The 56,823-nt window shown below is 55.7% G+C and carries 48 protein-coding genes, 3 tRNA genes, 1 other RNA gene and 1 pseudogene; 15 read left to right on the top strand and 38 right to left on the bottom strand.

Annotated elements, in window-relative coordinates; genetic code table 11:
* Positions 1-85 precede the first annotated feature (85 nt).
* The 3 genes from ACN080_RS07495 to ACN080_RS07485 all read right to left on the bottom strand — a co-directional run bounded on the left by ACN080_RS07495 (position 86) and on the right by ACN080_RS07485 (position 386).
* Positions 86-161: transfer RNA gene (locus ACN080_RS07495), tRNA-Gly, on the bottom strand.
* A 55-nt stretch (positions 162-216) separates the two neighbouring features.
* Positions 217-288 (bottom strand) — tRNA-Val (locus ACN080_RS07490).
* A gap of 25 nt (positions 289-313) precedes the next feature.
* Positions 314-386 (bottom strand) — tRNA-Gly (locus ACN080_RS07485).
* 237 nt (positions 387-623) lie between these two features.
* On the opposite strand from ACN080_RS07485, the gene ACN080_RS07480 reads away from it, so the two are divergent.
* Positions 624-1,193, top strand: a complete 570-nt coding sequence (locus ACN080_RS07480; RefSeq protein ID WP_419100484.1) for a GNAT family N-acetyltransferase — start codon at positions 624-626, stop codon at positions 1,191-1,193.
* 90 nt (positions 1,194-1,283) lie between these two features.
* Here the strand turns inward: ACN080_RS07480 and zapE are convergent, their stop codons facing one another.
* On the bottom strand, positions 1,284-2,348 hold the full coding sequence (zapE, locus tag ACN080_RS07475; RefSeq protein WP_419110582.1) for a cell division protein ZapE: 1,065 nt from the start codon (positions 2,346-2,348) through the stop codon (positions 1,284-1,286).
* Between the two features lie 228 nt (positions 2,349-2,576).
* Here zapE and ybaK point away from each other — a divergent pair, with 228 nt between their 5' ends.
* Entirely contained in the window at positions 2,577-3,074 is a 498-nt protein-coding gene (ybaK, locus tag ACN080_RS07470; RefSeq protein ID WP_419113446.1) for a Cys-tRNA(Pro) deacylase, read from the top strand.
* A 55-nt stretch (positions 3,075-3,129) separates the two neighbouring features.
* Here ybaK and ACN080_RS07465 read toward each other — a convergent pair whose 3' ends face one another.
* Entirely contained in the window at positions 3,130-4,434 is a 1,305-nt protein-coding gene (locus tag ACN080_RS07465) for an alpha/beta hydrolase family protein (protein ID WP_419113445.1), read from the bottom strand.
* Positions 4,435-4,605: 171 nt separating this feature from the next.
* Between ACN080_RS07465 and msrB the strand changes: the two genes are divergently transcribed.
* The 3 genes from msrB (at position 4,606) to ACN080_RS07450 (ending at position 6,965) form a co-directional block, all read left to right on the top strand.
* Positions 4,606-5,028 (top strand): peptide-methionine (R)-S-oxide reductase MsrB, encoded by a 423-nt coding sequence (gene msrB, locus ACN080_RS07460; RefSeq protein ID WP_419104314.1) that lies wholly within the window; start codon positions 4,606-4,608, stop codon positions 5,026-5,028.
* 138 nt (positions 5,029-5,166) lie between these two features.
* Positions 5,167-6,453, top strand: coding sequence for an HRDC domain-containing protein (locus ACN080_RS07455; protein ID WP_419113444.1), 1,287 nt, complete (start codon positions 5,167-5,169; stop codon positions 6,451-6,453).
* Positions 6,454-6,464: 11 nt separating this feature from the next.
* A complete protein-coding gene (locus ACN080_RS07450) occupies positions 6,465-6,965 on the top strand; it encodes a Rieske (2Fe-2S) protein (protein ID WP_419104312.1) in 501 nt (166 codons plus the stop codon).
* A 91-nt stretch (positions 6,966-7,056) separates the two neighbouring features.
* On the opposite strand, the gene dxs is transcribed toward ACN080_RS07450, so the two are convergent.
* Complete coding sequence (dxs, locus tag ACN080_RS07445) at positions 7,057-9,033, bottom strand: 1-deoxy-D-xylulose-5-phosphate synthase (protein ID WP_419113443.1); 1,977 nt, start codon at positions 9,031-9,033, stop codon at positions 7,057-7,059.
* A 329-nt stretch (positions 9,034-9,362) separates the two neighbouring features.
* Here dxs and ACN080_RS07440 point away from each other — a divergent pair, with 329 nt between their 5' ends.
* Positions 9,363-10,892 carry an alanine/glycine:cation symporter family protein gene (locus tag ACN080_RS07440; protein ID WP_419100492.1) on the top strand — a complete coding sequence of 510 codons (1,530 nt, stop codon included), beginning with the start codon at positions 9,363-9,365 and terminating at the stop codon, positions 10,890-10,892.
* 103 nt (positions 10,893-10,995) lie between these two features.
* Here the strand turns inward: ACN080_RS07440 and ACN080_RS07435 are convergent, their stop codons facing one another.
* On the bottom strand, positions 10,996-11,526 hold the full coding sequence (locus ACN080_RS07435) for a hypothetical protein (RefSeq protein WP_419111889.1): 531 nt from the start codon (positions 11,524-11,526) through the stop codon (positions 10,996-10,998).
* A 115-nt stretch (positions 11,527-11,641) separates the two neighbouring features.
* Positions 11,642-14,326 (bottom strand): aconitate hydratase AcnA, encoded by a 2,685-nt coding sequence (gene acnA / locus ACN080_RS07430; protein WP_419100494.1) that lies wholly within the window; start codon positions 14,324-14,326, stop codon positions 11,642-11,644.
* Positions 14,327-14,645: 319 nt separating this feature from the next.
* Between acnA and ACN080_RS07425 the strand changes: the two genes are divergently transcribed.
* Positions 14,646-15,413 (top strand): hypothetical protein, encoded by a 768-nt coding sequence (locus ACN080_RS07425; RefSeq protein ID WP_419104309.1) that lies wholly within the window; start codon positions 14,646-14,648, stop codon positions 15,411-15,413.
* Positions 15,414-15,484: 71 nt separating this feature from the next.
* Positions 15,485-18,091 carry a DNA gyrase/topoisomerase IV subunit A gene (locus tag ACN080_RS07420; protein ID WP_419113442.1) on the top strand — a complete coding sequence of 869 codons (2,607 nt, stop codon included), beginning with the start codon at positions 15,485-15,487 and terminating at the stop codon, positions 18,089-18,091.
* A gap of 171 nt (positions 18,092-18,262) precedes the next feature.
* Here ACN080_RS07420 and cydC read toward each other — a convergent pair whose 3' ends face one another.
* The 5 genes from cydC to ACN080_RS07395 form a co-directional block, all read right to left on the bottom strand.
* Positions 18,263-21,958 (bottom strand): thiol reductant ABC exporter subunit CydC, encoded by a 3,696-nt coding sequence (gene cydC, locus ACN080_RS07415; protein ID WP_419113441.1) that lies wholly within the window; start codon positions 21,956-21,958, stop codon positions 18,263-18,265.
* A gap of 227 nt (positions 21,959-22,185) precedes the next feature.
* Positions 22,186-23,271 (bottom strand): cytochrome d ubiquinol oxidase subunit II, encoded by a 1,086-nt coding sequence (gene cydB / locus ACN080_RS07410; RefSeq protein WP_419113440.1) that lies wholly within the window; start codon positions 23,269-23,271, stop codon positions 22,186-22,188.
* Between the two features lie 18 nt (positions 23,272-23,289).
* Positions 23,290-24,861 carry a cytochrome ubiquinol oxidase subunit I gene (locus ACN080_RS07405; RefSeq protein WP_419113439.1) on the bottom strand — a complete coding sequence of 524 codons (1,572 nt, stop codon included), beginning with the start codon at positions 24,859-24,861 and terminating at the stop codon, positions 23,290-23,292.
* Between the two features lie 297 nt (positions 24,862-25,158).
* Positions 25,159-26,175, bottom strand: a complete 1,017-nt coding sequence (locus ACN080_RS07400; protein WP_419113438.1) for a malate dehydrogenase — start codon at positions 26,173-26,175, stop codon at positions 25,159-25,161.
* Between the two features lie 36 nt (positions 26,176-26,211).
* A complete protein-coding gene (locus ACN080_RS07395) occupies positions 26,212-28,305 on the bottom strand; it encodes a DNA gyrase/topoisomerase IV subunit B (RefSeq protein ID WP_419113437.1) in 2,094 nt (697 codons plus the stop codon).
* A 178-nt stretch (positions 28,306-28,483) separates the two neighbouring features.
* On the opposite strand from ACN080_RS07395, the gene ACN080_RS07390 reads away from it, so the two are divergent.
* Positions 28,484-28,678 carry a DUF7455 domain-containing protein gene (locus ACN080_RS07390; protein ID WP_419113436.1) on the top strand — a complete coding sequence of 65 codons (195 nt, stop codon included), beginning with the start codon at positions 28,484-28,486 and terminating at the stop codon, positions 28,676-28,678.
* Positions 28,679-28,840: 162 nt separating this feature from the next.
* Here the strand turns inward: ACN080_RS07390 and ACN080_RS07385 are convergent, their stop codons facing one another.
* Both ACN080_RS07385 and ACN080_RS07380 read right to left on the bottom strand, forming a co-directional pair.
* A complete protein-coding gene (locus tag ACN080_RS07385; RefSeq protein ID WP_419113435.1) occupies positions 28,841-30,313 on the bottom strand; it encodes a class I SAM-dependent RNA methyltransferase in 1,473 nt (490 codons plus the stop codon).
* Between the two features lie 74 nt (positions 30,314-30,387).
* A complete protein-coding gene (locus tag ACN080_RS07380) occupies positions 30,388-32,319 on the bottom strand; it encodes an APC family permease (RefSeq protein WP_419104300.1) in 1,932 nt (643 codons plus the stop codon).
* A gap of 213 nt (positions 32,320-32,532) precedes the next feature.
* On the opposite strand from ACN080_RS07380, the gene ACN080_RS07375 reads away from it, so the two are divergent.
* Together ACN080_RS07375 and ACN080_RS07370 are read left to right on the top strand one after the other, a co-directional pair.
* Entirely contained in the window at positions 32,533-33,225 is a 693-nt protein-coding gene (locus ACN080_RS07375; protein WP_419100505.1) for a potassium channel family protein, read from the top strand.
* On the top strand, positions 33,216-33,869 hold the full coding sequence (locus ACN080_RS07370; RefSeq protein WP_419100506.1) for a potassium channel family protein: 654 nt from the start codon (positions 33,216-33,218) through the stop codon (positions 33,867-33,869). Before ACN080_RS07375 ends, ACN080_RS07370 begins: the two co-directional genes overlap by 10 nt.
* 69 nt (positions 33,870-33,938) lie before the next feature.
* Here ACN080_RS07370 and ACN080_RS07365 read toward each other — a convergent pair whose 3' ends face one another.
* From ACN080_RS07365 to dut, 3 genes are read right to left on the bottom strand one after another with little or no spacing between them, the layout of a single operon-like run.
* A complete protein-coding gene (locus tag ACN080_RS07365; RefSeq protein ID WP_419100507.1) occupies positions 33,939-34,457 on the bottom strand; it encodes an asparaginase in 519 nt (172 codons plus the stop codon).
* Positions 34,458-34,462: 5 nt separating this feature from the next.
* On the bottom strand, positions 34,463-35,260 hold the full coding sequence (locus tag ACN080_RS07360) for a DUF3710 domain-containing protein (RefSeq protein ID WP_419113434.1): 798 nt from the start codon (positions 35,258-35,260) through the stop codon (positions 34,463-34,465).
* 31 nt (positions 35,261-35,291) lie between these two features.
* Entirely contained in the window at positions 35,292-35,735 is a 444-nt protein-coding gene (dut, locus tag ACN080_RS07355; protein ID WP_419100509.1) for a dUTP diphosphatase, read from the bottom strand.
* 202 nt (positions 35,736-35,937) lie between these two features.
* Between dut and ACN080_RS07350 the strand changes: the two genes are divergently transcribed.
* On the top strand, positions 35,938-36,414 hold the full coding sequence (locus ACN080_RS07350; protein WP_419104298.1) for a DUF3093 domain-containing protein: 477 nt from the start codon (positions 35,938-35,940) through the stop codon (positions 36,412-36,414).
* A gap of 122 nt (positions 36,415-36,536) precedes the next feature.
* Here ACN080_RS07350 and ACN080_RS07345 read toward each other — a convergent pair whose 3' ends face one another.
* On the bottom strand, positions 36,537-36,836 hold the full coding sequence (locus ACN080_RS07345; RefSeq protein WP_419100511.1) for a DUF4193 domain-containing protein: 300 nt from the start codon (positions 36,834-36,836) through the stop codon (positions 36,537-36,539).
* Between the two features lie 420 nt (positions 36,837-37,256).
* Between ACN080_RS07345 and sepH the strand changes: the two genes are divergently transcribed.
* Both sepH and ACN080_RS07335 read left to right on the top strand, forming a co-directional pair.
* On the top strand, positions 37,257-38,543 hold the full coding sequence (gene sepH / locus ACN080_RS07340; RefSeq protein ID WP_419113433.1) for a septation protein SepH: 1,287 nt from the start codon (positions 37,257-37,259) through the stop codon (positions 38,541-38,543).
* A gap of 240 nt (positions 38,544-38,783) precedes the next feature.
* Positions 38,784-39,800 (top strand): hypothetical protein, encoded by a 1,017-nt coding sequence (locus ACN080_RS07335; protein WP_419113432.1) that lies wholly within the window; start codon positions 38,784-38,786, stop codon positions 39,798-39,800.
* 76 nt (positions 39,801-39,876) lie between these two features.
* Here ACN080_RS07335 and ACN080_RS07330 read toward each other — a convergent pair whose 3' ends face one another.
* The 17 genes and pseudogenes from ACN080_RS07330 to ACN080_RS07250 all read right to left on the bottom strand — a co-directional run.
* Positions 39,877-41,100 (bottom strand): alkaline phosphatase family protein, encoded by a 1,224-nt coding sequence (locus tag ACN080_RS07330; protein WP_419113431.1) that lies wholly within the window; start codon positions 41,098-41,100, stop codon positions 39,877-39,879.
* Between the two features lies 1 nt (position 41,101).
* Complete coding sequence (locus ACN080_RS07325) at positions 41,102-41,683, bottom strand: DUF5998 family protein (RefSeq protein WP_419104343.1); 582 nt, start codon at positions 41,681-41,683, stop codon at positions 41,102-41,104.
* A gap of 95 nt (positions 41,684-41,778) precedes the next feature.
* A complete protein-coding gene (locus ACN080_RS07320; RefSeq protein WP_419110603.1) occupies positions 41,779-44,565 on the bottom strand; it encodes a GNAT family N-acetyltransferase in 2,787 nt (928 codons plus the stop codon).
* Positions 44,566-44,728: 163 nt separating this feature from the next.
* Positions 44,729-45,262: a hypothetical protein gene (locus ACN080_RS07315; protein ID WP_419104293.1), complete on the bottom strand. Its 534-nt coding sequence runs from the start codon at positions 45,260-45,262 to the stop codon at positions 44,729-44,731.
* A gap of 259 nt (positions 45,263-45,521) precedes the next feature.
* Positions 45,522-45,897: a transfer-messenger RNA gene (ssrA, locus tag ACN080_RS07310) on the bottom strand.
* 141 nt (positions 45,898-46,038) lie between these two features.
* Positions 46,039-46,734, bottom strand: coding sequence for a DUF4190 domain-containing protein (locus ACN080_RS07305; protein ID WP_419113430.1), 696 nt, complete (start codon positions 46,732-46,734; stop codon positions 46,039-46,041).
* A 24-nt stretch (positions 46,735-46,758) separates the two neighbouring features.
* A complete protein-coding gene (gene smpB / locus ACN080_RS07300) occupies positions 46,759-47,250 on the bottom strand; it encodes an SsrA-binding protein SmpB (RefSeq protein ID WP_419100518.1) in 492 nt (163 codons plus the stop codon).
* Positions 47,251-47,253: 3 nt separating this feature from the next.
* A complete protein-coding gene (prfB, locus tag ACN080_RS07295) occupies positions 47,254-48,378 on the bottom strand; it encodes a peptide chain release factor 2 (protein WP_419104290.1) in 1,125 nt (374 codons plus the stop codon).
* Between the two features lie 312 nt (positions 48,379-48,690).
* Positions 48,691-48,861 carry a hypothetical protein gene (locus ACN080_RS07290; RefSeq protein WP_419113429.1) on the bottom strand — a complete coding sequence of 57 codons (171 nt, stop codon included), beginning with the start codon at positions 48,859-48,861 and terminating at the stop codon, positions 48,691-48,693.
* A gap of 81 nt (positions 48,862-48,942) precedes the next feature.
* Positions 48,943-49,206, bottom strand: coding sequence for a hypothetical protein (locus ACN080_RS07285; RefSeq protein WP_419113428.1), 264 nt, complete (start codon positions 49,204-49,206; stop codon positions 48,943-48,945).
* A gap of 238 nt (positions 49,207-49,444) precedes the next feature.
* Positions 49,445-50,005 (bottom strand): pilus assembly protein TadG-related protein, encoded by a 561-nt coding sequence (locus ACN080_RS07280; RefSeq protein WP_419100520.1) that lies wholly within the window; start codon positions 50,003-50,005, stop codon positions 49,445-49,447.
* Positions 50,002-50,460, bottom strand: a complete 459-nt coding sequence (locus tag ACN080_RS07275; protein ID WP_419113427.1) for a hypothetical protein — start codon at positions 50,458-50,460, stop codon at positions 50,002-50,004. Before ACN080_RS07275 ends, ACN080_RS07280 begins: the two co-directional genes overlap by 4 nt.
* Before the next feature lie 13 nt (positions 50,461-50,473).
* Positions 50,474-50,863, bottom strand: a complete 390-nt coding sequence (locus ACN080_RS07270; protein WP_419100522.1) for a TadE/TadG family type IV pilus assembly protein — start codon at positions 50,861-50,863, stop codon at positions 50,474-50,476.
* A 13-nt stretch (positions 50,864-50,876) separates the two neighbouring features.
* Positions 50,877-51,086 carry a hypothetical protein gene (locus ACN080_RS07265; RefSeq protein WP_419104288.1) on the bottom strand — a complete coding sequence of 70 codons (210 nt, stop codon included), beginning with the start codon at positions 51,084-51,086 and terminating at the stop codon, positions 50,877-50,879.
* A gap of 50 nt (positions 51,087-51,136) precedes the next feature.
* Positions 51,137-52,072, bottom strand: coding sequence for a type II secretion system F family protein (locus ACN080_RS07260; protein WP_419113426.1), 936 nt, complete (start codon positions 52,070-52,072; stop codon positions 51,137-51,139).
* Positions 52,069-52,923 (bottom strand): type II secretion system F family protein, encoded by an 855-nt coding sequence (locus ACN080_RS07255; protein WP_419100113.1) that lies wholly within the window; start codon positions 52,921-52,923, stop codon positions 52,069-52,071. Before ACN080_RS07255 ends, ACN080_RS07260 begins: the two co-directional genes overlap by 4 nt.
* Positions 52,923-53,552 (bottom strand): annotated as a pseudogene (locus ACN080_RS07250) (CpaF family protein); the annotation flags it as partial. The pseudogene ACN080_RS07250 and the gene ACN080_RS07255, both read right to left, overlap by 1 nt.
* Before the next feature lie 25 nt (positions 53,553-53,577).
* Between ACN080_RS07250 and ACN080_RS07245 the strand changes: the two are divergent.
* Positions 53,578-55,203: a recombinase family protein gene (locus ACN080_RS07245; RefSeq protein ID WP_419113425.1), complete on the top strand. Its 1,626-nt coding sequence runs from the start codon at positions 53,578-53,580 to the stop codon at positions 55,201-55,203.
* Here ACN080_RS07245 and ACN080_RS07240 read toward each other — a convergent pair.
* Positions 55,176-55,331: a hypothetical protein gene (locus tag ACN080_RS07240; RefSeq protein WP_419113424.1), complete on the bottom strand. Its 156-nt coding sequence runs from the start codon at positions 55,329-55,331 to the stop codon at positions 55,176-55,178. The genes ACN080_RS07245 and ACN080_RS07240 overlap by 28 nt on opposite strands.
* A 310-nt stretch (positions 55,332-55,641) precedes the next feature.
* The gene (locus tag ACN080_RS07235; protein ID WP_419113423.1) at positions 55,642-56,097 is read right to left on the bottom strand and encodes a rolling circle replication-associated protein; all 456 of its coding nucleotides are present in this window, start codon (positions 56,095-56,097) and stop codon (positions 55,642-55,644) included.
* Positions 56,098-56,823 lie beyond the last annotated feature (726 nt).

Genomic DNA, 56,823 nt, shown 5'->3' with positions numbered 1-56,823 from the left:
GGGCCTGTTTCAACCTGGGGTGTTTGGGTTGGCTTGTAATGGAGAGGGGTATGGAAAAACCCCCGGCCATAACCGGGGGTTTGTCTGGAGCGGTTGACGAGACTTGAACTCGCGACATCCACCTTGGCAAGGTGGTGCTCTACCAACTGAGCTACAACCGCAGTTGCATTTCTATGCAGGGCTTCACCCTGTGCTGGATACGCAATGTATCTTGCGTGCGCGATACTGGGATCGAACCAGTGACCCCTTCCATGTCAAGGAAGTGCGCTACCGCTGCGCCAATCGCGCTAGAACCCTCGCCTGAGGGTTAGCGAGCGGTTGACGAGACTTGAACTCGCGACATCCACCTTGGCAAGGTGGTGCTCTACCAACTGAGCTACAACCGCATGTTTGCTGATTCCTTGGGGAACCGAACCAACGAGTAAATACTATACACGGTGTTTTGGTTTACGCAAAATTGTTATTTTGTGGTGTTGTTTGGCCGGTTTTTCCTTGATTTATAGGGGTTTTGGGCCGGTTTTCATGGGGGCGCTTTATTATTTTTATTCTATGGACTGTGCCACAGTTATTGGCGGGTTAGGATATGTTGCATTGTTGTGGTGGTGTCAAGGGAGGTTTGAGCTGTGCTACCCAGTCTTCTGACGGAGCGTTTGACCTTGAGGGCTTTACGTTTAGGGGATCTGTCTGCCCTGGTTGCAGCCTGCAGGGACCCGGAGATTGTCCGCTGGTGTGTGTCAATTCCGCTGGGATACACGGAGCAGGATGCCCTGGATTTTATCAGTTACTCACATGATGCTGCCCTTGCAGAGGCTGAGTTCATTTGGGCTATTGATGCCAGTGGTGTTTTCGCCGGGGTGGTCAGCTTATTCGATGTGTCGAGGTCTTCAGCCGAGGTTGGCTTTTGGCTTGCTCCCGATAGCAGAGGTCAAGGTTTTATGGCTGAGGCTTTGGGAGCGGTCACCGGTTTTGCACTGGATCCTTTGGGCTTGGGCTTGGATAGGCTAGTGTGGACTGCCCTGCAGGGGAACAGCTCCTCGGAGAAGGTTGCCCGCAAGGTTGGCTTTGAGGGTTTCCGCACTCTTCCTGAGGGCACGCCCGGTCGCCCAGGCTTTGATGGAGTTGCCCTCATGCAGACTGCGCGTCAGGCGGAGCTGACTCGCCAGCGGTGGGCTGAGGTTGGTTTCCCCGGCTAAAGCGGCCCCTGCCCCTAGGCGCTCAAGAGCAAAAGCCCCGGCTCCTTCGCCGCCAGAAGGAACCGGGGCTGGTGTTTAAAGTGCGCTCTTCTAGGAAGCTGACTTCTGCCCTGCTGTGTGGCCTTCGCGGGCAAGAGCGGTTAGACGAGAAACGGCTCGGAAGTACTTTTTCTGGTAGCCGCCTGTCATCATTTCTTCGGTGAAGACCCTGTCAAAGGGAAGTCCGGAGGCGATAATCGGCAGGTCTTTATCGTAAAGACGGTCAGCCAGCACCACGAAGCGGAGGGCCACGGCCTGCTGGGTAATGGTTGTGACATTGCGCCAGGCAATAGCATCAAGCCCTTCAATAAATTGGCGGTAACGAGAGGGGTGAACCTTGGACAGGTGCTCAATGAGGTCCTCAAAGCTATCGATTGCAACGGTGCCAAGTGCACCAAAACCTGCTTCAACAGCGGCATCAAACTGCTCAGGTGCAAGGGGGTCAGGTGCCGGGTCAAGCCCACGGTGGCGGTAGTCCTCGCCATCTACACGAATCACATCAAATTGGTCTGAGAGTACCTGAATTTCACGCTTGAAGTCTGCGGCGGCAAAGCGCCCCTCACCGAGTGAGCCGGGCAAAGTATTGGAGGTGGCGACCAGCTTCACCCCTGCTTCGGCCAGCTCACGCATGAGTCGGGACATCAGCACGGTGTCACCGGGGTCATCGAGTTCAAATTCGTCAATACAGACCAGCTTGTAGCCTGAGAGGGCTTCAACCGTCTTGCGGAAGGTGAGTGCACCGACCAGGTTGGTGTATTCGACAAAGGTACCGAAAGCTTTAGGGCCCTCTACTGCGTGCCAGAGGGAGGCAAGCAGGTGGGTTTTACCCACACCAAAACCACCGTCTAGGTAAAGACCTGGCTTACTGACATCCTTTTTCTTGCCCCCGCCAAAGAGCTTGCTTAAAAATCCACCGCCACTAGCGACGCCACCATTGATACTATCCCCGAAGGCTCGTAAGGCATCGACTGCCGCCTGTTGTGAGGGCTGCGCTGGGTCCGGGCGGTAGGTATCAAAGGACACCTCACCAAAGCGTTCTGAGGGGCGAAAACCCGCCAAAAGTTCATCAGCAGAAACCTGGGGGGTACGTTCGGTGAGGTGGGTGTAGGTGGCCACGTGCCTAACTTTCCTTGAGCGCAAGGGTGCGCGGGTTACATGTACAGCACCAGTGTAATGGGTGCGGGAGGTAAGGGCTGGTAGCGGTTAAGACTTTGGGGGGGTGATGACACTAAGGCGGTTGAATTCTTCACAGTTCGTAGCGTTTTCCGCTGTCCGGCAGCTTCCGCTGGCGTGTTCCTTTTAGGCTAGTAAAGGTTAATCGGAAGCAAAAAGAAAGGGTTTCTCGTGGCCAAGGGTAAAAAGAAAGCCGGAGCATCTACTGCCGCAGTTGCTCTCTTGCAAGAAAGCGGGGTTGCCTTCACCATGCGCGAATACGAGCACGTCCAGGGTGAAACCCAGTTTGGTCTGGAGGCCGCTCAGAAGCTAGGCCGCTCCCCCGAACAGGTTTTCAAGACACTCATGATTAATCACGACAAAGATTTTGCGGTCTGTGTGGTTCCGGTAGCAGGCAAACTCAACACTAAGGCCGCCGCCGCCCAGTTAGGGTGGAAGAGCGCCAAGATGGCCGAACCTAAAGTAGCTGAGAAGCGTACCGGGTATGTTGTGGGCGGCATTTCTCCCCTGGGCCAAAAGACAGCCCACCCCACCCTGATCCATGAGACAGCCCAGCTTTTTGACACCGTTCTGGTCTCGGGTGGGCGGCGTGGCCTCGATCTTGAGTTGGCTGCTGATGATCTGGTCAGGCTAACCGGCGGCTCCTACGCCGATATTGCGGCACCCTAACACCTCAAGAGATAGGAGGGGGCAGCCAGCTGCTGCCCCCCATCACTGCCTGAGCTTATTCTGCCGACTTAGCCTGATGTACTGGCAGGGTCAGCCCCAGCTTATCCCCCAGCCACTTTTCCACGGTGCTCTCCCAGAGCTCAGGGTCCACGTTCCACTCACGGGTGTGGGGTGCCCCTGTAAAGGGAACAAAATCCACCAGCGGTGAAGCCTGCGCTAACTGTTCTGATGGTTGATAGGGCACGTAGGTGTCATCGCGGGAATGCAGAATCAAGGTGGGTAGAACAATGTCCTGTACACGGTTAGGCCAGGATATCTGTTCAAGCCGAATCGGCTCGTGCAAGCCGGTAAACCCGGTCAGTGCAGGGTGAGAAATCATGTGCACACCCAGCTTTCCTATCGAGAGGGGAATCTTGTTGAGCTGAGTATGGTAACGGATGAGTTCAAGCCAGTCCAGGGCGGGCCCATCAAGCACAAGGCCCCGGATAGCGCGGCGGTTAGAGGCAAGGTCAGCTGTTTGCATACAGATAGAGCCACCCATAGACCAGCCAAAGAGCACTACATCTTCAGCACCATGAGAAAGTGCGTAGTCGATAGCAACTTCAATATCGCGCCATTCGGTAAAGCCTAGGCCGTAGCGGCCGTCTTCACTGGCCGGAGCTTCACGGTCGTTACGGTAGCTAACATGCAGGCTGGTAAGCCCTAGCTTTTGAGTCACTGTCAGTGAGCGCAGGGTTTCTGCACGTGTTGACCCCATGCCGTGAACCATCACAATCCAAGTGCTACTGGGGACTGCTAATGAATCAGATTCAGTAGCGCTATCAAGCCAGGCATTAGGGTGCACTACCCAGGCGGGGGCAGGACCAACAGGCAGGTTAAGCTCGATGTCTTGGTAGCGGTAGCCAGCCATCTGGGGGTCGGTGGCTACAACACCGGTGAGTCTGCCGCGTTTGCAGGTGGTGATATCGCCTCGATAGACCCCTTCGATGGACCGTACTACGGTCTGCTCGGTCGGCAGGTAGGAGATTACCTCGCCCAGCAGAGCGAACCCTGCTCCCCCGGCAAAATAAAACCCGTAGCGGCCTGGAGCCTGAGTCCGTTCCGTCGCGTCTAGGCAGATACTGGTGGGCTGTTGGTCTTCTATATTTTCAGCGGTTCCGTAGCCCACCGAATAAACACGAACATCTTCGTGGGGTGCTTTGGGCGGGACAACAATTTTGCGGGCAAAGTGTGTTGCCAGTCCTGCCGCCCCCAGTGCACCAGCCATAGCAAGGGTGGCACCTGCGGCACCAGCAACTCCTGCGACGGTAGCTAGAGTGAGGGTGCGCGCCGTTGAAGATCTGTCCTGCTCTGTATTCATAATGACCAGTCTAGGGGAGGTATTGCTACTAGCGGGAACGGCACACCCGTGATGTTACCAACCAGTAACCTTGTAAGGAATATCAGGGACAAGGCTGATGCCTTATTCCACTGGGTGTAATCTGGCTGAATATACATACTGTGTTATCGATATGGGTAAGGACTATACAAAATGTCTGAGCATCTACCGGGCCTAGGAAAAATCGCAAAAAACTGGAAAGAGGTTCTGACCCCTACTGAGTACGCTGTGCTCAGAGAGGGCGGTACCGAGCCTGCCTTCACCGGCCAATACTGGGATACCACCACCGAGGGTATCTACTCCTGCAGGGCTTGCGGCACCGAGCTCTTCCGGTCCAGCGAGAAGTTTGAGAGCCACTGCGGCTGGCCTTCCTTCTTCGAGCCCTTGGCGGAAAACCGAGTGCTTTATATAGAGGACCGGTCTTTGGGAATGGTTCGTGTTGAAGTGCGCTGTGCCGCCTGTGATTCTCACCTAGGCCACGTCTTTAAGGGTGAGGGCTACGATACCCCCACAGACCTGCGTTACTGCATCAATTCTGTCTGTCTCACTCTGAATGAGAAACCGCTTGAGCCCTAGCTTGAGAAACAGGACAGCAAGAAATATGTAAGCATGAGGTAATCTTCTACCGTTCAATCTCACACTCGCGACATAACCGGGTAACAGGGTTAGCTGACATAATAGTGGGGTAGTTTTCCACCGGGAGGGAGTTTTATTGTGGCGCAAACTGACAAGGTGGCAGCACCTTTAAGCGCCTCCACCGGGGGTTTTGAGATACCCGAGGGAATCACGATTCCCGAGGTTGTCTTTCTCGATGAACCCGACGGTGGCACTCCCAGCGTTATTACCACCGACCGTGGCCTGCAGAGAGTTGCCGACATCCTTGCCTCCCAGAGCGGTCCGGTAGCAGTCGACACCGAACGAGCATCGGGCATCAGGTACGGTCAGCGAGCTTTCCTGGTACAGCTCAAACGAGGTAACTCCGGGGTCATCCTCATTGACCCGGAGAGCTTCCCCCATCTCTCCCCCATCAACGAGGCCTTAGCCGGCGCTGAGTGGGTTATCCACGCCGCAAGCCAGGACCTTCCCTGCCTGGCAGAGCTGGGGATGCGCCCCGATGTGCTTTTCGATACCGAACTGGGCGGTCGTCTTGCTGGCTTTGAGCGGGTTGGCTTGGGCTATATGGTCGAGCATTTGCTGGGTTATAAGCTCGCCAAGGAGCACTCAGCGGTGGACTGGTCCCATCGGCCCCTACCCGCGCAGTGGCTCAACTATGCAGCTCTTGACGTTGATATTCTGCTCGATTTGCGCGATGCCGTTGAGTCTGAGCTCAGGGCACAGGGCAAACTCGAACTGGCCCGGGAAGAATTCAACGCAGTTCGCGAGCGCACCGGGTTTGAGCAGAAACCTGATCCTTGGCGCAAGACCAAGGGCATCAGGGATTTGAAAACCCGCCGCCAGCTCACCGCTCTGCGTAATCTTTGGTACGAGCGTGATCACCTTGCGCAGAAAAAAGATGTGGCCCCCAAGCGGCTGCTTCCCGATTCGTCCTTGATTGCTGCGGCGCGTATCATGCCGCAGACAGTTCCAGCGGTGTTGGCGATACCGGGTTTTCAGACTCGTTCCCTCAAACGAGAGGCTCCCCGCTGGGTCAAGGCCATTACCGAGGCGAAGAAGGAACCCAGCCCGGTTCCTTTCACTCTGCCTGCGTCTGGGCCGCCGCCGCTGAAGGCCTGGGAGGTTAAGAGGCCGCTTTCCGCTGAACTGATTGCAGAAGCTAAGCCCCTTGTTATTGAGATCAGTGAGCAACTCGGTATGCCTCAAGAAAACCTGCTGACCCCCGATATCCTGCGGAGGCTGTGCTGGGACCCGCCTGCGGGTTCGGGTGAGCAAGAACTTAGGTCAGCCCTGCTTGAACTTGGGGCGCGTCAGTGGCAGATTGAACGTGTAGCGGGGCATCTGGCCACGGTATTCACCCGGGTCAGAGCCCAACACTCACAGTAAGGATTGTACCCATGTGCACCACATGCGGCTGTCAGAATAAAGAAGAAAAACCCATTGTTGATGCTCCCCAGGAGCTAGCCGCGAGTAACCCTTCAGGGTTTTCCCGCCGCACAGCGATTATTGGTGCTGGTGGCCTGGGGGCAGGCGCAGTTCTGCTCTCTGCCTGCGGCTCCAAGGATGGCCAAACGCTCACCGAAAGCGACGGTCGCCCTGCCGAACCAACCGACATGGCCGCCACCAGCGACGTACCGGTCGGCGGGGTAATTCAGGCTACAGCAAAGGGGAGCGTCGTCATGATTAGCCAGCCCACCGAGGGCGCTTTCCATGCCTTCTCATCGGTCTGCACCCACCAGGGGTGCCAGCTCAAGGCCTTGAAAGATAAAAGTATTTCCTGCCCCTGCCACTCCTCAGTTTTTTCGCTGGAGGATGGATCTGTCCTTGGTGGTCCGGCTGAGACTCCGATCGCGGAATTCCCGGTCGAGGTTAAAGACGGACGTATCTGGGTCGGCTAAGGCTACCGGTAGACAATAGAAAAACTAAAGCGGCTCTTTCTTCTGCTGAAGAAGAGCCGCTTTGAGTGTCCCTGCGCTGGGAATTGGAGGGTTAGGAGGTGTGTTTAGGCCGTTCGCCCTCTGTTCGCGCGAAAGGCACCATATCGCCCGAAAGCTGAGCGAGAATATCGGAGCTAATTTTTTGAGGTGTCAGCCCCACTTCCACAAGAATTTCACCGCGCTCAGCGTGCTTGATGAACTCGGCGGGCAGACCCAGCTCGTTCAGTGCTGTGTCGATACCAGCTGCGCGCATTTCCTGGCGAATCCGGGAACCTACGCCACCGGCCCGGACGCCGTCTTCAAGGGAAACCACGATGCGGTGCTCCCCTGCCAGCTCAATAAGGCTGGCAGGTACAGGCATGACCCAGCGGGGATCTACCACCGTTAGGCTCACCCCCTGGCTACCCAGCAGTTCGGCTACATCAAGCGCTAGGCGGGCAAAAGCACCCACGCCAATCAAAAGCACGTCGCGCTGACCGCTTTCAGCGTGAGGCTCCCCTAGCCGCCTGAGAATATCGGCCCCGTCTGCGGTCCGTTCAAGGGCGGGAATATCGGGGCCTACTGAGCCCTTGGGGTAGCGCACAACCGTAGGAGCATCAGAGATAGCCACGGCTTCTCGCAGTTCCTCACGCAGGGTCACTGCGTCACGGGGAGCTGCAAGATGCAGGCCCGGAATAAACTGCAGAAGAGCCAAATCCCACATGCCGTGGTGGCTGGGGCCATCGGGGCCGGTCACGCCGGAACGGTCCAAGACGAGGGTTACACCAGCCTTATGCAAGGCAACGTCCATGAGGAGCTGATCAAAACCACGGTTGAGGAAGGTGGCGTAGAGGGCAATGACAGGGTGCTGGCCGCCGTAGGCCAGACCCGCGCTCATGGCAAGAGCGTGCTGTTCAGCGATTCCGACGTCAATCACGCGGCCCGGGTGGGCCATAGCCATAGGTTTGAGCCCAACAGGAATGAGCATAGCGCCGGTGATTCCGACAATGTCCTCGCGCTCATCGGCAATATCTTTGATTTCCTGAGCAAAGATACTGGTCCAGGATTTACCAGAGGACTTAGCTAGGGCTTCACCGGTATCAGGGTCAATCACCCCCACAGCATGGAACATATCGTCTTTATCGCTTACTGCCGGGGCGTAACCGTGGCCTTTCTCGGTCATAGCGTGAACGATAACGGGGCCACCATAGTTTTTAGCTGATTCTAGGGCTTGCTCGATTTCCTGCAGATCATGGCCGTCAATCGGTCCCACGTATTTCATCCCCAGGTCTTCAAAAATGCCACCGGGCACCATGACGTCCTTAATGCCCGCTTTCATGCCGTGCAACCCACGGTAGACCATCTGTCCCAGGGGGCCGCTCTTCTGAAGTTTGGTGCGGGCAATATCGAGGGTGCGCTCGTAGCGCGAGTCCAGGCGAACCTTATCGACCTTATTCTGAAGTTCATGTTTCAGGGCAGCCAGGTGGTTAGCGAACCCACCCACGGTCGGCGCGTAGGAACGACCGTTGTCGTTAACAACAATGACGACCTTGCGGGACCTATCAGCCGCTATATTGTTGATAGCTTCCCAGGCCATGCCACCGGTTAGGGCACCATCGCCGATGAGGGCAACAGTGTAACGGTCCTTTTGGCCGGTGAGTTGGTAGGCGCGGGAAACACCGTCAGCCCATGACAGAGACGACGAAGCGTGTGAGGACTCAACGATATCGTGCTCAGACTCAGCCCGCTCAGGGTAGCCAGCGATACCGCCTTTCTGGCGCAGGGTCGAAAAATCTTGCCGACCGGTAACCAGCTTGTGGACATAAGACTGGTGCCCGGTATCAAAAATGATGGAGTCCTGCGGTGAATCGAAGACCCGGTGAATCCCAAGAGTCAGCTCAACAACACCGAGGTTGGGGCCAAGATGCCCCCCGGTCTGAGAGACATTGGCAACCAGATAATCGCGGATTTCCTGAGCCAGCTCCGTCAGCTGCTGCGAGCTCAAGGAGTTCAGGTGCCCCGGCTCCCGGATAGTTTCTAGTAATCCCACGATGTCTCCCTCACAACCTGACCGGCCGGCTGAGTCTCCTGGTAAGGAGCTACGGAGCGAGCCAGTAGTTACAGTCTCTGGTGTCTTGCAGTTAAGTAACTTTACCCGCTTGGTGGTCGTTTAGCGATTCGCGCTATGAGAGCAAAAGCGCCGTTTTCATTTCAGCTAAGTTACAGGCCGCGTCATTACACCCTAAGAGACCAGGGGGCGTATTAGTATCATTACTCAAGACCCAAATGTGTGACAGCACACATTACTTGCTATATTTGGGGTGAATCATTACGCAGTTAGCTAGCAGCTGACCCCGCACGAACGGATTTGTACACATCATGACCGCATTCATCACCTGGCTGAACGAGATCATTTGGTCTCCAGTGCTGGTATATCTGTGCCTGGCCGTAGGCGTCTACTTCACCATCAGAACCCGGCTCCTCCAGATTCGCCAGATTCCCTCTATGCTTCGAGCTACCTTCAAGGGCGAGTCTTCGCAAGATGGCGTTTCCTCCTTCCAAGCACTAGCCCTGTCGCTGGCAGGGCGTGTGGGTACAGGTAACATCGCAGGCGTGGCAACTGCTATCGCCTTTGGTGGCCCGGGTGCCGTCTTCTGGATGTGGGCGGTTGCCTTCCTGGGCTCTGCAACCTCCTTTATCGAGTCCACCCTAGGGCAGATCTACAAAGAACGCGATAAGGTCACCGGTGAATACCGCGGCGGCCCCGCCTACTACTTCGAAAAGGCCTACCGGCACACCAAGTACTCGGGGCTTTTCAAGGTCTACGCCTCTCTCTTTGCTTGCGCTACCGTGCTAGCCTGCGGCTTCTTCCTGCCCGGAGTTCAGGCTAACGGTATCGCTACCTCCATGCAGGGCGCTTTCCCCCAGGTTCACCCCTGGATGACTGCAACCGGTATCACCATTCTTCTTGCCTTTATCGTGGTGGGTGGCGTCAAGCGTATCGCGGCCTTTGCCTCAGTGGTCGTTCCTATCATGGCCGTTATTTATATCATTCTCGCAGTCATTGTTTGCTTCATTAATATTGGCATGCTGGGGGACGTCGTTAACCTCATCTTTAGCTCAGCATTCGGCCTGCATGCAACCTTCGGTGCCATTGTGGGTACTGCTGTTGAATGGGGCGTCAAACGAGGCATCTACTCCAACGAAGCAGGCCAGGGCACCGGCCCCCACGCTGCAGCTGCCGCCGAGGTCAAGCACCCCGCATCCCAGGGCTTTGTTCAGGCTATGGCCGTCTACATTGACACCCTCTTCGTCTGCTCTGCTACTGCTTTCCTGATTCTTTCAACCGGCATGTACCGGGTCTACCAGGGGGGATCAGCAGATACCCCCGTGCTTGCAGAAGGATCGGGGACGCTAGATCCAGAGGCAACTGTGGGGCCAGCCTTTGCGCAATCCGCCTTTGATACTCTCTTACCTGGAGCCGGCACCATCTTTATCGCTGTATCGCTGGGGTTCTTTGCCTTCACCACCATCATTGCTTACTACTACATGGCTGAAACCAACCTGCGTTACCTGACCAGGAACCTCAAAAATGAAACAGTTTCTAATGGTCTCCTACGCTTGTTACAGCTCCTCATTCTGGTTGCCACAGTAGTAGGTTGCGTCAATAGTGCTGGTGAGGCCTGGGCCCTAGGCGATATCGGTGTAGGGCTCATGGCTTGGCTGAACGTCGTCGGTATTCTGGTCATTCAGAAGCCTGCGCTGCAGGCCCTGCGTGACTACGAACAGCAACGCAAGCAGGGCCAGGATCCCCTGTTTGATCCGCGGGCTCTTGACATTAGAAACGCCGACTTCTGGGAGAACTACTACGATGTGAAAACCGGTGCAATCCCGGTTCAGAAGAAGTAGGCTCCAAGCCGGCTACAACCGTAGAGGCTGTTTTCCTCCCCAGGCGGGAGGAAAACAGCCTCTTTAATTTTTAAAGAGAACCAGTAGGCGGGGCATATAGCGCCTAGGAGGCTTTTATCCTTGCCAAAGCAAAACACACAGCGGCGCTCAAGAAGGCAATAAGACCTAGAAGCAGTGCGGGCATACCAAGCGAAACCAGAAAATCCCCTAGGAGAAAATGTTGCAGGGCATCGTGGTCACCCGTAGCATCACGCGAGGGTTCCCTGGCTAGCATCCCGGGCAAAATATAGGTCAGGCTTATCCAGGCCGACATCCAAGAAGCAATCCCCACTTTAGCCAGATAGCGCCCTGCGCCCAGTGCTCCACCGGCTTGAGGCCTGTTGAGAAGCCGAGTACCGCTGACAAGATACCAGGCAAGGGCCACAAGACACAGCGCAAAGAAGACCCAGCCCAGGGCTACGAATATCAGATAGGCCGACAATCCGCTAGCTACCCCACCGGTGAGCGGTACCAGCAGGAAGGCATCCACAAGCCCCGCTACTATCAAGACAAGCCCCAGCCACAGAACGACAGCCGGCCCTTCTCGTGATGCGGGACCTGCGCTCACTTTGTACTGTGAATTATTCTGGGTCATACCGATAGGCTACAGTAGCTACCCGCAGTTTGGATATAGAGGAGGGCCTGCCCCACGATAGGTAGAGCAGGCCCTCCAGACTAACTGGCTAGAGCCAGCCTAGGTTGCGCGCTGGTTAGGATCCGCGCACCAGGTTACGCAGAACATACTGCAGAATACCGCCGTTGCGGTAGTAGTCGGCTTCACCTGGGGTATCAATGCGTACTACAGCGTCGAACTCGGTGACGGTGCCATCTTCGGCAGTAGCGGTGACCTTAAGGGTCTTGGGGGTAGTCCCCTCGTTCAGCTCGGTCAGGCCGGTGATATCGAAAGTTTCGGTACCGGTCAGGCCCAGTGAGGCGTGGGATTCACCCGCAGGGAACTGCAGGGGAACAACACCCATACCGATCAGGTTAGAACGGTGGATACGCTCGAAGGACTCAGCAATAACAGCCTTGACGCCCAGCAAGGTGGTGCCCTTAGCTGCCCAGTCGCGTGATGAACCGGTGCCGTATTCCTTACCGCCCAGTACAACCAGCGGGATACCCGCAGCCTGGTAGTTCTGTGCAGCATCGTAAACGGTAGTCTGCTCGCCGCCAGCGGTGAAGTCACGGGTGAAACCGCCCTCAACACCGTCCAGTAGCTGATTCTTGATGCGGATGTTGGCAAAGGTACCGCGAATCATGACCTCATGGTTACCACGGCGTGAGCCGTAGGAGTTGAAGTCCTTACGCTCTACCCCGTTCTCAATCAGGTAACGGCCAGCAGGGGTATCTGCCTTGAAGGAACCTGCAGGTGAGATATGGTCGGTGGTCACAGAGTCGCCCAGCTTCAAAAGAACGCGAGCGCCCTTGATGTCCTCTACGGGGGTGATCTCCATGGTCATGCCCTCAAAGTATGGGGGCTTGCGCACGTAGGTTGACTTTTGGTCCCACTCGAAAGTGGAGCCGGTGGGAGTGTCCAGGGCCTGCCAGCGCTCGTCACCGTCAAAGATGGTGCCGTATTCCTTGGTGTACATGTCGGTATCGACAGAGGCGTCGATAATCTGCTGTACTTCGGCGGGGTCAGGCCAGATGTCCTTGAGGTAGACGGGGTTGCCATCTGCGTCGGTACCCAGGGCATCGTTCTCGAAGTCGAAGTCCATGCTACCGGCCAGGGCGTAGGCGATAACCAGTGGCGGTGAAGCCAGGTAGTTCATCTTGACGTCAGGTGAGATACGACCCTCAAAGTTGCGGTTACCGGAGAGTACCGCGGTGACGGACAGGTCATTTTCCTGAATGGCCTCGGAGATTTCTGGTTCCAGCGGACCGGAGTTACCGATACAGGTAGCGCAACCGTAGCCTACAACGAAGAAGCCCAGCTTCTCCAGGTCAGGCAGGAGGCCAGCCTTCTCGTAGTAGTCAGTGACAACCTTGGAGCCCGGTGCGATAGAGGTCTTGACCCAGGGCTTAGCTGTCAGGCCCTTGGCTGCTGCGTTACGAGCCAGTACACCGGCGGCCATCATGACCGAAGGGTTCGAGGTGTTGGTGCAGGAGGTAATCGACGCAATCGACACTGCACCGTTCTTGAGCTCGAACTCGCGGCCATCGGCCATTGAAACGGCAACGGACTTAGCGTCTTCGCCAGAAGCCGCGTAGTTCTTAATATCGTTTGCGAACTGTTCCTTGGCATCGGTGAGCTGGATACGGTCCTGGGGGCGCTTGGGCCCGGCGATGGAGGGCACTACGGTGGACAGGTCCAGTTCCAGGTACTCGGAGTACTCGACCTCTGCTGAGGGATCGTGCCAGAGACCCTGTTCCTTTGTGTAGGCCTCAACCAGTGCAACCTGCTCTTGGCTGCGGCCGGTCAGGCGCAGGTATTCCAGAGTCTGCTCGTCGATGGGGAACATGGCCGCAGTTGAACCGAACTCGGGGCTCATGTTACCGATGGTGGCGCGGTTAGCCAGAGGTACCTGGCCAACACCGTCACCGTAGAACTCAACGAACTTACCGACAACACCGTGCTGACGCAGCATCTCGGTGATGGTCAGAACAACGTCGGTTGCGGTAGCACCGGCGGGAATAGAGCCGGTGAGTTTGAAGCCAACGACGCGCGGAATCAGCATGGATACGGGCTGGCCCAGCATGGCTGCCTCAGCTTCAATACCGCCAACGCCCCAACCCAGAACGCCCAGGCCGTTGACCATGGTGGTGTGGGAGTCAGTACCGACAACGGTGTCGGGGTAGGCACGCAGAACGCCACCTACTTCGCGGGCCATAATGGTGCGTGCCAGGTACTCGATGTTGACCTGGTGCACGATACCCATGCCCGGGGGAACGACCTTAAAGTCATCAAAAGCGGTCTGGCCCCAGCGCAGGAACTTGTAGCGTTCGCCGTTGCGCTGGTACTCGATATCCATGTTGCGGGTAATGGCATCAGCGGTACCGAAGTTATCGATCTGAACGGAGTGGTCGATGACCAGTTCAGCAGGTGCCAGGGGGTTGATTTTGGAGGGATCTCCGCCCAGTTCCTTGACAGCCTCACGCATGGTAGCTAGGTCAACGACACAGGGTACGCCGGTGAAGTCCTGCATGATAACGCGGGCGGGGGTGAACTGGATTTCGGTGTCCGGTTCGGCGCTGGGATCCCAGTTTGCAAGAGCCTTGATGTGGCCCTCGGTGATGTTGGCGCCGTCTTCGGTGCGCAAAAGGTTTTCTAGGAGAACCTTAAGAGAGTAGGGCAGTTTTTGCGAGCCTTCTACTGCCTTTAGACGGAAAATTTCATAGTCGGTTCCGTTGACGTTCAAAACGCCCTTTGAACCGAAGCTGTCCACAGTGCTCATATGTGGGACTCCTCTCGACACTGTCTTATGATCGGCTCCCCGCTTCCGGTACCACCGCGTCCGTGCAGTGGGTGTGTGATGCTCAGTGTGAGCCGGAAGGCGTAAAGCCACTGCATCTTAGTGTACCCCGTATCACGTTGTTCACATATTTTGAAGACAAAGCGTTAGTAAATGTTTCGTGAGGGGCAAGCCAGTTGCAGATTATATGGGCCATTTACACCCCATGCTGACTGCCCAGCAGACAGGTCACCCCTAAACCTTGCATCTGGGTGAGAAAGAAACTACCCGTGGGGGTCTCTCCCCCAGTAAAATCAGACCTATGCCAGATCTCCACACCCCTTCAACCCGCATTAATACAATTGCCCGCTGGGCAACGATTATCTGCGGAAGCGCGCTAGCTCTGACTGGCGGAGCTGCCTTCGGCGGCTTACCTATACCCACAGAAGCTGCGGATGCTCTGCTGATTTTTTTAGCGCTCTGCATCTTGGCTGAAGCCATATCGTTCATCACATTTGCTGTGACAGAGGCAATCAGACCACAGGACCCTGTAGAGGTTCTAGAGCGTCGGCACAAGGTTAACCCGGTACCCGGCGCAAAACTTCCCTTGCTCTTTATTACTCTTACCCTGGCCCTAGCTGTTTTCTATACAGCCCACGTCTTTATGTGGAACCCGCTGGTGGCTCGGCCCGGCCTAGAACTGGATGAGATATACCGCCAGCTGAAAGAAGCAGGTGAGTTCTCCCAGCGGGTTGTGGTGTTCCAGGGCCTTGTATCGGCCATACCCCTGGCCGTTTTGGTCCCCCTGCACATGCGTCTGCGTAAGAATATTGCGTATTCGCCAGCTCGTGCTGTTGGTCTGTGCTCTGCCGCTGCCACGCTGAGCCTGACCAACCTGTTGTTTGGCTGGGGCTGGTACATGGCAATGGGCATAGCCGACACCTTCGGTATTGGCGGAGGTGACTACGCCCCCACCAGAATCTTTATGCCTCTGGCCCTGATGGTCCTTTTCCTATCCGCACTGTACTTTACATTCAAGCCCATACGGAGCCACCGGCCACAGCAGTGGGAAGAAGAAACAGCCCTATAAAAGCCCCTGACCACAACCTAGGCGGTAAGATAGAGGGCACCCTGCCCAGTCACTGATACCAAGAGGTTTGAATGGCACGCCGCACCGCAACAGTGCATGATGACTACCCCACCGACATCACCGAAAACATTGTCGACATAGATGTCACCAGCGAAATGGAAACCAGCTTCCTGGAGTACTCCTACTCAGTCATCTACTCCCGCGCGCTTCCGGATGCCCGCGACGGCCTCAAGCCCGTCCAGCGCCGGATCCTCTACATGATGCAACAGATGGGTCTGCGCCCCGACAAGGGCCACGTCAAGTCAGCCCGCGTCATTGGCGAAGTCATGGGTAAACTCCACCCCCACGGCGACAGCGCAATCTACGATGCCATGGTGCGCCTGGCCCAACCCTTCGCTATGCGCCTACCCGTAGTCGATGGCCACGGCAACTTCGGCTCCCTGGACGATGGCCCGGCGGCCTCCCGCTACACCGAAGTACGCATGGCCCCCGCCGCACTGGCTATGACCGCCGACCTCGATGAAGACGTCGTAGATTTTGTACCCAACTACGACAACCAGTTCATGCAGCCCTCCGTCCTACCGGCGGCCTACCCCAACCTGCTAGTTAATGGGTCCTCCGGTATTGCCGTGGGTATGGCCACCAACATGGCCCCGCACAACCTCCGTGAAGTCATTGCCGCGGCTCGGCACCTGCTCGAACACCCCGATGCCAGCCTCAAAGACATCATGAAGTTTGTTCCCGGGCCCGATCTGCCCAGCGGTGGCACGATCGTGGGAACCAGCGGTATCAAGGATGCCTATGAAAAAGGGCGGGGTATCTTCAAGACCCGCGCCAAGGTATCCATTGAACGGGTCACCGCCCGCAAACAGGGTATCGTCATTACCGAGCTCCCCTACCTGGTTGGCCCCGAAAAGGTCATCGAAAAAATCAAGGACGGGGTTAACTCTAAAAAGATTCAGGGCATCTCTGACGTTGTTGACCTGACTGACCGCAAAAACGGCCTGCGCATGGTCGTTGAAATCAAGAACGGCTTTAACCCCCAGGCTGTTCTAGCAGCACTCTACAAGCACACCCCGCTTGAAGACTCTTTTGGCATTAACAATGTTGCCCTGGTTGACGGCCAGCCGCAGACTCTGGGGCTCATGGACCTACTTCACGTCTATGTAAATCACCGCATCGATGTGGTCCGCCGCCGCACCGGCCACCGCCTGGGCAAACGCCAGGACCGCCTGCACCTGGTGGAGGGTCTGCTGGTTGCCATTTTGGATATCGACGAAGTCATTCAGATTATTCGCACTTCGGACGAAACCGCTCAGGCTCGTACCCGGTTGATGGATATTTTCGACCTGACAGAGATTCAGGCCAACCACATCCTGGAGCTGCGCCTGCGCCAGCTCACCAAGTACTCCCGTCTTGAGCTTGAAAAAGAGCGTGAAGAGCTACTGGCTGAGATTGCCCAGCTCCAGGAAATCTTGGCCTCCGATACCAAGCTCCGCGCTCTGGTCTCCGACGAACTCCAAGCTGTAGCCGATGAGTACGGTACCGACCGCCGCACCAAGATTGTGAGCAAGGACGAGCTGGCCGATGCTGTTGCGGCTCTTGCCGCCAGCGCTTCTAAGGCCAAGAAAGAGGCCGCGCTGTCCCTGGAAATTGCCGATGACCCCTGCTGGGTTATTCTCTCTACCTCCGGCCAGCTGGGCCGTACTCGAGGTGTCAAAGGCCAGCGCCAAGCGCTTGTTGACCCCGGCAAGCGCCTCAAACACGATGCTTTCCTATCGGTGGTCCCCACCAGCGCCCGGGGTGAAATCGGTGCGGTGACCTCTCGCGGTCGCCTGGTGCGTGTACCGGTCATTGATATCCCGGTTCTGGAAGAAAGTTCTGGAGCTCCCCAGCTTGCCAGCGGTGTTAAGGCCGCCGAGGCTATTTCTCTGGCACGGGGTGAAAAGCTCATCGGCATGGTTCCCCTCAACGCTGTTGTAGCTCTTGCCACCGAACGCGGTGTCATCAAACGGGTCAACCCCGATTACCCGCTTAACGCCACGGAGTTTGAGATTATCAAGCTCAAGCCCAAGGATACGGTTGTGGCAGCCGCTGTATGCGACTCCAACGATGCTGTGCTGACTTTTGTTACCGAACAGGCCAAGCTTCTGACCTTTGATGCGGGCAAGGTCCGCCCCCAGGGCCGTACCGGTGGTGGTATGGCCGGTATGAAGGTTGCAGATGACGATAAGCTCATTGCCTTAGGTGTTACCGCCCCCACGGATACCGCGCACGTTGTCACTATTACCAATGGCAGGGACGAGGGCGCTACGGCCAAGGTTACGGAGCTCACCGAGTTCCCGCAGAAGGGCCGTGCTACAGCGGGTGTACGGGCCCACCGATTCCTCAAGGGTGAAGATGCTCTTGCCCTCGCCTGGGTAGGTCTTGGCCCTGCCAAGGCGGTCTCTACCGCCGGTGTTGCGCGCACCCTGCCCACAGAGTTCGGGCCCCGAGATGGCTCCGGTGTCCTACTGACCCAGGGGATTGATGCGATTGGCCCTAACTACCAGGCTGTCACGGAACAGAAGCTTCCGGCACAGCCTGCCGTCAGCCAATCGGTTGAGCAAGACCCAGTGGAGGTAGCTGAGGACCCCGGTAGGCCCACGGCTACCCCCCTTATCGACCCGCTCTTCTAGAAGAAGCAAAACTTAGCATCTGGCCGGGCCTATCTCATACCAGATAGGCCCAAAGGTATTGAGTGGCTCAGGAGCAGTTGCTAGAATCCGTGGGATAGAAGCGGGCAGTAGCCTCCTAGACCCACTCCAGCTGGCAGGCCCAATGATTGTGCTCCTTAAACTTCAGTGACTCTAGCGCAAGCTCACCAGGGTGTCACAGGCCTCTATGTCCTCTGCCCTGTGCGAGACCAGCACCACAGCGGGGAGCTTGGTTTTGCCTTCGAGAGCTTGTCCGGGGTTGCGTTTTGTCCCCCTGGCTACCTCATTGATCAGGGCCACGGCAGCGGGGGCATCCAGGTGAGCGGTGGGCTCATCCATCAAGAGCAGAGGAGAGTCCACCAGCAGGGTACGGGCAATAGCGATACGCTGACGCTGTCCACCCGACATGTAGGAGCCACCGGCACCCACCGGGGTGTTCAAACCAGCAGGTAGCAAACGCACAAAGTCGCCTAACCCAACACGGTCCAGCACCTCGTACATTTCTTCTTCGGTGGGGCGTTCATCGGCTGCCCGCGCAATCGCCAGGTTATTAGCAATGGTCGATTCAAAGATATAAGCTGACTGCGGGCACCAGGCCGCATAGCCACGCAGTGACTGCGCATCAAAGATCTTGCCGTTGACACGAATCTGCCCCTGTTCCGCCGGCAGGAAGCCCAGGAGTGTAGCAAGGGCGGTAGTTTTACCTGAGCCCGACGGCCCCGTAATACCCAGCCACTGCCCCGACGATACAGAAGCACTCAGCTGCTTGAATACCGGCTGGTTCATATCGGGCCAACGGGCAGAAAGCGAGTCAAGTTCCAAAGTAATGGAGCTGTGTGCAGACCTGTTCTTTGCACCCACCCCTGGATCACCCAGGATGTCACGGATTTCACCGGACCTAGCGGCTTCAACATCGTCCTTGTGGTGAACTACTTCAAAGTTAGCTCGAGTACGTTCCACAAGAGCCGCGAAGGCAGGCCATGAACGTACCGCTTCAAGGTGACCAGAGGTAGTCTCGAACAGCCCGGTCATCATCAAAACGACAAGGGCGGCAAGAGGAGCGGTGACCTCACCGCTTTCCGCAGCAGACCATACCGAAGCCAGCACAGCGAGGGCAGCGCCCCACCAGGTGACAACCATCAGGCCCTGGCCCAAGCCAACAGCTCGTGAACTTCTCAGCTTGGAAGCTGTGCCGGCACCATCTTGGCGAGAGATTGCCAGGGCAACGGTCTGGTCTAGCCCGTTATTGTGCAGGTCGCTGGCAGCATCAAGCGCTGAAACACCCAAGCGGAGCATAGCCGAGGTTTCCCGGCGCGCGACAAAGTCTGCGCGGGCATCGGCCCTGAGAACGAAAGCAGGGATGACCAAGGTTGCACTAAGTGTAGCGAGGACAACGGGAACGACTGCCTGCGGGGTAGCCCAAGCGGTTACTCCCACGACAAGTACCATCACGATAAGGTGTGATGCCACGGGCAGGATAACGCGAGGCATGGCATCACGCAGCTCATCGATATCTCCCACCAAACGGTCCAGAATCTTGTCACCGCGGAGCAGGGAACGCACTGAAAGGACGGTTCGCCCGGCGGCATCCCAGGCACTGACCCGGAGCCTATTGGCTGCATCGAGGACCAGGTTATGGGTGCGCAGGCGCTCAGCGTAACGGCTCGAAGCTCGGCCCAAACCAAAGAAACGGACACCCGTCACGGCAAGAAGAAGATACATCATAGCTGGCTGTTCAGCGGCACGAACAATCAGCCAGCCCGACAGGGCGGTCAGGCTTACCGCAAAAACAAGGGTAAGAACCGAAAGAAGTACAGGTACTACCGCCCTTGGTAGGCTCAGGCCGGTAATTGAGCCCAATGTTCGCAGGGTTTTGAAGATACCGGGCTTGCGGCGCTTTAGCTGAGGTGAGGCAGACGCAACCGGCACAGTAGAGGGCTCTGAGTCAGCCAGCTGGCCGTTCTCAAGAGCGGTCGCAAGTGATGCCAGAGCAAATTTGCCGAGGCTATGAGCATTCTGCGCTCGGAGTTCCCAATCCACCCCGTGCGGCTTGGGGGTGGCTTCGAGGACATGATTCGTTGCGGCAGCAAGTTCCGTGTCGTGAGTGACAATAATCAGGGTTGCCCCGGTTTCCTGAAGCGCTGCAAGGGCGACGTTCACTTTGGCCGCTGATACTGGATCAAGGTGAGCTGTTGGCTCATCGATCAGGACTGTGACACCTTGCTCTTGTGTCTGGAGCATAGCTACCCGCGCAAGCGCACGCGCAATTGCCAGGCGGCGCATCTGGCCCGAAGAGAGGGACTCGGGCGGAAGTTCGGCCAGGTTACCCAGCCCGACAGCCTCGAGGTACTGCCCAAAGTATTCACGGTCCTCATCGGTAAATTTGATCGACTCATCAAGTAGCCCAGCTGCGTAGTTGATGCCATCGAGGGCACCCTCGCCACGGGTCACAGTTGCGTAGAGGGCTACTTCTGCCAAGGCTGTAGAAGCAATGAAAGTAGGTGATTGGCTAATCCATACGGTGTTACCCAGGCCAGAAACCAAGCCCTGCACCTCAACGGGGCCGGTTGCGCCTGTTGGGACCAGCCCATTGCGCAGGGCACCGCCCAAGACGGACAGTAGCGTGGTTTTACCACACCCTGAGGGGCCGGTAATCGCAGTCGTTGTTCCGTGGACCAGGCTGAAGTTAACACTCGTCAAGGTTTTGGCGCGCCCCGGGTAGGAAACCGATAGCTGACGAACCGAAATCACATCGCCAGCAGGGGCAACCGTGGCGGGTGCTATCGGCTGGTCGATAATGGCCTGTGCTCGGCGGAGGGAAGCAATTCCTTCTTCCGATTGGTGGTAGGCGGTGCCGACATCACGCAGGGGCTGGTAGCACTCGGGGGCTAAGAGTAGCGCGAAGAGAGCGACGTCCAGGCCCAGGTTGCCCTCAATCAGGCGCAGACCAATGAGTACAGCAACAAGAGCTACGGAAATAGTCGTAATAAGTTCCAGCGCAAGGGAGGAAAGGAAGGCACTGCGTAGGGTGTACATGGTTGCTCGCCGGTAGCGCTCCCCCAGTTCACCCAGCGCCTTTGACTGTGCCCGTGATCGGCCCAGGCCAACGAGCACGGGCAAGCCCTTGACCAGCTCAACGATGTGGTCGGAGAGGCGCAGCAAATCGCGCTGAGCGCGGGCGGTGTCCTCCTGAGTAGTGCGACCAATAAGCACCATGAAAAGCGGAATAAGGGGCAAAGTGCACACAATGACCAGGGCTGAAACCCAGTCGTAGATAGCAATGAAGATCAGCAGCAGAGCCGGTATGACCGCGCTAGAAACAAAAGCTGTCAGAGTCTTGGTGTAGTAGTCGTCCAAGGAGTTTAGTCCGCGTGACAGGAGCACTGCTGTTGCGCCGGTACCATCGGGGGTGTCCATACCGCCGGTGGCCAGGACACGTCGAATCATCTTACGGCGGATGACCGTTTTAGCCCCGGTGGCAGCTTTCTGAGCATAAAAGGTCAGTGACCAGTCGGCACCAGCTCGAATCAAGAGAGCCAGCAGACCCGTGAGTGAAAGGGAGAGCAAGCCGGGTTCCATGAAAGGGCTGGCCCAGAGAATACCCGTGAGTTGGGCCTGTCCATTACCTGCAAAAATGGCAAGCTGTTCCTGGTGCGCACTTGAGTAGGTTGCACCCTCGTGAAATACCGAGTAGGTCATGCGAGCCAGCAAGGTCAGTGCTGTACCCAAAACCGCTGCAAAAATAACCAGTGCGAGAGTCTTCACCGCAGTTAAGACCGCGAAGACAGTGAGATTTCGCCTGGCGTGGGGCCCCAGTGGGGGCCGTTTGCTTGAAACGGGAGTCTTCATAGGCTGTGGTGTCCTTGGTGCCGCGAACATTTGTTCATCATTCTAGTGCGTTCTTATGCCGCTACACGGCAAGCTTTTTAGACTACAGCTAGTGGGTATAGGCACACATCAAGACTGATTCCGCCCACAAGGGGGGGGTGCTGGGGGTAGTCTCCCACCCCCCCTCTTGGTCAACACCCAACAGGTGGTAGCAAGGGTGTAGATATGAGTGGATGTTCGAGTTCTTTTTAGAGGCCCCTTGTGTGGGCACTAGTGCGGGTAGGCTGCTGGGCGAGTTCAGTAACATCGTGCGCGGCAGGAATGCTCTCAACCAGCAGACGCTTGCGGAATACCCAGTAGGTCCATCCCTGGTAGACCAGCAGGATAGGAATACCACAGGCCGCTACCACAGACATGATTCTCAGAGTGTACTCGGAGCTCGATGCCTTGGTAATGGTCAGGTCAAAAGCTGGATCCAGGGTTGAGGGTAGGACCTTGGGGTAAAGAGCTAGGAAAACCGCCAGAATAGCGAAACCGATAAAGCTGGCGTACCCGGCAAATGCCCGCCCCTCATAAGCACCAATAGCGCCCAGCCAGCCAGCCCCTAGCGCAATAAGGGCTAAGCCTGTGAGCAGGTAGGACACCATATTGCCTGTGGTTACCTGCATGTACAGGACCCAGAGGATAGCCGGGAGAGCTAGGACGGGTGTCAGCTTGACCAGCGCTGAGCCAGCACGGTAGCGAACATCCCCATCGGTTTTGAGGGCTACAAATGCCAGGCCCATCAGTAGTGACATCCCGACCATAGAGAATCCGCCCAGAAATACGGCTGGGGTGACCCAGGCAAAGGCGCCGCCTACACGGTCGCCGTTAGCGTCAAGGGGTAAGCCCGTTGAGGTTGTGGCCAGCAGTGCCCCCACTAAGAAGGCGATCAAGAAAGATCCCAGAGTAATGGCGGTATTCCAAACGGCAATCCAGCGCTCGCTCTTCTTCTTGCCCCGGTACTCAATAGCCACAGCGCGGAAGATGAGTGCTAAAAGAGCAAGGGTCAGGGGAATATAGAGAGCCGAGAAGAGAGCAGCATACCAGAAGGGGAAGGCCGCGAAGGTGGCGGCACCTGCGGTCACGATCCATACCTCATTGCCGTCCCAGACCGGTCCGATAGTGTTCAGGAGCAGGCGGCGCTCTTTTTCGTCTTTGGCAAAGAAAGGGCTCATGAGCATACCTACACCCAGGTCAAAACCGTCCAGAATGATGTAGCCCACCCAGAAGAAACCAATGACGGCGAACCAGATGGTGGGTAGAAGAGGCTGGTTAGCAAAAAGCTCAAACATGGTGTGCAAGCCCCTTTCCTAATAGGCAAAAGCGAGGACGTCTCTGTCCTGGCTGAGGTCAGTTTCGTGAGGATCTTCTACCAGCTCTGGCATGGCTGCTACAAGGCCAGCCTTGACGTACTTAGCTAGCAGGTAGATTTCAACCACCATCAGCACACCATAGACCAGGCCCAGTGAGATCAGGGAGAAGAGCACTTCAAAGCCGGATACTCCCGGTGAGACGGCGGCGGCGGTGAACATCATGATGGCGGGGTTACCTTCGGGGTTGGGGGCAACGACGAAAGGCTGACGGCCCATTTCGGTGAAGATCCAGCCAGTAGCATTAGCACCAAAAGGGGCGAGGATACCGGCAATAGCCAGGTTTGATATCCAGCGGGCTCCGGGCACGGTACCTTCCCCTTTCTTGCGGGTGACCCATAGGACGTAGAGGAAGGAAAGGGCGCTGATACCACCGAAGGTAATCATGCCGCGGAAGCCGTAATAGGTAACTTCCATGAGGGGTAGGTAGTTGATTTCGTTGCCTGCACGGTCACCGTAAAGTTCTGGGTTATCGGGCAGGTGAGTGCCGTAGGTTTGCTGGTACTGAGGGAGCAGGGTATTGATACCGGCGACATCGGTAGTGAAGTTGTTGTAGGCCAGGAAGGAGAGCAGGCCGGGAATTTCGATAACGGCTTGTACCTTATCGCAATCCTGGGCGCCGGGCGAGGAGAGGGAGAGCAGGGAGAAGCCTGTCCCGTCGTGGCAGGCAGCTTCTGCGGCGGCCATCTTCATGGGCTGTTGCTCAATCATGAGCTGGGCCTGGTGGTGGCCGGTAAAAGCTGTACCGATAAAGGCCGCGAAACCAACGATTGCACCGATGCGTAGTGACTTGAACCAGACGGAAAAGTCAGCTTTGTCGCGTGCGCCCTCGGCGCTCTCGCCCACAAGAACCCTACCGTTTTCGCCCATGGTGTCGATGCCGTCCTGGCGGCGCTTCCAGAGCTTGTACCAGGCAATACCGACCAGAAAACCACCAGCTACCTGGAGAGAGCCGAAGATAGCGTGGGGGTAGGCAACCAGGGCAGTGTTGTTGGTGAGCACTGCCCATACGTCGGTCATGACGGGGCGGCCGTCAACCAGTTCGACGCCCACGGGGTGCTGCATCCAGGAGTTAGCCACAATGATGAAATAGGCCGAGAGCCAGGAGGCGGCTACTGCCAGGAAGAGGCAGGTGGCGTGTACTTTGGGCTTGAGTTTGTCCCAGCCAAAAATGAAGAGGCCCAAGAAGGTGGATTCGACGAAGAAGGCCAGCAGACCTTCCATGGCCAGAGGCGCACCGAATACGTCGCCTACGAAGCGTGAGTATTCGCTCCAGGCCATGCCGAATTGGAATTCTTGGACCAAGCCGGTGGCCACGCCCATAATGAAGTTAATCAGGTAGAGCTTGCCCCAGAACTTGGTCATTCGCTTGTATTCGTGTTTCTGGGTGCGTACGTAGGCGATGTAGAAGCCGGCGACAACCGCGCCCAGGCCCAGGGTCAGCGGCACCATCATGAAGTGGTAGACGGTGGTGATACCGAATTGCCACCGCGCTATTTCGAGGGGGTCCATGAACAATCCTAAAGGTGGTGTGGGTGGAGGGCTGAACTATCCCTGTTTGAAAGACAACCCAGCAGTCTGGGCAGGTAGGCCCTCTTTGAGTAACTTGCTTTAGAATAACTGACCTTGATGAGCGCTAACTTAGGGTGTATTTGACCCGAAATAACAGTGATTTGACGGGCATGAAAAGGTCATTTAAACGCTAAGGCTCCCGCTGGTATGAAATCCACCAGCGGGAGCCTAACCTTCTACTTATCCCTCTTCAAGGGTTTGAGGGTATGGAGCATAGTCACAGGCCTGAGCTTTCTTCTATCGAGGACCCAGCAGCCCCAAGGAGGCCACGGCCTGTTTCTCCTCAACCAGCTCAGCGACAGAAGCCGCTATGCGCTTTTGAGAGAAATCTGAGTGTTCTAGACCGTGAATAATCTCATACACCCCACCGGTGCAACGTACCGGGAATGAGCTAATAATCCCTTCGGCTACCCCATAGGAGCCGTCCGAGGGCACAGCCATAGAGGTCCAGCTCTCCCCCGTTCCCAGCACCCAGTCATGTACATGCATGAGGGCAGCATGGGCCGCAGAAGCTACGGAAGAGCCCCCTCGTACCGAGATAACCTCAGCCCCACGGTTGGCGACCTTGGGGATAAAGGTGTTCTCTACCCAGTCCTGGCCCAGTCCCTGCTGGGTCAGCAGGTCCACAGCAGACCGTCCGGCAACAGTCGCGTGGAAGAGGTCCGGGTACTGGCTAGCTGAGTGGTTACCCCAGATAGCAACTCCCTCAATCTGATCTACAGGGCTGCCAGTAGCCAAAGCCAGCTGAGCGACGGCGCGGTGGTGATCCAGACGGGTCAGAGCGGTAAATCGCTCCAGAGGCACATCGGGAGCGTGGCTGGCGGCAATGAGCGCGTTGGTATTAGCAGGGTTGCCCACGACTGCGACCTTGATGTCATCGGCCGCACGATCGTTTATTGCCCGGCCCTGCACGGAGAAGATACCGCCGTTAGCCTCCAGCAGGTCGGCCCGTTCCATTCCCTTGGTGCGGGGGCGGGAACCAATCAGTAAAGCAAGGTTTGCGCCCTCAAAACCGGTATTGGGGTCATCGGTGACGTCAATTGATTCCACCAGGGGGAAGGCGCAATCGGCAAGTTCCATCGCGGTACCTTCTGCCGCTTTGAGACCGGCAGGTATTTCAAGTAGCCGCAGGCGGACGGGGGTGTCAGTGCCCAGCATCTCCCCCGCCGCAATACGGAAGAGGCTGGCGTAGCCGATCTGACCGGCTGCGCCGGTAACGGTGACAGTAACGGGGTGCTTCATTGTATGTGTCATGCATAACACTTTACCCTGCACCGGGCATCAAGAGGCTTAGGCGTCGATTGCTGTATGGTCCAGCTTATGGGCGCCGCTGATAATAAAGTCCTTACGGGGCGCAACCTCTGAACCCATCAGCAGGGTAAAAGCCCGTTCGGCGGCTTCAGCATCTTCCACCCGCACGCGCCGTAGCATACGCTGGCGGGGGTCCATGGTGGTTTCTGCTAGCTGGTCAGCGTCCATCTCGCCCAGCCCCTTATAGCGCTGGATAGGTTCCTTATAGCTTTTACCCTCAGATTCTAGGCGGGCAAGGAGTTCGTACAATTCCTTCTCGCTGTATGTGTAAATCATCTCGTTGGCGGTCCCGCGCTTAATCACCTCTACCCGGTGCAGGGGCGGCACAGCCGCATAGACATGCCCTTGTTCCACCAGAGGCCGCATATAGCGGTAGAAGAGTGTCAGGAGCAAGGTACGGATGTGGGCACCGTCCACGTCCGCATCGGTCATCATAATGATTTTGTTATAGCGTTTCTGCTCCAGGTCAAAGGTACGCCCCGACCCGGCACCAATTACCTGAATGATGGCCGCGCACTCGGCGTTGGCCAGCATATCTGTCAGGGAAGCCTTCTGGACATTCAGGATCTTGCCTCGAATAGGGAGCAGGGCCTGGTAGTTGGAGGAACGGGCCAGGCGGGCCGTCCCCAAAGCCGAGTCGCCCTCAACGATAAAGAGCTCGGACTTTTCAACGTCGGTGGAGCGGCAGTCCACCAGCTTGGTGGGCATAGATGAAGTTTCCAGGGCATTTTTGCGGCGCTGGGTTTCCTTATGAACTCGCGCGGAGATACGCGATTTCATTTCGGCAACGACTTTCTCGCTGACGGCGGCGGCCTGAGTTTTTTCGCCGCGAGCGGTTGAGTTGAGTTTGCTAGCCAGTTCCTTGGCAACAACCTTAGAAACAATCTGGCGCACAGCGGGGGTGCCCAGAATCTCCTTGGTCTGGCCCTCAAACTGGGGCTCCGCCAGGCGCACAGTCAGCACGGCGGTCAGGCCTGCAAGAACGTCGTCCTTCTCGATCTTGTCGTTACCGGCCTTAAACTTGCGGGCATTATCGGCAATGTGCTTGCGGAAAGTTTTCAGTAGCCCCTGTTCGAAGCCGGTCTGGTGTGTACCGCCCTTGGGGGTAGCAATAATATTGACGAAGGTCCTGAGTTTGGTCTCGTAGCCGGTGCCCCAGCGCAGAGCAAGATCGACCTCGCATTCCCGTTCAACCTCAGTGAGCTGAGAGTGCCCCTCTGCATCGAGGACGGGGACCGTTTCGGTAAAAGTCTCGCTACCGCTAAAGCGCCAGATATCGGTAACCGCCTGGTCATGGGCCAGGTAGTCCACAAACTCCGCGATACCACCGTCATGTTGAAATACTTCTTCGTGGGTTTCGTGCTCACCGGGGGTACCGGGCAGGCGGCGTTCATCGCGCACGGCAATACGCAGGCCTGGAATCAGGAAAGCAGTCTGGCGGGCCCGGGCGGCCAGTTCGCTGTAGCTAAAACGGGCGTCCGGAGTAAAAATCATGGGGTCAGCCCAGTAACGCACACGGGTACCGGTCACACCGCGTTTGGCCTTACCGATAATCTCAAGAGCCTGATCAGAGGGCTTGAAAGGAGCCTGCGGTTTGGGGGTCCGTCCGTCCTCGAAGATACCGGGTACCCCGTGTCTAAAGCTCATTTGGTAGGTTTTACCGCCACGGTCCACCTGCACATCTAGACGGGAGGACAGCGCGTTGACCACCGATGCACCAACACCGTGCAAGCCCCCCGATGCAGTATAGGAACCACCACCGAACTTACCGCCAGCGTGGAGCTTGGTATAGACCACCTCAAGGCCAGATAGGCCCGTGCGGGGTTCTATATCGGTGGGTACACCACGCCCATCGTCCTGCACTTCAACGGAACCGTCCTTGTAGAGAACAACCTGAATTGACTGGCCATACCCGGCTAGTGCCTCGTCTACAGAGTTATCGATAATCTCCCAGAGACAGTGCATCAGGCCACGGGAATCGGTAGAGCCAATGTACATGCCGGGGCGCTTACGAACAGCTTCAAGGCCTTCGAGCACAGATAGGTTGCGCGCGGTATAGGTGTTTGCGGCCACGGAACTCTCCTGGGATTACGGGTGGGGCGTGCCTATTTAGTTTAGTACACGCCCAGGTAGGGGCGGGCTGGCTTCGGGGCGGGTGTCGTTTAAGTGCTGTGGGCGAAAGGACAAGCTTTAAGGCACCGAAAGTGGTTGTATGGGAAGTAAACCAACTTATATTGAAAAGGAGCTATCGATGGCTACTACTCTTGAAGCCCGTGAACTCACCACTGCCGACCGTTGCGATGCTTGCGGTGCCCAGGCTTATGTGCGAGTAGTACTGGCATCGGGCAACGACCTTCTCTTCTGCGGCCATCATGCCCGTCAGAAAGAAGATGCTCTGCGCGAGGTAGCTAGAGAGTGGGACGACCAGACCGAGCGCCTCAGGTAAGGTTCCACAAGCAGAATCAGATAAGTTCCCATGAAGCTGCTTATTTTGCTGGCCTGAAAGTGGATCAATCCCTTGAGAACCAGTATCGCACCCCAGCCAAGTACCTATGGCGGGTATGTATCTTCTTATCTTCAAAAGGTGAGATACATACCCGCCATAAGTTTACTTGCGAGTAAAGACAGCAAGAGCTTCCACATGGTGGGTGTTGGGGTACATATCGAACCCTTGCACAGAGGCCAGCTGCCACCCAGCCTGGCCTAGATAGCCGGTGTCTCGCCCCAAAGCAGCAGGATCACAGGCCACATAAACAATGGTGGCGGGGTTGAGCTCGTTCACCTGCTCCATGACCTTTTTACCTGCGCCCTCGCGGGAGGGGTCGCAGATGACAAGATCGGGTGTGGGAAAACGTCCGGCCAGCGCCTGAGGGCCGAGCTTGCCCAAGACGGCTGAGACGTCACCGCGTTCAAGTCGCACACTGGTACGTTCTGATCGGTGGGTTCGGGAGGGACCTTGGGCAGCAAAGTTGGTGCGGGCGTTACGGTGAGTGGTAGCTGACCCTTCTACTGAAAGAACCGTGCCCTTATCCCCTACCGCATCAGCCGCTAGGGCGGTGAAGAGGCCAGCTCCTGCGTAGAGGTCGTAGACTGTCATGCCCTTTTTCAGCTTGGTAGCTTCAAGTACCGCATTCCCCAGTACCTCGGGGGCAGAACGGTGAATCTGCCAGAAGCCGGTGGCATCAACCAGCCAATAGAAATCTTGGGCATAGACAGTTGCCGTTTCAAGCAGCTCGGTGTTCCCAGCACCCAGAACTACCTCCTGGGGCTTGGTGCCGCGTTTGCGTCCACCCTGCTTTTCGGGGCGGAAGATGAGAGTAATTTGGCGGTCTTCCAGCGAGCCCCACAGCTTGCGACACTGGTCTTCGATTGCAGGGGCGACGTCGGTAGGTCTTGTCTGAGCAGATACCCAGAAAACCAGGGTCACCATGTTGCTGGCGGAAACTGCTGCATCGAGCCGAGCAAGGCCCTCCAGGGTGAGCTTGTGAAGCTCAAGCTCTTGCAGACGCATATCGGCCAGGGGGAAACTCTCAAGGGGGACAGGTTCGGAGGACGAGTGCCTAAACATGGCGATTTTCCCGCTCTCCCCTTCAACGGTGTAGTGAACGCGGGTCCGCCAACCGAGGTCTGCTGGGCCCTCACCCTCAAGGGGTAACTCCTGCACCTGAAGCTGGGTGATGAGTGGATGCTCAGCCGAAAGACCGCCCAATCGTACCAGCTGTTCAGCCAGTACCTGGCGCTTGTAGTCTCGCTGGGTAGCGGGTAGCAGGTGCCCGTATTCCATTCCTCCCAGAGGGTTCTCCTGGGCGAGCGCATCGGCTGGTTCCCAGGGGTGGGGGCGGCGGTGGGGTGAGGGCTGGTCAACAGCGATAACATCAGCGAAGAAGTACCGCCCCTTGGGACCGCGCCCGGTAATCCGCGCCAGCGCGGTCTCGCCTACAACCGCGTGGCGCACAAAGACAACACGCTCACCAACTCTAGCCACCATGGCACCGCCGTGTGCCGGCCGCTCGGGTGTTACCTGCACGAGGCTACCTATGTCGAAGCTGGCGGTGTCTGTGGTGGGATTTTGCGTGTTCATATGTTCTCGTATCAGGAATAGGGCTCATGGCAGGTGGCCAGTAAGCCAGAAAAGGGGAAGGCAGGCTCAGTCATTTATTGTTCGAGTTGCCATGGGACTGACGCTACCACTACTCCGGGCTCATGGCGTAGCCGACCCCTGAGTTTGTGAGCTGTTCGGCGGTGCAGGAACCTTTGCCAGCGGTGTGCCACCACATATTCAGGCAGGTAAATCACCACAACATCGCGGGGTGATTTTTGCCTCCGATGATGGATGTAGTCGAGCACACTTGCTACGGGATCGCGGTAGGGCGAATCAAGAACGGTCAGGTTAACCGGTAGTTGCAGAGCGTTCCAGGTATCGATGTTTTCGCGGGTTCGGGCCTCATCAACGTTGACGAGCAGAGCTTCAACAGACGACGGGCGCGAGGCCCGTGCATAGGCCAGAGCCCGCAAAACGGGCTTGCGTACCCGCTCAACATACACCAGGGCGTGGACGCGGGATGGTAGGGCGCAGTCACGCGCTAGTTCTTGGAGGTTACCGTCCAGGTCTAGTTGCTGGTCGATACGCGTGTAGTGTTTGTTGATTTTGCTCATAGTCCAAGTCAAGAAAAGTATGAGAAGGGTGGTAACCCAGGCTCCGTGCGTGAATTTAGTCAGGATAATGACGGTAAGAACGATGACAGATGCGCTAGCGCCAATTGCTGTGATAGCTATATCCCGCCAGATATGCTGTCGTTTTTTACGGTCCAGGGTGATACGTTGGGCTTTCCACCTGTTCCGTAGCACAGCGTACTGGGTCAGTGTCATGGCAGTAAAGACACCTACGATGTACATCTGTACAAGCGTGTGGACATCGGGCCCGACCACCGCTACCAGGAACATAGCGCTAAGGCCTAGGGCAAGCACACCGTTGGCGTAAAGCGAGCTGGAACTGCGAGCTGAAAGTTGCACCGGTAGGTACTGTTTGGCTGCGATAGTTGTTGCCAGCATGGGGAAGCCGGTAAAGGCTGTCATAGCGGCCACAATCAAGACCCCTACCGTTGCAATACCCATCAGGACGCTTGCCAGCTGGTGGGCAAAAATTGCTTGGGTAATCTGGAGCAGAACAGGGACCTGGTGGAAATCGTCCCCTGCTGGTTGACCGTCAATTATCAGGAGGTTGGGGTCAATCGCAAAAACTACACCTGTTTTTTGGGCTAGATAGAGCACCCCCAGCAGAGAGACCGCTGAAAGCCCACCGACAATCATCAAGCTGGTTGCGGCATTGCGCTGGCGTGGCGGTGCAAAAGCGTTCACCGCGTTGCTGATGGTGTTAACACCGGTAAGAGCCACAGAGCCGGAGGCAAAAGCCCGGAGCAGCAGTAGCCCCATACCGGTTTGGGTCGTAAGAGTGTTCATTGCGTCCTTATCGCTAACTAGCCGGTAGGAGGCTGAGGAAGCTAGGCCCAAGTCACCTGAGCTATCGGCAATGATGCCGCAAGCAATAAGGCCGGTCAGAAGAATCAAGAAGAAATAGGAGGGGAGGTGCGAGATTCCCAGCATAAATTTAAGCCCGCGCAAGCACAGAAGGGTTACTAGCGCAATGAGTGAGCAGGCAATAAGCCTTTGGTGCCCCAGAATTGCGGGGGTGATGGACTCGAGGTATTGGGCTGCCGATGAGAGAGATACCGCGACCGTGAGGATAAAGTCCACCATGAGGGCCGCGCCCAGAAGCATTGCCGCACCAGTTCCCAAATTCTGGTGAACCAGGGCAAAGTCGCCTTTCTCCCCTACCCTATTGATGTTGTACCGGTAGGTTCCCACCACGATCAGGAGGATCAGAGCAATTCCCAGTCCCACAAAGGGTGAGTAGACGAGGGCACCGTGACCGGCAATGAGCAGAGTGAGCAAGATTTCATCGGGTGCGTAAGCAACAGACGACAGCCCATCTGCACCAAAGAGCGGCAGGGCACGGCGCTTAGGCAGATTGCCTTTTTTTGCGTGTCTACTGGTGACGGGCGCACCAAGCACTAGGTGGCTGAACACACTCCGAATATTCTTCACAGGTAGTAACCGTAGTCGTTTGGCGCCTCAAAGAACAGCCGTACACACCACATTTTCTGTGCACACAGTAGCTCGATTGCCCGCGAACAGCCCTTAGCCCATGGGTTCGGTGCTCTGAGGGGCGTAGACTAGGGTGAGGCTTCGGCATGTGGCGGAGCCAGTTTGTGTTCCCTATACGATGTGATGAGGTGCGGTGTGCCCCATTTTGTAATTATGGGCGCGGGGCGTGTTGGAGTCATGCTAGCCCATACTTTGGAAGACGCCGGTCACTCGGTGGCTGTTATCGACCAAGACGACCGCTCTTTCCGCCGCCTGCGCAAAGATTTTGCGGGCAAGAAAGTTACCGGTGTCGGCTTTGATCGAGAAACCCTCAAGCGAGCTGGAATTGAACATGCCTACGCTTTTGCGGCTGTGTCCTCTGGAGATAACTCCAATATCATTGCCTCGCGTGTGGCTCGTGAGACCTTCGGCGTTCGGCACGTTGTTGCCCGCATCTATGACCCCAACCGTGCAGAGTTTTATCAGCGTCTAGGTGTTCCCACGGTGGCAGCTGTTCGGTGGTCCACTGATCAGGTGCTCCGCCGTATCTTGCCGGAGCAGGCTATGGCTGGTGACTTCCGTGAAGCCTCAGGCCGCCTCATGCTGGGTGAGCTCCAGCTCCACGAGGCCTGGGCTGGTCATGCCATTACCGAGATTGAACAAGCAGCTGGCGTGCGAATGGCCTACATTACCCGCTTTGGGGAGGGTATGCTTCCCACCCCAGAAAGCTCCTACCAGCAGGGTGACACTCTGCACGCTATGATGCGCACCGAAGACATCAACGATATCGTGAGGATCTTAAGCGAACCCCCTGCCCAAGACAGCGAAGGTGATCTGCAGTGGAAGTAATAGTTATTGGTGCAGGTTCCGTAGGTTCATCGAGCGCCCGAGAACTTCTTTCGCACGGGCACTCGGTTACTGTTATCGATATTAAGCCCGAGGCCATTAGCCGGAGCGATATTCAGCACGCCCACTGGGTTATCGGTGATGCCTGTGAGCTATCGGTTCTGCGTCAGGCCAAGCCAGAGAACGCCGACGTAGTGGTCGCGGCTTCTGGCGACGATAAAACTAACCTGGTAGTTTCTCTACTTGTTCGCAGTGAATTCGGGGTTCCCCGTACCGTAGCCCGCGTCAATAACCCCAAGAATGAGTGGCTTTTTGACGATTCCTGGGGTGTGGATGTTGCGGTATCCACCCCGCGTCTGATGACCGCCCTAGTAGAAGAGGCCGTAGAGGTTGGTGACGTGATCCGCCTGCTGACCCTCAAATCAGGCAGTGCCACCCTGGTCGAATACACCGTACCTGCCAATCATCCCATTATCGGGCACACCGTTAACAACGTGCAGTGGCCCTACGAAGCCACCCTGACCGCTATTCTCCGCGATGGTTCCCCCATAGCGCCCAGCGGCGATGATGTCCTAGAAGCAGGTGACGAGCTCTTCTTTGTGACCACCCCTGCCGGTGAGGACGACATCCGTGCCCTCTTCAGCTAGAGGCATTTCTCTTACCAGTAAGGCCCCCGCTCTCTGACAGAGCGGGGGCCTTTGGCTTGGGGACTTGCCCTACATGTTGGGCACAATCTCGTAGCGAGGGTTATACATGGTGGGTGTATCTTCTCTGGTGCTAAGCATGCCGGAGACCCGCAGATAGCCGCCCGCTTCGATACCCGGGACCTGGTGCTGGCCCAGCCAAATCAGGGTCAGCCTCACCCCCGGTTTCAGCGGTGGAAAATCAGGAAAAAGGACACGTGAAACAGCCTTAGTCACACTAAAACGACTAGTAAAGCCTGTTTCGGCATCCAGCACCGAAATCTCACCGGTTGGGGTATCCTCTGTGGTGCTGACATCGGCAGTGTCATCCAGGTCTTCACCGGTTTCTGCAATGGGCATACCCGTCATAGGGTGTGTTTTTGCCGGAGGAAGCGGCCTAGAACGTTCAACGCCTAGCGTCACCTCAAACCGGGGGCTCATCCCGGCATGGGATATGCGAACAAGTTCTACCCGGCCAGCAACGCGTGCTCTGAACCGCTCCGGGTAGTCTTCAAGACGGGTCACCGTGCCCTGGTGTTCAGTCTCGCCCACAGTGCTTAACCGATCTCGGTGATTTCAGGGCCGCGGCGGGGAACTTCCAATGAAGGCTTAGATGAGTCCCCTTCATGGGCAGCCGCCTGCTGTTGGGCTGCGGCTTCCTGAATATTCTGGGGAACGCGCATGGGGAGCAGGTCGCGGGGAGCCATGGGTTTGGAGCCACGGTTAACAACAATATTCCGGAGCACTTCTTCAAGCGCGCTAGCGTCCTGCCCAGGAAGTACAGCCTTACCTGAGAAAACACCGCGAACAAACCAGCGGGGGCCATCGATGCCTACAAAGCGGGCAATTCTAAAGCCCTTGCGACCGTCGGGCAGTTCGGCAGGTACACGTGTGATGAGCTGACGCCCAAAAGCACCGTCGGAAAATTCTACCTGGCCGCCCTGTTGCCGAACACTCTCGGAGAGCTCATGACGGATATCCTCCCAAATACCGCGACTCTTGGGGGCAGCGAATGCCTGGACCTGGAGTGAGCCTTCGCCCATCTGCAGGGTCACCGCGATCACCTGCTGAGATTTTGTATCTGCTTCAAGTCGCAGGTTCAAACCGGGGTTGCTCTTGATGAACAGGCCACCTAAGTCAATATACTGATGGCCAGTAGACTTTTCGGAGATATCCCAGGGGCCGTCCTCACGGCTAAAAACAACAGGGGTATCGTCACTCGTCGGGCCGGTAGCCTTGTCAGCTGACTCGTCGAGTGCAGCCTCCTGCTCGGGTGAAGGGTTCTCAGGCTCTTCTACCTTCTCGGTATCTGCCCTCGCGACTTCTTCCTGCTTTTTCTTGCCAAAACCAAACATTGACTCTCCTGGGTAAAAGTTTTACTGATAACTACTGTACGCCGGTTGAGCCAAAGCCCGAAGAACCGCGTTCAGTTTCATCAAGCTCATCAACCAGGCTGAAGATGGCTGTCTCAAAACGCTGGATGACCAGCTGGGCAATACGGTCACCACGCTTAACCGCAAAGCTCTTCTCACGGTCGGTGTTGAGCAGGCTTACCATCAGCTCACCCCGGTACCCTGAATCGACTGTGCCGGGCGCATTCACAATGGTGATTCCGTGCTTAGCAGCCAGCCCTGAGCGAGGGTGCACTAGCCCTACATATCCCTCGGGCAGGGCGATAGCCACACCGGTAGGGACCAGGGCGCGTTCCCCAGGGGCAAGGGTCAGGTCAATGCGCGAACGCAGGTCTGCTCCGGCATCTCCCGGCTGCGCATAGGCTGGTGGCTCAAGCCCTTCATCGAGCATCTTGATTTCAACATGTATCTGATTCATCACCCCTATACTGTACCCGGCATAGAGCTAAAAGTGATTCTCCCCAGAGATCAAGGACTTAACTGACCAAGAAATTGGTTTGACCGGTTTCAGGTTGAAAAAGGCACATCAGCCCAAGTTCCTCTTCTATCTCGTAGACTTGTGAACGGCACTTATTCATCAGGATAGGTGACTCCCCACCGAATATTTAGCAAAGGAAACCATGTCTGCTAGCCCCGCTACCGTGCTTTATAAAGAACGTCTTGCTCCCGGGGTAGGTCTCTGGCTGGGATGCCTAGGAGCTGGCCTTGCTTCCTTCCTGGTGGGCGCTCCCATCAATATCGCCGCCGGTATTGTAGCGGGTATCATTGTTGCCCTGTCGGTAGGTGCCCTACTCTATGGGACCTCGCCAACTCTAGAAATTACTGAGTCGGCTGTTCGCTTTGGTCGTGCCCGTATTGAACGCGAATTTGTAGGACGCGCTGAGGCTTTCAGAGGTGAAGACGCGCGAGTTGCCACTGGCCCTGCGCTTGATGGCCGCGCCTACATGTGCTTCAGGGGCTGGATTACTTCCGTCATCCGGGTGGAAATTACCGATCCTGCTGACCCCACCCCCTACTGGATCGCTTCAAGCCGTCACCCCGAAAAAATTGCAGAAATCCTGAACCAGGGCCTAGCCGCTGACCAAGACGCATCATAAGCGCTCAGCTGCGCTTGTCTGGGGTTATGCAAGGCACTAACCTTTCTAGGTCAATAGATACAGAAAGAGCCGGATGCAATCAGCGCATTCGGCTCTTTAGTTACTCGTTCTTAGGCTAAGGGTTAGCTCTCGCATTCGATGCAGAACTTGAAATCGCCCTCTTCGCGGGCAATCTGCGAACGGTGACGCACCAGGAAGCAGGAGCCGCAGGTGAACTCGTCCTCCTGCGCGGGCAGAACTACCACGTTCAGTTCCTCGTTAGAGAGGTCAGCGCCGGGGAGCTCAAAACTTTCGGCTGCTGCGTTCTCATCCTCATCAACAGCGCCTGACTGCATTTCTGAGGGGCGTGATCGCAATTCCTCAAAAGACTGGTCTTTGCTGTCTTCATCCTGCTTGCGAGGTGCATCGTAATCGGTTGCCATATTTTCTCCGTAAACTGTGCGAAGGGTAGATACCCCAGGGTCGGTGAGGTACCTGCACCTCGTTGGGTCACTCCGTTAGCGCCGGTCTAGGCAAATCCCATAGGCCCTCAGAGTTGATGAGGTGACGGGTAGAATTGTTCACCATTAGTTCTCAGATTGCAAGTAGAACGTTCATGTTCTGGCACAGCGAGTCACAAACTGGCTAGAAGCGCCAGGCGCATCATTCAGGGCATCTCAAGTTGTGCTTGAGATTAAGAGAATAATCCTGAGATATGGCTGTTTTTTCAATCTTCCGCCCCATGAAAGGCCACTTTCTGCCTCAAGCACAGCTTGAGACGGTAATCTTTCAAGTAAGTGTAAAGATTGAAGAAGCGCGTTACCCCTCTGGTAACGCCAGTTGCCCATAAAGGAGACCGTGTAGTGCCCGAACTGCGCCTAACTGGCATCCACGACGATGGAGAAAATCTGGTCCTCGAATCAGCAGATGGCAAAACCTATCTGTTGCCTATTGATCAGAACCTACGCCAGAGCATTGCCCGCGCCCGCCGTATTAATCCCCTCCGAGGGGGCAGCAAGGGCACCTTCGGACCCCGAGAGATTCAGACCCGTTTCCGCCAGGGTGCAACGGTCGAAGAAATCGCCGCAGAATCAGGATGGGAACCTAACAGGGTTCGTCGTTACGAGTGGCCTATTGTGGCTGAACGTGCCAATATCATTCATACAGCCCGCTCTGTCATGATTTCGCCGGCTCCGGGCCAGGGCAAGAACGCTCAGAGCCTTAACCAGCACATTGAAGAAGTCTCGGCACGCTTTGGCTTTGAAGAAGCACCCATGGATTGGTCCACCTGGCAGCAGGAATCAGGTCAGTGGACTGTCTCCCTCGATATTTCACTCAGCGATGATATTTTGCCTGAGCTTCCGAGGGCCGTTATGTTCCCGGCACGCTGGAACTTTAACCCTGCTAACCAGAGTATCTATGCCTCCAACGAGGCCGCTTACTTCCTCATGGGCCGTGACCACTCGCACGACTCCCCCATTCCCGGACTCACCCCTTCTTCACCTCAGGCACCGGACGCTACTACAGCTCAGGAAGACGAGAAGAAGGCTCCCGGTTTGGGTGTTCAGGTAGCACCTCCTAAGGTCACCTCTGTTCGTGTGCCCCAGAACAAGGAGCAGAACGAGCTCCTTGACGAGCTATCGTCGCGCCGTGGTGTCCGTTCCTTTGACCCAGCCAGTGAGCGCAAGCTGGCAGACTTGTTGGAGCGAGCCCGACGCGGTTCTCAGTCGGTAGGTGAGCTCCATGACCTGCCTGCCCCCGATACCCAGGAAGCCGCTGAAACTAAGGTACCTAAAGACCACACTGCAGTTTCTATAGCAGATGAGTCTGTGGCTGAGCCTCAAAACGGTGCCCCAGAAGAAAACGGGCAGGAGAATCTTGAAGCTTTGGAGCAGGATACAGCTGCTGAAGAACAATCGGCTGAGGCGGATCTGAGCGCTACCTCCGAGCACCAATCTAATGCTGATTCAGAAGATACCGACCATGCTTCTCAGGCAGTAAGCGATGACCCTCAGGCGCTCCCTGAAGGTTCGGAGCAATCAAGCGATGAAAGCGATGCAGCTTCTGGCCCTAAGGCTAAGCCTGCACGCGGTAAGAGGACCAGCGTTCCAAGCTGGGATGACATTATCTTCGGCAACCAGCGCCGCTAGCCCAGGTCACCCTTATCTTGCACGGTCCTTGTGCCCTAAATATCAGGGCACAAGGACTTTTTTGTGCTGACTTATAGTTTCCCACCCCGGCATGGCTCGTGAAGGGTTACAAGCGCCACTGCCCCAAAAACCCGTAAGACAACGTAGACTTAGACAGACACCCGTACCCAGAGTTCGCCCGACGCCACCCATACCCCAACTTAGGCGCTCGGTGGGGCATAAATATTTGATGAGGAAAATTTGCCTAACTCATATCCTAAAGATTCCAGCACTGCCGGTGAGCCCGATAGCATCACCGAACCTCTGCCCAAGGTCGAAAACCCTGGTGAGACTACCCCGAGTCTTGATCCTGAGCCGCCAGCTGCATCGGGTGACGCTACTGATGTCTTGACCCTAGCCAATGGCTACGAATACGTCACGGCCGACAGCGGCTCACAGCGTACAGAAATTGATATTGAAGACGACTCACTGGCCCTCGGCCTCATGAAGAACGGTGATGAGTTCGAGAAGCTAACCCGGCGCGAGCGCCGTGCTGACCGCTCTGCTGAGCGCGCAGCGGCCCTTGAGCAGGCTGAGAAGGAACAGCAGAAGCTTGCCTTTGCCGCCGAGCGGGACCGTTTAGCCCCGGTGGGTCCTCTGATTCAGGAGCCCGCTCAGCGAAAGCTTGGTTCCAAGGTTTTCTTTGTAGGTTCTGCGGTTCTCACCGCTGCCGCCGCGGTCCTTGCTTTTGCTTTGCTGTTGCCAGGCCAGGGTAGCAGCTCGCAGCCGGCTTCAGGCACCTCGGTTGCTCCCAGCGGTGACAGCCCCACGACCTCGGCACCCGCAACTCCTACCAGTACTTACCCGGCACCGACCCCCAGTTTTAATACTCAGGAACCAACCGTCACTGAGCAGCAAGCTCAGGAAAACGCTGTCCCTCCCGGTACCGTCCAGTACGCAACCACCGATCCTGTAGCCGAGGCTACAGTGCAGGAGACCGCGCCTGAACCCCCTGTTACGCTTGAGCCAGCTCCCACCGAGGCGGAAGAGGCTACCTTAGAGCCTACTGAGTCCCCCAGTGATCCAGCGGAGATTACTCCTCCGGCCGACGCTTCGCCTATCGATGAGCCCAAACGCCCCATCGAGACCACGGTGCCGGGCCCAGACGCTGGCAAGGTCATTGATGAGACACCGCTACCGCCTCCCTCCACCGCACCTATTGAAGCCCCCACTGCAGCGGCGTCTTTGGAAGAACCTACTGTGATTGCTAGTCCTTAGTGTGTAAAGCCAAAAGAATTAAGCCCCGTCCTCTCGCTAGGGGTGGACGGGGCTTTACTGTGCTCTGGTAGGAGCTTTAGCCGGTGGGGAGCATAAGCAGAGGCACCTGTGTTTCCTCTGCTGTAAGTGACCCGTGTTGCCCTACCATCTGCAGGGCGTGTGGCTTATAGTGCCGCATATCGTAGAGAGCAATGGGCTCCCGGGCTGCTACCACAATATCCCCAATACGTGCCCGCGCGGTGTCGCTGATAGTCTCACCAAAGTAACCGGCTTGGAACATCTCTTCTGTCTCAACCACCCAGGCTTTTTCTCCCCAAGATTCCCCCCAACGCCCGAGTGTATCTTGGATTGCAGCTGGGCTCTTATCTTTGAGATAGAGCTGAACCATACGAGGCTCCCCCGCCGTCAGTTCAATATTCTCAAGGAGCTGGCTGTCCCCCGAGTAATCGATGCGCGCTTCTGGTGCTATATCAACCATGCCGTGATCTGCTGTGAGTAAGAGCAGGACGTGGGGTGGCAGGCGGCGGGCTAAGGATTTGAGTGCTAGATTCAGCTCTTCAAGCTGTTCAAGCCATTGGGTAGAGTCTGTACCGTATTTGTGGCCTGCCTGGTCAATTTCTCCCCAGTAGAGGTAGACTAAGGACGGCTTGCGAGAGTTCAGCAGGCTTGCCGCTAGGGTGGTGCGGGCCGCGTAACCGGCGGCATGCACAAAGCGCCCACCGCGTAGCCCCGCCTCACTCAGGCCCGATCCGGCGTATTTGCTGAGTGATACCGTAGCAACGTCAAGGTGGTTCTGGTAGCGCTCAAAAACTGTGGGATAGGGTTGCCAGTCGCGGGGTGAAACAGCTTTATCCCAGCCAGAAAGCTGGTTCATCACCCTTCCGCTTGCGGGGTTCTTGACCTCATAGCCTGCCATACCGTGGTAGCCAGGTGGGCATGCGGTGCCTAAGCTGGTCAGCGAAGCCACCGTTGTTGAGGGAACCGCTGAGTGAAGAGGCCCAAGTTGCCTAGCACTTTTAAGGAAGGGGGCGTAAGAACCATACCGGTTCAGCAGGGATTGCCCCAACCCATCAACCATAACCAGGCAGACGCTCCGGTAACGGTTTGGGTCTGCCCCTGCAGCTTTGAGGCGGTCAGCAAGGCCCAATAAGTCATGACGTCCCGGACCGTAGAGGGGGTGGTCATCAGGTTGGAAGGAGCCCTGGCCTGTGAGGCTGCCGCATGATTCGAAGAGGTCACCCACGTTGTGGCTTTTGTAGCCCGGTGTGGGGGGTAACTCATAGCCGCAAAAATCTTTCACCTTAGCGCCCCCTTCCCAGGTTCAGGTGGGCTGAACGCAGGGTACGCGCGAAGCGCCGAGCCTTTTCGGTGGCTTCTGCCCCATCTGCTGAAGTGCTGATGCGGATGAGCATATCTTCTCGAGGCACTAAACCTGTGTAGCCGTGGTTAGCGTCGCAGCTCGGCTCGGCGCATTCGGCGGGTTGGATATCCAGCCTGTGCGACCCCGTCCATGCAATTAAGAGTGATACCTCCGAGACAGGGTGCCCAGGTGCATAGTCTTGGGGCTGGGGGTAGCTGTAGCTGACCGTCAAGGTGGTCAGTTTGCTGATGTGAAGGGTCTCAACCGAAACGTGGGCGAGTACCTGTTGCCCCTCATCATCGAGGTTTTGATCATCAAGATGCGCAACAAGTAGGTGCTCCCCCGCAACCACTAAGACCGTAATATGCCGGTGGACTTCGTTCTGATCGAAGTGGGTTTCCACCTGCACCAGGTGGGCGGTAGGTTCTAGTCCGTCAAGTGCTTCAGAAACAGTATCGAGTACAAGCTCGGGGTAAAACCCTGCCTTCTGAATATCTTGGGTGAGCGCGGTTGCACCCCTCATATCATTCACGGTGGTCCTTATTCCAGTGAGCCTAGTTCCTGCTCCCCCTATTCTAGGGTATGCCAGCTATACAGTCGTCGGAGGGCTGACCGTTTTTAGCTACTCATGGCACGCCGTACTGAGTCGGTACGCTGGGCAGACTGGGCAAGCTGTATGCTGGCACCCACTACCGTCATCGTATCGGGTGACAGCAGAATTGGGTTGAGTTCCAGGTGCGCAATTTCTGGGTGGTTGTCTTTGAGTAGCGCTACCCGTGCGCATAGGTCCTCTAGCAAGTCGGTTCTCGCGGTGTGCCTGTTCTCGGGGTCAAATAGCTTACTGGCGGCTTTGGGCGATCGAACCATCTTGTAGACGTCCCGCTCGGTCAAAGGCGGGATACGGTGGGCCCAGTCATCGAGAAGGGCGGTGGCATCACCAGCCATACCAAAAGAAACAACCGGGCCAATCAGCGGGTCTTCCACAGCTTTGAGGACGGCAGTTTGGCCTGCGGGTACCTGCTTTTGGAGGGCTAGGTCAAAATGTCCGTAGGGTTCAAGTGTTCTGTGCATCTGGGCGATTTCGCTTACCAGGTCTTCGTCGCTTTCTATGCCGAGTCTTACCCCTCCCAGGTCAATCCGGTGGCGCAGGAAGCTATCGGTTGTTTTGAGGACTACGGGGTAGCCGCCGGCTTGGGCCGCAGCAGCAATTGCTTGCTCTGGGGTATCAAAGCGGTATTCCGGAAGAACGCTAATCCCGTAGTGCCCGAGTAAACGGGTAGCAGCAAGGTCATCAAGTGTTACCGGTCCGGAGCTGCCTGCCCCAGCTTCAGCTTGTAGGTGGGTGGCAATATCTGCGGCGGCGGCTTTGGGGCTGATACCTTCGGGCACCGCCAGAGCACCGGTTTCTTTATCTCGCCATTCCACATAATCCATAACCGCACCGAGCGCCAGAATTGATTCACCCGGTGATTCAAAGCAGGCAAGCCCTTCCTGCAGGCAGGCGGTACCCTCCCCTTCGGACTCTTGCTCTTGGCTGTGGGCTGTTTCACTCCAAATGCCGCGTAGCGTCGATTGATCGCTCAGTGCTCCAGGGAAAGAAGCCAGGATAGGTTTACCGCTCTGCTGACCTGCCCGATGAAGTACTCTCGCCACGTCCTGCGGGTCAATTGATTCACCCGTAATAAACACACCGATGACAGCATCAACCTCAGCAGATTCAAGGGCGCTGGTTGCCACGGCCTCCAAAATCTCAAGGCCATCCTCTGCCTCATCGGTTAGCCTGAGCATAGTTTCGGTGAGAGTAACCTCGATACGCAGCTCTTCGGCCCGGTCAGCGACAATCTGCCCCAGGGCTGAGGCATTCGAAAGAATAGCTAGCCGCCTGCCAGCAGGTAAAGGCTGAGAGACCAGAATCTGGGTGACGTCGAGCGCCCGCTCAATGGTTTCAGCGCGGATAACACCGGCCTGCTTGAACATAGAGTCCAAGGCGGAGGGTGGTGTTATGGCGGTGCGTCCGGAGTGACCGGGCGGCAGTTGCTGGCCGGTTACCGCATTTTTGGCCAGCACAACCGGCTTGGCCCGTGAGAGCCTTCGGGCAATACGCGAGAACTTTCGGGGGTTGCCAATGGATTCAAGGTAGAGCGCACATACGCCGGTGGCGTCGTCATCTTCCCAGTACTGCATAATGTCATTGCCAGAAACATCTGCCCGGTTGCCTGCAGAAATCAGTGACGAGACACCGATGTTTCGCCGCACTGCGGAGTTAGAAAGAACGGCACCGATAGCTGAGGACTGGCTAAAGAGCCCCAGGCTCCCCGGGCCAGGATCTTGTGAACTGATAGTGGCATCTAGCTGAACAGCGGGGTTGTTGTTGAGCAGGCCAAATGAAGCAGGCCCAATAACCCGCATCCCGTGGCTCCTAGCCAGTTTGACCAGGGCTTTTTGGCGGGCACGGCCACGCACGCCATCATCTGCATAGCCAGTAGTGTAGATGAGAACGCCCCTGGCTCCTGCCTGGCCACAGGCCTCAACTACGGTCGGCACATCTTTGATGGGCACAGCAATAATGGCTAGGTCCACGTGCTCAGGTACCTGGGTGATGCTCTCCAGAACAGGGATATCTCCGGCGGGGTGTGCGGCTTCGTTGACCCCGTAAATTTTGCCCTTGAAGCCCCCTTTGACCAGCGTCTTAAGAACTTTGTGCCCGGTTCTTTCCCAGTTATCGGCAGAACCCACAACAGCAAGAACTTGGGGTGCTAAAAGCTCAGCAATGGATTTGGCTTCTGCACGGTGTTCACGGGCTTCCATGACACCTCTTGAACGGTCTGTGGGGTCAATATTGAAGTGAACCATGACCAGGCCATCTTCAAACTCGCGGGTAATCTCGTAACCAGCATCCGTAAAGACGTTAAGCATCTTACGGTTTTGTGGCAAGACCTCCGCGCTGAACCTATCAATCCCGCGTTCGTGGGCCGCAGCGGCCAGGTGTTCCAAGAGGATTGACCCGATCCCCCGGCCTTGGTGAGCGTCGGAAATCATAAAGGCAACTTCAGCCTCAGCTGGGTCGTTGGTGCGGTCGTACCGCCCGATCCCTATCATCTCCTCGCCCAGCATCATCACAAAAGCGACCCGGTTATTGTGATCTACCGTGGTGAAGCGGGTAAGTTCTTTGTCGCTGAGTTTGGGCTTATGGGTAAAGAAGCGAAGGTAGATGGTACGCTCAGACTGCCCTGCGTACATCTTCTCAAGGGCATCACGGTCTGTGGGTAGCACGGGCCGGAGGTTAGCTGTGGCACCGTCCCGCAACACCACATCCGCTTCCCAGTGTGCCGGGTAGATGAAGGGGATCTCATCGGTGGTAGGGTGCTCAGGGTCAAGAGGGGTAAAGCCACTGCTGGTAGTCATGGGGCGCTCCTGGTGGGTACATGTCAGCTTCTAGCCCCGCTGTCATAGGGCCAGCTTATCTCCTATACTAACCCGAATGAGTTCTATCACACAGGCTCAAATCTTTTCCCTAGCGCCCCTGGGGCAATGGACCGCGCAGGCCCTTGTCAAGATGGCTTAACCTCTAATAGGTGTTAGCTTCTATACAACGCTGGATAGCTGCTTCGTCGCCTCGGTAGATGTATTCACAGTTAGCGGCCTCAGCTGAGCTCAGGAACCAGGAATTAAGCAGGAACATGCCCACGGTAAGTGGCAGGCAAAGAGCACCCAGGGCGATACCGCCCCATGCAAAACCGGAGGTCTGGCCCGCTAACTGCGTCTGGGGTGAGCGGGATTTAGACCGCAGGGCCTGGATCCCCAGGACGATAGCGCCCACAGCCGGAATCAGGGCAGCAAGAGCCAGGATCCCGGCAAGGAAAACAACCAGATAGCTGGTAACGGCAGCAGAAAAAGACATCACCGCAAGGTAGTAGCCTTTGCCTCTCTTGTCCCGGACGAGAGCACCGTAGGGCTTACGGAATTGGGGTGGTACCAAAAACTCTTGGGGTTCGCCGGGGGTCACAATATCGAAAGCGGGCACAAGCGGTACCTGTGGAGGAAGGTTCCCTACTGCTCCCGGCTGAGGGGGCAAGTTCGGTGCAGGGTTCTGAGTAGTCACAGCTTGCTTCTCGCTTTCGCGGGTTGGTTATACCGGCATACTTAGCTTATCAGCTCTGCAGTTTATGACAGCGGTCTTTTGTAGCGGCCAGCTAGGCTGAGACCCTGGCTATCATGACAGTTTAGAAATGAAGGTAAAAATCTAGCACCGGGGCGCTAGCACAGGGCAGAAAAGCCCTCAAGCTAGGCAAATGCTTGTCAGCATAAAACCTAGCTCAAGGGCTTCAGCTGTACCCAAACTTTTTTGCTTGTAGTACAAATGGTGGAGATGCGGGGAATCGAACCCCGGTCCGATGTGGCGTCAACGGGTCTTCTCCGTGCGCAGTTTGTGAAATCGGTGTTTTCGGCTACCTTGCTTGCGCAAACACTTACAAGGCCTAACCTATTCGTATAAAAGTCCCGGCAACCCCTACGAAGAGAGTTACCAGCAGTGGCCTTTTAAACTGATGGTAGGGGCTGAGCTAAAGGCAGGCTCAGGCTACCAGACTGCATCGCTGGGTTAATTAGGCAGCGAGTGCGAAGTCAGTGCGCTTAGATTCTGCACTTATTTTTTTGCAGAGGGCGTTTACGAGATAACCCTGCATCCTCGGCACGCTTCATCCATCTCAACTCACATCGTCGAAACCGATCATCCCCATATTCTTTTATCAAAGAACCCCAAGTTTGATGTTCCCGCTCCTCGCTCGGGCCGCAGCCCATATGAGCGATGACAGGCCACCAATCTCAGGGTCCTCATACTATCACTGGTATTACCTGGCTGTAAAGGTTCGATAGATGCTAGGAGTTCTGATATTCACCGCTAGAATAGTCGAATTCAAGACCCAGCTGTTCATTGAGGCATTGCTCTAGCTGGGTCTCATTATCTATGTACTGCGAGCAATTCTCCATAGCTGGTCCGATGGCAGCGAACATCCACCCAAAAAGAATAAGCATGAGAATAGAGATGAGAAGACCTAGGGCTCCGGTAACAATACCGGTAATTGCAAACCCTTTTCCTCCACCCCCGGTCTTGGTTTTGACCAAGGCCACAATACCCAAGACAATAGCCACCAAAGCAAAAATGCCACCGATTACTGCCCACCCTGAGATAAAGCCGATGATACCCAGCACCATAGAGGCGATAGCTAGCCCTTTTGGCTTATTGGTCTCAGCAGCAGCGTACGTAGGATAGCCACCGGCAGGGTACTGTGAATAGCCATACCCCGGAGCAGAATAATTGGGCTGCTGCTGGTTGGCGGCCGAGGTATTACCGTACTGGGGCTGGGAAGATCCGTAGCCGGTGTCCCCCTGCGCATTGGCCTGAGCTTGGCCATAACTATCTGAGGAGGTTTGCCCCCCGCTGGCTTGCTGACCATAGTCAGTTGCGGGCTGGCTGGTAGCTTGCTGATTGAGTTCAGCGTCAGCTCCGTTGGTGCCTTGGCTGTTGCCGTACTGGCCGTAGGGGTTGTAATTGTTGTTGTTTCCGGTTGTCATGGTGTTCTCTCCAATATGTTTTCTTTAGCCGAGGTTTTTATAGCGCATAGCCCGCTGGGCTTCCAGGTTATCCTGGCGTTCCTTGAGAGCCTGGCGCTTGTCGTAGTCGCGCTTACCGGTGGCTAGAGCTATTTCTACTTTAGCCCGCCCCTTGCTGAAATAGAGTTTGAGGGGTACCACGGTATAGCCGCTCTCGCGCAATTTTTGGGCAATCTTGTTAATCTCGCTGCGGTGAAGCAGGAGCTTGCGGCGGCGGCGGGCTGCGTGATTGGTCCAAGAGCCCCGCCCGTACTCGGCAATATGGATGCCTTCAAGCCACAGCTCATCACCGTACATCTGGCAAAAGCCGTCGGTGATTGATGCGCCGCCATCGCGTAGAGATTTAACCTCGGTGCCCATGAGCACTAGGCCAGCTTCCCAAGTTTCTACGATGTTGTAGTTATGGCGGGCCCGGCGGTTGGAGGCAACGGTATGGTTATTGGGGTCTTCTTTGGTTACTTTTTTCTTTTTTGCCACGTCTTACTCTTCGTTCTTTCGTGTCTGTCGTTGCCCGGCGCGCCAGCGCACTCCGGCATCGATAAAACCGTCTAAGGCACCATCAAAAACAGCGCTGGGGTTGCCTTCTTCGTAGCTGGTGCGGAGGTCTTTGACCATCTGGTAGGGGTTGAGCACATAGGAGCGCATCTGGTCGCCCCAGCTTGCTTTCACATCCCCTGCCATTTCTTTTTTCTGGGCGTCTTCTTGCTCTTTGCGGAGCAGGAGCAAGCGGGACTGCAGCACCCGTAGAGCCGCGGCTCTGTTTTGGAGCTGTGATTTTTCATTCTGCATAGAGACCACGATTCCGGTGGGAATGTGTGTCAGGCGCACAGCCGAGTCTGTGGTGTTCACCGATTGGCCGCCTGGGCCCGATGACCGGAACACATCAACCTTGATTTCAGAGTCAGGGATGTCGATGTGGTCGGTCTGGGCAATCAGCGGGATAACCTCAACGGCGGCAAAGGAAGTCATACGCTTGCCCTGGCTATTAAAGGGCGAGATACGAACCAGTCGGTGGGTTCCTGCCTCAACCGATAGCCGCCCAAAAGCGTAGGGAGCTTTGACCTCAAAGGTCGCTGATTTCAGGCCGGCTTCTTCAGCGTAGGAGGTATCCATGATTGCTGTTTCAAAGCCGTTCTTCTCCGCCCAGCGCAGGTACATGCGCATGAGCATTTCAGCGAAGTCTGCGGCATCAACTCCGCCAGCTCCTGCGCGGATTGTAATAACGGCTTCGCGCTGGTCGTACTCCCCCGATAGCAGGGTGATAACTTCGAGCTCTTTGAGCTTCTTTTCAATGGCGCGCAGCTCTGTTTCGGCTTCGGCCAGGACTTCGGCGTCTTCTTCGTCTTGGCCTAGGCCGACCATGATTTCTAGGTCGTCAATGGCTTGTTTGAGGTTGATGAGTTTATCGAGTTCGGCCTGTTTGTGGGATAGGGCTGAGGTGATTTTTTGGGCGCTTTCTGGGTTGTCCCAGAGTTCGGGTGCGCCGGCGGCTTGGGAGAGTTCTGCGATGCTTGCACGCAAGTGCTCAACATCGCTGACCTCTTCGATGGAGGCGTATGTTGAGCGCAAGGTTTTGATCTGGGCAGAGAAGTCTAAAGTAGCCATGGCTATTAACAATATCGGAAACCCTGAACGGGCGCTTGGTTTGGGGCTAGTTTGTAGCAAAAGGCTAGCTTTCTCAGAGCCTAAAACCTATCAGCTGCTACCTCTTATCAGCTACTCTGAACCTTCCGGCTCCTTTTCCATTGCCTTAACCAGTCTGGGTGTTCAACTAGGCTTTTGGTTCTTTGCCCTTGCTTTGGCTCAGTAGTACGAGGCTTATACCAAAAGTCACAACCCCAGCTGACTGTCATACCGCCACCGAACTTGATCACTGTTCCTAGAATTTATCTGCTGTTAGGTAGGGTGAGCCAAAGCTTATTCAACGCCCATTTGAACTTGTGTTTTTGCCAGAAAATCTCCCAGATGCCGTTTATCTTTTCTGAACAGGGCCATAAAGAACAGCACCGCCGCCCCAATTATGCTGGCCTCCATGAGGATGATTGATAAAGCATCAAATTCTGAATATGTTCCGTGAATTATGCCCATATGGGCAACTTGCCAGGGTAGAAATTTTCACGCTGTTCCTTATAAGACTGGCCTTGAATGATTTTTTACAGTAAACCAGCTTTAATCCGACTTTTCGCTTACCACAGCTGCCAGCTGAGGAATAGTCAAGGTAGGAAAAATGAGGATCAGCGGGAGAACCGAGCTCAAAAAGGCGATGACTTGAGATGCAAGCTCTCCCCTACTGGGCAAGCCCCCAGACACCAGCAGGTAGCCTGTCATTGCCACAGCCAACAGTAAGGCTAGGTAAGTAACTATCAATAAATAGTCGAAAAATAGTTCCTTGAGCCTGAGCTTGTATGGGATTGGATTATTTTCCTTAACCATAATCTCTCTCTAAGACATGATATGAGAATGAATTTATCCTGCATATCTGCCGGCGGGGTCAGATGGTATTTATCTCCCGGTCTACTACTTATTGGTGCTTATTCATCAGGGTAGGTCAGACAGTCACACAGCCAAGTTGCTGGCTTAGGACTAGTGTGCCTTGTGAGCACCAGCGTACCAGAGGAGAGGGTCAAGAAAGAGCATAAGCCCGGTATACCTTGTGAGTAGTCCTCATAGATTATTGCCCTTGGGTAGCTCTTGCCCGCGCTTTACCAGTTACCGTTATATTCACTCCGTCGGGTACAACAATGGAGAGCAAGGGTGGGTGGGCACTTGCGGAGAGAACCACCACAGCTGTGTTGTTACCCGATACACCGGTACCGGGGCTCAGCGCCAGATTAGAAAAATCACCGGCCGCTCCGCTCTCGGTGAGGAAGGTTTGAGTAGTGCTGGTGACAGTAGCGCTGTTAAGGTGGATAAGCGCCTCGGATTCCGAGGCCGCAGAGATCCCTTCAACCCTCTGAGCCGCCGACGTTGCAGCCTGATCTGCCAAAGACTGAAGTCTATGCCGCTCCAAATAGACAGAACTTACCCCCACCACAGTCGAGGCCACCAGGAGCAGAACCAAGCATAAACCCACGATAAAGATGAGAACACTCCCCCGCTCAGATTCCGATTTGGTGCTTCTGACAAATGGAAAATACTGAGCTAGTGCCCTAGGCCCCTCTTCTAAGCCCCCGGTCTTACCTGAGCAGAAAGCTGCCCTGGTCAAGACTTTGACAGTGCGCAGAGCGATCATGAGTAGTTTCCTCCCCAGCTAATGGCCCGAGAGGTCATATTAGCCATAGTCGGTGCCCCTGCCCAAGGAATCAAGGGCAGGTCAACTTGAACCGTAACATCAACCGTGACTCGTTCGCCCTGCGCACAGGTGTTTTCGCAGCCCAGCCTAGTAGTGATGTGGTTACCGTCCAGCCCAAAGTCACTTGCTGCCATGACGGCAACTGAGCTAGCGGTGCCCTGACTTCTTTGGTCAGGAGGCAGTTGCTGAATGACCTGAAGTGCTTGGGCGCTGGCATTAGAGGCCGCAAAAGCTGCTGACTGCATGGCAAAAACGGACAGTAGAAAATACACGGTAGGAACCATGAGCAGGGCACCGAGCATGATGAACTCGATCAGTGCATTGCCGGCTTCATGGGAGCGCTCAGTTCCAGAAGCACAGCAGCCCTCTCTTAGCAGGCCTAACCTTTGCTCCACACGGCGCCTACATTCAGTCACCTTGAAGAACAGCATGTCCGGTCACCTCCCATGTCCCGCCCAAACCGAAAGGTCCAATCACAGGAATTGGCGCAGCAACTCTGATTTCTACAGCCTCTGCCCCCTGCCACTGGGTCACAGAGCTAGTCACGCTTGTGGAATAGCTCTCCGGTAAAACGCTATAGAGAAGCTCGCGAGTTCTTTCTTCGCCATCACCTGGGGTGCGGTCTAGCATGGCACCATACCGTGCGCCCTGAGAGGCGGCGTCCTGCACCACGTTTTTGGTAAACATTGCAAAAGCTATTTGCAGAACACCCAAAAAGAGCATGAGCACCATAGCTGAAACCATCACGAATTCAGCAGGGGCGTTCCCTCTTTCCTTCTCCCGAGCTAGTGATGGCATGGTAGGCGCGGCCTTAGCGATTCATCATGGCCATAGCATTATTAAACATGCTGATCAAGGCATCCTGAGCGACGACCAGGATAGCTGCAACTAAAATTGCGGTCATCATGGTAACCATGACCCAGCCCGGAACGTCGCCGCGTTCAGTGTCATCCTTGGTGTCAAGGGGCGCAAATACTGCAAGCAGAGCCTTGATGTAGGTGTCGGTGAGTAGCTTCTTCATAGTGTTTCTCCTCTATGGGTCTGCCCTAATAGGCAACTGGTGGATAAGGTCTAAAAATTAAGGTTCAGGAGTGATATCCCCGGGAACATGGCAAAGAGTACAGTGAGGGGGAGGATAAGGAAAACAACTGGGGCCATCATGCCGATTTCTTTTTTCCCAGCTGTCTCCATGAGCTCCCGCTTGGCATTATCGCGGACATCTTGAGCCTGGGCTCTCAGCACATCGGCAAGCGGCGTGCCTCTCTCGATAGCGACAACCAACCCATCTACAAAACGGGCAAGAGCGGCTACTGAGGTTCTTTGAGAAAAGTTTTGTAGTGCAGAGACTAGAGGCTCCCCCGTACGAGTCATGGCAAGAATCTCTTTAAACTCCTGGGCAAGTTCTCCGTTGGAACTCCTCACCACTCTTTCAAGTGATCCTAGTGCTGATTCACCGGCAGTAACGGATAGGGCCATAAGTTCAGCAAGTGCTGGGAATTCGGCCAGCATCGCTTTTTCCCTTTTCTTAATTTGCTGACTTAGCCAGTAGTCCCGGCCAAGATAGCCACTCATCCCTGCCAAAGCAATAAGAATAAGACCGGGGATAAGTCCGATTTTCCCCTGTGCTGCCCCCAAGGCCACAAGACATGTGCCCATCATGAGAGCAGAAAGGCACCAAAGTACCTGCTGAACCCGGTATTCAGCGATAGTAAGGCCACCCCCGAGCTGATCTATTCGCTTTTCAAGACCGGCCAGGTCAAAGCTTGAGCTGCCGAAAGCTTTATAGGCTTTCTCAACCCAAGGCCCCAGCAAGCTCATGCTTGCACCGTACAGCCCCTCAGGTAATGTCGCATAGGGTTCAGAGCCCCGGTTATTGCGTAGCTCGGCAGCCCGAAGTTGTGGCGCAATACGATCAGAAAAATCTTCAGTTCGGTGCCTAGTAACGCTTGAATACACAAGCCACATTCCGGTAGCGAGCAGCATAGCTAGAAGCAGTGCGGAGTTCATAGTAGAACCCTCTTTTCTTCAGGCAGAGCGCCAATCCTCATCATCAAGCGATAGGCAATAACTGTCAGAGCCAGGCCCCCACCCAGCACCGCAAAACCGGCAAAGCTGTTATAGATACGGATAGTGCTGGGCTGGGTTGCCATCAGACAAAGAATCACCCACGGAGCAACACAGGCTAGACGCGCCGCATTGATTGTCCACGATTGCCTAGCTTCAAGCTCAGAACGCGTCCTACTATTCTCACGTAAGAAGCTAGATAAAGTTCCAAGCAATCTACCCAGGTCGGTACCGCCCACCTCACGCGTTACTTTGAGTGCCTCGATAATATTGTCAGCTGTTGGGTCACTCAGCCGGTCTTTCAAACGGTTGAGAGCTGGCAGGAATTCACCACTTGCACGATAGTCAGAGGCAAAAGAAGCAAATGCTGGACGCAAAGGTTCTGGGCCTCGATACTGAAGCTGCATAAGGGCATCTGGTAGTGACATACCGGCGCGAATAGCGGACCGGAGATGATCCACAGCGTCGGGCCAGAGATCACGGAGCTGGGCCTGGCGCTTATTTGCCCGGTGCTTGACCATCATGCGAGGTGCAAAAAATCCCACAAGCCCTGCCAAGAGAGACAAGGGAATCAGTGAGGTGAGCGCAAAGATAAGAACAAGACCTAGAAATCCTGAACAGGTGGAGAGCGAGTAGAACATGCTCACCGTTACCTTTTCAAGATCAGCCTGCCGTAGGAGCTGCACGAGAGCTGGGATTGGACGAGGCTTTTTAGCTTTGGGCGGCAGATCCCAAAACGACATATAGGTTAGCAAGCCGCCAAACCCAAGGCAGATACCGAGAAGAACACCCATCAGTCTGCCTCCTCAAAGTTAAGAAGCTGGTCAGGCACAAAACCCGCATAGTGGAACTTCTCGGGTGAAGGAACCTCAGAGGCCACGCATATCAGTCTGTCACCATCACGTTTGAACAGAGTAGTTGTTTCGATAACCCCGTTCTCAACACGGTTACCAATTGCGATAATTTCCCGGACCTGCCTTTTACCATGCAGGTCTCGGGTACAGTGAACAACGAGGTCAAAGCAGGATGCAACGGTCGGAACGACAAAGGAACTTGAGATGTTCTCCCCCGCAAGAAGAGGTAACGTACACATCTTGGTAATTGCATCGCGTGCTGAATTTGCGTGAATCGTGCACAGACCCGGTAGACCTGAGTTCAATGCTATGAGCATATCGAGTGATTCGGCTTCACGGACTTCACCAATAATCAGCCGGTCAGGTCGCATACGCAGTGCTTCCTTAACCAAACGTCTGAGCGGAATCTCCCCTTGGCCTTCGAGGTTTGGCTGGCGGCATTGCATATTCACAACATCGCGTAGCGGAATCTTTAGCTCAAAGATTTCCTCACAGGTAATAACGCGCTCGCGCATACCAATCGAAGCAGCCAGGCAGTTCAGCATGGTCGTTTTCCCAGACTGGGTAGCAACAGACCCGTATAGAATGACATTTATGACAACTTGTGTTTTCTACATTCGTAAATCTACCGAGGAGCACCTCTCAGACGGTCAGCGCTCACGTGAAGTACAGCTCGCAATCTGCCAAAAAATAGCCGAAGATAACGGCTACACACACGTCGGAACGTACTCCCAAATCGTCTCCGGTTTCAGCCGAACCGCCAACCGGAGTGAATTCGAGCGAATGCTAGAAGACCTCCAAAACCGGAAATTTGACGTCATCGTCACTTTCCGGGAAGACCGGCTAGGCCGGCGAGTAGCAGAAACCGTCAGGCTCTTCGAGCTTTGCCAGCAATACGGCGTACGCATACACACGCAGACAAGACTTATTGACCCCCAAAACCCACAAGATGCTCTGCTCTACCACCTCATGGCCGCAATAGCCCAAAACGAGTCCGAAACAACAGCAACCCGTATCAAAGCGAACCGCGACTACCTCAAGCTTCGCTCATGGACAGGAGGCGTCCCACCCTACGGATTCACCCCAACCGACCGTGACGCAGAAGGATACAAAAAACTCATCCCACACCCCATAGAAGGCCGTACAGTGGAGCGGATGATTGAGCTTCTACTAACCGAGCACAAAAGCATCGGAGAAATCGCACAAAGCCTCACAGCGGAAGGCCATACAACTCGCACCGGTCAACCCTGGAATTACAAAGCCGTACAGCAAGTTCTCCTTAACCCCACACTTGCAGGATATGCCACTCAACTAGCCAAAAACGCGCCTTCCCGCTCCCCCCGCCACCTAGAGCCAATCATGCATCAAGGGCGCCCCGTACTCATTCACCAGGGGATTATCACCCCTGACCAATGGGAGCAGGTCAAAGCCATCGTTGCGCCCCGTACTCAGATACACCGAAAGTCCCACCGCTCTCCCCTACTCTCCGGCCTCGTATTTTGTGCCGAATGCGGTCGGAAGATGAATGCCGCGTACTCATCCCGAAAAGACCGTATTTTTCGCCGCTACCAGTGCCCAGGGCAGGTTTACCCCAAAGACACACGATGCTCAAATGGGATAAGCGCACTGGTTCTCGAAGAATTTATTGAAGACTACGTCCGAGGTCTACTCAAAGACGATAACCTCAGAGCCGCCTTTGACGCACACCGCAAAAACCACCACCACACAAGCAACGACACAGAAACTCGCATCAAAAAACTACGTGAAGCGCAGACAGCACTGACCAGCCAGCTACACGACACCCTCAACCCCCACGTCATAGAGGCAGTCACCCAAAAACTAAACCGCATCACCAACGAACTGGAACTGCTCGAAGAGCAGAGAATTCAGGCTCTTCTAAGGCACACCAGCGCCCTCACCTTCGAAGACATCTACAATCTTTTTTACTCAGTAACCCCTACCCAGCGACGCCACGCCATACGCCAAGTTCTCGACCGCATAAACATCTACCCCGGACAGCAAATTAAAGGCGGAAGAAGGGGGGCTACTACAGACATGCACCGAATCGAGCTATGGGTGACCGGAACCAAACGCCCCGTACGGCTCCCCCAAGGCACGCCCGCCCCACCCACATCAAAAATTGAATGCAAAAACTGCAATCAGCTCATACAACGACCGCTGTTCAAACAACACTACGAAGAATGCTCAGCCGAGTCATAGCTATCCACTAAATCGGACAGCTTCTCAGCAATAAGCGCGGCTTCCTCCACACTAAGGGGAGTTGCTCTAGCAAGAGAAGCACCAAGACTTTCAAAGGTGGTAGGGTCAACCGGCTGCTGTTCAGTCATACCCCCATTTTAGCCCCTCACAGGCTCCTAAAAGACCTGTAAGGGGCTTTTATGCATTAGCTCCTGAGAGCCTCTTAGAAGGCAACACAAAGCGATTTAGGAAGCATCAAAGAATTAACTGAAACCCTTACAAATAAAGGATTCTGAAGATTTTGTAACAGGGAACTGGTTAATAGATAAAACAGGAAGAATCCAGAAGAACTTTTCCACTATTTCAATTCAGCAAAATCACATTAAATCCATATTTTTTCAGGGAAAACGTCCTTTAAAACAGATTTTGGACACACTTCACCCCTGGAATAACAAATTTTCAATTTCTACGCTGTGAAACATAAAGCTTCTTTACTTCATCAAGTGGCTTACCGACAAACCCACGCGACATTGTAAACGTCCGTCCCCTAAAACCAGGAATAGGCGCAAGCGTGGAATCTTTATTCATATAATGGCTTACCGCGAACAAATTTTCTGGCTCTTCTGCCGTAAAAAAACCCCACCGCACTGCTCTTTTACGCCACGGCTCAGCTTCAGAACGGGAGCGAACCGCGCTAACAGACTCATGGACTAGTTGCTCAACGTTTACTGGCGCGTTGGGGATAACGAAAACCGCATGGGCATGAACAGCGCCCCGCCCCTGCACCTCCCACCTCACGGCATATTCAAGCCCAGGAAAAGCCCTGCGAAGACGAGCAATAGTTGCGCGCCATAAACGAGGGGCAGAATCATTAAAATCTTTCACACTCACACTTCCTGGAGCGGTAAGAGTCACAAAAAGAGTCGTATCACCATGTTCACTAGCCTTCAATAGGCCAAGCGATACCGCGAACGTACGTACTCTTTGCCAGAGCAGAGCACAGCTAGCGCATACCTCTGCATTACGGCTATTGCATCGTACCCAAAACAGTCCACTACGGGATAATCCTAGGCGCGGTCTAGCACAATTGGTATTTTTAACCGGTAATCGCGGGGAGCTAACCCGCTCAACCCGCAAAAGAGAATCTAAAAACTTTCTATCTAATCTCACTTTCTATCAATGGGGTTATTGGTTTTGCTTTGATATTCCAAAGATAAGAAATACATCAAGGATTTTTCTACTAAGTAGAGAAAAATGTTCTCTTAAAGTCGAAAACCCCCCGGCCCATTAGGTAGTGAGCACCTTTCCGAGGGGCTTTCTTTCAAAGCAATACCAGCTTCTCACTATTTGCTCTTGGTTTTCTACAGAGTCCTAGAGAAAAATCAAAAAATATTTAGCTAGCAAAAACGTTTGGGGCGCGAGGGATAGGGGCACAGCGCGGGAGACCCCAACAACACGGCCGAGGCGCGGGCACAGCGCGAGGAAAAACTGGGCGAACGGCGGGCAAAAGGGAGAAAAGGGGATTAAGAGGAGGTGCAGGGGGAACACCCTGCTGGGAGTCCCTAGCAGGAACCGGCTAGGTCAGAGGGCGGAACGCACACCAGCACCAGCAGCACCCCCAAGAGCCCCCCCCTGCGTGAA

It is taken from the genome of Rothia sp. CCM 9416 (assembly GCF_048513535.1).
GTDB lineage: Bacteria > Actinomycetota > Actinomycetes > Actinomycetales > Micrococcaceae > Rothia.
Note: the sequence above shows the minus strand (reverse complement) of the source record. Positions and strands in the feature narration are given on the sequence as shown.

Excerpts from the sequence above, each read along its gene's own strand:
- ACN080_RS07420 (WP_419113442.1), top strand. The coding sequence starts at position 15,485 with ATGGCACGCCGCACCGCAACAGTGCATGATGACTACCCCACCGACATC.
- ACN080_RS07360 (WP_419113434.1), bottom strand. The coding sequence starts at position 35,260 with ATGTTTGGTTTTGGCAAGAAAAAGCAGGAAGAAGTCGCGAGGGCAGAT.
- ACN080_RS07440 (WP_419100492.1), top strand. The coding sequence starts at position 9,363 with ATGACCGCATTCATCACCTGGCTGAACGAGATCATTTGGTCTCCAGTG.
- dut (WP_419100509.1), bottom strand. The coding sequence starts at position 35,735 with ATGAATCAGATACATGTTGAAATCAAGATGCTCGATGAAGGGCTTGAG.
- ACN080_RS07240 (WP_419113424.1), bottom strand. The coding sequence starts at position 55,331 with ATGACTGAACAGCAGCCGGTTGACCCTACCACCTTTGAAAGTCTTGGT.
- ACN080_RS07260 (WP_419113426.1), bottom strand. The coding sequence starts at position 52,072 with ATGAACTCCGCACTGCTTCTAGCTATGCTGCTCGCTACCGGAATGTGG.
- ACN080_RS07280 (WP_419100520.1), bottom strand. The coding sequence starts at position 50,005 with ATGATCGCTCTGCGCACTGTCAAAGTCTTGACCAGGGCAGCTTTCTGC.
- ACN080_RS07285 (WP_419113428.1), bottom strand. The coding sequence starts at position 49,206 with ATGGTTAAGGAAAATAATCCAATCCCATACAAGCTCAGGCTCAAGGAA.
- ACN080_RS07405 (WP_419113439.1), bottom strand. The coding sequence starts at position 24,861 with ATGGACCCCCTCGAAATAGCGCGGTGGCAATTCGGTATCACCACCGTC.
- prfB (WP_419104290.1), bottom strand. The coding sequence starts at position 48,378 with ATGGCTACTTTAGACTTCTCTGCCCAGATCAAAACCTTGCGCTCAACA.
- ACN080_RS07385 (WP_419113435.1), bottom strand. The coding sequence starts at position 30,313 with ATGAACACGCAAAATCCCACCACAGACACCGCCAGCTTCGACATAGGT.
- ACN080_RS07320 (WP_419110603.1), bottom strand. The coding sequence starts at position 44,565 with ATGACTACCAGCAGTGGCTTTACCCCTCTTGACCCTGAGCACCCTACC.
- ACN080_RS07325 (WP_419104343.1), bottom strand. The coding sequence starts at position 41,683 with ATGAGGGGTGCAACCGCGCTCACCCAAGATATTCAGAAGGCAGGGTTT.
- ACN080_RS07305 (WP_419113430.1), bottom strand. The coding sequence starts at position 46,734 with ATGACAACCGGAAACAACAACAATTACAACCCCTACGGCCAGTACGGC.
- ACN080_RS07245 (WP_419113425.1), top strand. The coding sequence starts at position 53,578 with ATGACAACTTGTGTTTTCTACATTCGTAAATCTACCGAGGAGCACCTC.
- msrB (WP_419104314.1), top strand. The coding sequence starts at position 4,606 with ATGTCTGAGCATCTACCGGGCCTAGGAAAAATCGCAAAAAACTGGAAA.
- ACN080_RS07435 (WP_419111889.1), bottom strand. The coding sequence starts at position 11,526 with ATGACCCAGAATAATTCACAGTACAAAGTGAGCGCAGGTCCCGCATCA.
- ACN080_RS07290 (WP_419113429.1), bottom strand. The coding sequence starts at position 48,861 with ATGGGCATAATTCACGGAACATATTCAGAATTTGATGCTTTATCAATC.
- ACN080_RS07400 (WP_419113438.1), bottom strand. The coding sequence starts at position 26,175 with ATGACACATACAATGAAGCACCCCGTTACTGTCACCGTTACCGGCGCA.
- ACN080_RS07465 (WP_419113445.1), bottom strand. The coding sequence starts at position 4,434 with ATGAATACAGAGCAGGACAGATCTTCAACGGCGCGCACCCTCACTCTA.
- cydB (WP_419113440.1), bottom strand. The coding sequence starts at position 23,271 with ATGTTTGAGCTTTTTGCTAACCAGCCTCTTCTACCCACCATCTGGTTC.
- cydC (WP_419113441.1), bottom strand. The coding sequence starts at position 21,958 with ATGAAGACTCCCGTTTCAAGCAAACGGCCCCCACTGGGGCCCCACGCC.
- ACN080_RS07450 (WP_419104312.1), top strand. The coding sequence starts at position 6,465 with ATGTGCACCACATGCGGCTGTCAGAATAAAGAAGAAAAACCCATTGTT.
- ACN080_RS07255 (WP_419100113.1), bottom strand. The coding sequence starts at position 52,923 with ATGGGTGTTCTTCTCGGTATCTGCCTTGGGTTTGGCGGCTTGCTAACC.
- ACN080_RS07270 (WP_419100522.1), bottom strand. The coding sequence starts at position 50,863 with ATGCCATCACTAGCTCGGGAGAAGGAAAGAGGGAACGCCCCTGCTGAA.
- acnA (WP_419100494.1), bottom strand. The coding sequence starts at position 14,326 with ATGAGCACTGTGGACAGCTTCGGTTCAAAGGGCGTTTTGAACGTCAAC.
- ACN080_RS07425 (WP_419104309.1), top strand. The coding sequence starts at position 14,646 with ATGCCAGATCTCCACACCCCTTCAACCCGCATTAATACAATTGCCCGC.
- ACN080_RS07390 (WP_419113436.1), top strand. The coding sequence starts at position 28,484 with ATGGCTACTACTCTTGAAGCCCGTGAACTCACCACTGCCGACCGTTGC.
- ACN080_RS07265 (WP_419104288.1), bottom strand. The coding sequence starts at position 51,086 with ATGAAGAAGCTACTCACCGACACCTACATCAAGGCTCTGCTTGCAGTA.
- ACN080_RS07345 (WP_419100511.1), bottom strand. The coding sequence starts at position 36,836 with ATGGCAACCGATTACGATGCACCTCGCAAGCAGGATGAAGACAGCAAA.
- ACN080_RS07350 (WP_419104298.1), top strand. The coding sequence starts at position 35,938 with ATGTCTGCTAGCCCCGCTACCGTGCTTTATAAAGAACGTCTTGCTCCC.